Below are 55,476 nucleotides of genomic sequence, written 5' to 3' on the forward strand. Positions count from 1 at the left end.
TCCGCACCGCCACCGAGCTGGTTCGCGAGCGCCGTCCCGACCTCCAGGTGGAAGGGCCGATCCAGTACGACGCCGCGGTCGACCCCGCGGTGGCGCTGGCCAAGATGCCCGGTAGCCGGGTGGCCGGACGCGCCACGGTCTTCGTGGTACCCGACCTCAACACCGGCAACAACCTCTACAAGGCCGTCCAGCGCAGTGCCGGCGCCGTCGCGGTGGGACCGGTGCTGCAGGGGCTGGGCAAGCCGGTCAACGACCTGTCGCGTGGCGCCACCGTCGCCGACATCGTCACCACCGTCGCCGTCACGGCCGCGCAGGTGCGCGACGACCCGCGTCCGGCTTGACAGCCACCCCCTTGGTGTAGTGCTCTATTGGATAGAGTTTTGCTCTATCTAATAAGGGGTGGGTGCGATGCCGTACGGAGTGCTCCAGGAGATGCCCGATGTCAGCGAGGAGGAGTACCGGCAGGTGGAGAAGCACCTGGGCCCGGATCGTCCGCCCGGTCTGCTCGCCCACGTCGCCGGCCCGGTCGAGGGTGGCTGGCGGATCATCAACATCTGGGAGAGCGAGGAGGCCTTCCGCCGGTTCCAGTCGGAGCGGCTGATCCGCGCGGCCGGTCTGGCCGCCCAGGACGCGGCCTTCGATCCCGGCAAGGCCGCAGCGTTCAGTTCGGTGACCGTCGAGGGCACCGAGATGCCGTTCTGATGCCCGGCACCGACGCCCTGCGGGCCCGCAACCACGCCTTCTGGGCACAGGCCGCACCCGGGTGGATCCGTCATGCCGACCGGCAGGACGAGGCCGGCCGGCCCTTGGGCGCGGCGGCGATGGACTGGCTGCGGCCGGAGCCCGGCGAGCGGATCCTCGACGTGGGCTGCGGCTGTGGCGGCACCACGGCCGAGCTCGCGGCGGCGGCCGGGCCGGGCGGTGCGGCGGTCGGGGTGGATCTGGCCGAGTCGATGGTGGCCGCCGCCCGGCGGCGGTTCCCGCGCGATCGTCACCCCGGCCTGCGGTTCGTCACGGCGGACATCGAGACGGTCGAGGCCGTGCCGGGTGCGCCGTTCGACGCGGTGTTCTCCCGTATGGCGCTGATGCTGGCGGCCGATCCGGTGGCGGGGTGCGCGACGATCCGGCGTTCGCTACGCCCGGGAGGCCGCCTGGCCGCGACCGTGTTCCGTGCCGGGAGCGCCAACCCGTGGCTGTTCGCGGTCATGCTCGGCGTCGCGCCCCATGTCGGGCCGCTGCCGCCGCTGCCGATGGGCGACGAGCCGGGGCCGTTCGCCTTCGCCGACCCGGGCAGGGTGCGGCGCGTCCTGACCGCCGGCGGTTTCGCCGACGTGACGGTCCGGCCGTACGACGTCATTCTGGAGGCCCCGGACGAACGCGAGCCGGTGGCCGAGTGGCTCATCGAGATGGGCCCGGCCGGCGCGGCCTACCGCGCCGCCGCGACCTCAAGCCAGGAGGCGGCTCGCGCGGCGGCCGCCCGGCTGCTCGAACGGTTCCGCGAGCCCGGTGTCGGCTACCGGCTCCCCGCCGGGATCTGGCTGGTCACCGCGGTGACCGCACCATGATCGAGCAGGCGCCGGGCCACGGGCTCGGCGCACCCCGCGGACCCGTCAGGCCGGGCGCCAGCCGAGCTCCGGACCGAGTCCGGTGGCGATGTCGGTGAGGATCTGCACATAGTCCTCGTGCTCGAAACTGAACGGCAGCGCGAACGCGACCTCGGTGACCTCCCGGAAGGCGGCATGGGCGTGCAGCCGGGCGGCGATCTCGGCGGAGCCGCCGACGAGATCGGGCGCGAACATCAGCCGCATCGGCCCCTGCGGCGAAGAGGTCCTGGGCAGGCGCTTGGCCGCGTACTCCGCGTACTTGGCCCGCTGCTCGGGTGTGGCCGAGTCCGTGGGGATGACCACCAGGCCTTGCGAGACGCGGGCCCGGTCGCCGTCGGGGTGGTGCGCGCGGAACTCCCGGATGTGGGAGAGCTGGATGTCGGCGAAATCCTCGGACTCCTCCGCCTTCACGACGCTGCTGGTCAGGAAGTTCATGCCGTGTTCGCCCGCCCACCGGGCCGAGCTCAGGCTGCCGCCGCCGTACCACATGCGGCCGCCGAGGCCGGGGGAGTGGGGCTGGACCCGGTCGGAGAAGACCTCGAAACCCTCGACCCCGCTGAAGTCGGTGGCCGTCTCACCGCGGACGAAGTCCAGCAGCCGCCGCACGCGTTCGTAGCCGAAGTCCTCGACCTTGGCGGTGTCCGGGTAGAGCGCGTTCTTGACCTGGTCGTAGTGCATCGGGGGGCCGACGCTGACGCCCGGGTTGAGGCGGCCCCCGGACAGGATGTCCACCGTGGCCAGGTCTTCGGCCAGCCGCAGCGGATTCTCCCAGCCCAGGGGGATGACCGCGGTGCCCAGCTCGATGCGGCTGGTGCGCTGGGAGGCCGCCGCCAGCACGGCGACCGGGGAGGAGATGCCGTACTGCAGGTGCCGGTGCCGCACCCACGCGCTGTCGAAACCTAGTCGCTCGCCCAGCTCGATGATGTCGAGCGTCGTCTCATGACCCCGGCGCGGGTCGGCCTCGTCGAACAGCCCGATCGTCAAGAAGCCCAGCTTTCGCAGCGGCTGCGAGGGCACCGGCATATGCGTTCCTCCTTGGGTCATCACATCACTCATCGCGCAACAGCGCACAGCGGCCGCCCCCATTCCCGGCGGCCGTCGCTCATGCCGCCGCGTGCAGCCGGGATCCGGCGGCCTGGGCGAGCACTGTCCGCGCCAGGGCGTCGGCCTCCCGCAGCAGTGGCGCGGCGCCACCGGGACCGTCGAAGCCGGCGAGGCCGCCGACGGTCCAGGAGCCCAGGGCGAACCGGCGGTCGTGCACGGCGCCGGTCCGGGTGACCAGCCGGCGGTCCGGGAGACACACCTCCAGCAGGCCCGACACCTCCCGGCAGGCCCCCTGGGCGAACAACCCGGCGATCAGCGGATCGGTGCTCCGGCCCGCGCCCGGCGCGGGCCCGCGTGCCTCGATGAGCGTCCGCGCCGTCGTCGAGCCGGGGACGGTGGGGCTGGTCGCCCGCCACGCGCCGGCCGCCTCGTCCGGCACGACGCGCGGCTCGGCGCCGAGGAAGGTGACGACGCCCGCCTGGGCCAGGGCGCGCAGCTCGGCCTGGCGGGCGAGGGACGGACCGTCGGCGACCGGGCCGAGCAGCCCCTGGAACCAGGGGTCGGCCGCCACCTCCGTCGCCAGGACGGCCCGGGCGGCGAGCAGCCCGTGGATCATCATCAGGTCGGCGCTGAAGGCGGGATCGGCGCGCCGCGCAAGATCGGTCCCGAGACAGCCGTGCATCCACCGCTGCAGACCGGCGAGGTCGCCGAAGCGCATGCCGTGCAGCGGGCGCTCCAGCCGGTCGAGCCGCAGCCGGTCCGCGAAGCGCGGCACGGACTTGGTGATCAGGGCCCGGATCTCCTTGCCGCCCCACTCCGCCCGGGTCAAGGTGGCTTCGAACGCGTCCCAGGAGGTCCGGGTGCGCGCCGGGTGCCGGACGAACAGCTCGTGGTAGTAGGCGTACGCGAGCTCTTTGGCCACCGCCTGCCGCAGCTCTCCCGCCGAGGTCGCGGCGGTCAGGAACCGTGGCGGATCGGGCGGCGGGCCCGCCGCCCGGTAGCCGGGCCGGGCGTGGTGGGGCACCCCGCGCCGCGATCCGACGTACAGCAGGGGCTCGGCACCGCTCGGCAGATAGACCGGCTCGCCCTGACGCCCTTCGGCGAACCGCCCGCCGCGCCCGACGGTGAGCAGCGCGGCCAGGTCGCAGAGCGCCCGCCCGGTCCCGCGCACCAGCACCGGCTCGCCCGCGCGAACGCCTTCCAGATCCAGCTCTGCGGTACGGCCACCGGGCAGGTACACCAGACCGTGCCGGGCGGCGAAGACGACGTCGGCCGTCTCCGCCCCGGCGGGCGGCACGTCGGGACGCCCGTGTGCCAGCACCACAGCATGGGCTTCCAGGTGTTCTCCGGTGGACAGCGCCACCCGCTGCGTCCCCGCCGACTCGGTGAGGCCGACCGCGGTGGCCCGGTGCGCGTGGATCCGGACGCTCGCCGGCGCGCCGCGCACCACCCGCTCGAACGCGTCCCCCAGATACCGGCCCACCTCGATCCTCGATGCGGAGTATCCCGGCTCACGGCCGAGCCAGTCCGCCAGCGACGGTCCCGGTACGGCCCCCGCGACGTCCGTGAAGACCGTGAGGTCGCCCGCCGCGGAGTCGGCCCGGGGCGCCAGGGACCGGTCGATCCGCCATGAGCGCCCGGCGCCCGGCGGGTGGGGGTCCACCACGTGCACGTCCAGCACCCGGCCCTGGGGCGAGCGGGGAGCGTTGCCGCAGATCCGCTCCAGCAGGCACGTCCCGGTCGGGCCTGCGCCGATCACCACGACGGCGGTCATGGGCGACCTCCCTGCGGAACGGCCGCGCCGGGGACCGACCCGCTCATGGAGCATCGCCAACCGCCCGGCCGCCTGACATCCCGCGTTTAGGCGACATTACCTACAGGATATACATGAAATCTACGGCGAGGTAGGGAAATCGCTCGGACAGGGTGACTACTGGAGCCCGGCGCGGACCGACGTGATGCGGTGGGTGTTGAAGCCCAGCCAGTGCATCCGGCCCACGTAGCGCGCGTGCTCGACCTTGAGACAGCGGTCCATGATCACGGTCGCGCCGCCGTCCTCGGCGATGCGGGCGCCCTCCTCGTTGATCACGCCGAACTGGCACCAGAGGGCCCCGGCGTGGATCGCCACGGCCTCCCGCGCGATGGCCGGCAGCGCGTCCGGCGCGCGGAAGACGTTCACCAGATCCACCGGCACGGGCACGTCGAGCAGGCTCGGGTAGCTGGTCTCGCCCAGGATCTCCGGCTCGCGAGGGTTGACCGGGATCACCCGGTAGCCGTGCCGCTTGAGGTAGTAGCCGACGAAGTAGCTGGCCCGCAGCTCGTTGTTCGACAGGCCCACGATCGCGATCGTCTTGGTGGAGTGGAGCACGCGCTGGATCGTCAGCGGGTCCTGGTAGCGCCTGAGCTCGGTCATCCCGTCTCCTCCTTCTTGGCGATCGCCGCGGCGACGTGGGCGAACCCCTGCTCCAGGTCCCAGATCAGGTCCCCGACGGACTCGGTGCCGACCGACAGCCGCACCGTCCCCGGCCCGACGCCGGCCGCCCGCAGTTCGTCGTCGCTCAGCTGGCGGTGGGTCGTGCTGGCGGGGTGGATGACCAGGCTCTTGGCGTCGCCGACGTTCGCCAGGTGGGACCAGAGCGTCAGGCCGCCGATGAGGCTCTGCCCGCCGCGCCGGCCGCCGGCGCAGTCGAAGGAGAACACGGCGCCCGCGCCACGCGGCAGGTATTTCTCCACCAGCGGACGGTATCTGCTCCCCGGCAGGCCCGGATAGTTCACGTTGGCGGCCAGGTCGTGCGACTGGAGGAACGTCGCGACCGTCAGCGCCGTCTCGACGTGCCGCTCCATCCGCAGCGACAGCGTCTCGAGCCCCTGCAGGAACAGGAAGGCGTTGAACGGCGAGAGCGCCCCGCCCAGGTCGCGCAGGGTCTCGGCGCGCAGCTTCATGAGGTAGCCGTACTCGCCGAACGTCTCGTGGAAGCGCAGCCCGTGGTAGGCCGGCGACGGATCCGCGACCACCGGGAAGCGCCCGTTGGACCAGTCGAAGGTGCCGGCCTCGACGACGACGCCGCCGATGCTCGTCCCGTGGCCGCCGATGAACTTGGTCGCCGAGTGGGTCACGATGTCGGCGCCCCATTCGATCGGGCGGCACAGGTAAGGCGTCGCGAAGGTGTTGTCCACGATCAGCGGCAGCTCGTGCTCGTGCGCGACGGCCGCCACCGTCTCGATGTCCAGCACGTTCCCGGCGGGGTTGCCGATCGTCTCCGCGAAGAACGCTTTCGTGTTCGCCCGTACGGCCTGGCGCCACGCGTCCGGATCGTCGGGGTCGACCCAGGTGAGCTCGACGTTCATCTTGCGCAGCAGGTGCTTGAGCTGGTTAACCGTCCCGCCGTAGAGCGCCGAGGACGAGACCACGTGGTCGCCCGGCTGCAGCAGCGTGAACAGCGCGGCCGCCTGGGCGGCGATCCCGCTGGAGAACGCGACCGCGCCGCTGCCGCCTTCGAGGTTGGCCACCCGCTCCTCGAACACCGCGACGGTCGGGTTCATGATGCGCGAGTAGGTGTTGCCGTACTCCTGCAGGTTGAAGTAGGCCGACGCGGATTCCGGATCTTCGAAGACGTAGCTGGTGGTCTGGAAGATCGGCACGGCACGGGCGCCCGTGTTCGGGTCGGGCCGCTGCCCGGCGTGCAGTTGCCGGGTCTCGAAGCCGAACTCGTGGTCCTGCTCGGCACGGGGGAACTGGTCGGTCACGAAGGCCTCTTCCTCGGCGTCACCCGGCCCGGCCCTGGGCCAGGAACCGGCGGATGATGGGCGTCTGTCGCGCTTCCTCCAGCAGGAAGCAGTCGTGGCCGTACGGCGCCTCGATCACCTGGAAGTCGACCGGTTTGCCGAGCGCGCGCAGCGCCTGCTCGATCTCCTGCGACGCCGAGGGCGGATAGAGCCAGTCGGAGCTGAAGGCGATGAGCAGCGTCCGCGCGGCGACGCCGTCGAGCGCCCGCGCGAGCGATCCGCCGCCATGCCGGCGCGCGAGGTCGAAGTACGTCAGCGCGCGCGAGGTGTAGAGGTAGGTGTTGGCGTCGAAGCGCTTGACGAACGAGCCGGCCTGGTGGCGCAGGTAGCTCTCCACCTCGAACTCCGGCTCGGTGATCGTGTAGCGGAGGTCGTCGCCGGACTGCAGCCGCCGGCCGAACTTGTCGTCGAGCGCGGGCGCGGACAGATAGGTGATGTGGCCGACCATCCGCGCCACGCCCATGCCGCCGTCGGGCGCCCGGCCCGTGCCGTAGTAGTGGCCGCCCTGCCAGGCCGGGTCGCCCATGATCGAGTCCCGCGCGATCGCGTTCCAGGCCACGCCCTGCGGGTGGAGGGCGTGCGTGCTGGCGATCGCCACGACGGCGTCGACCTGGTCGGGGAACAGGACCGCCCATTCGAGCGCCTGCATCCCGCCGAGCGAACCCCCGGCGACCGCCGCGAGCCGTTCGATGCCGAGGACGTCCAGGAACGCGCGCTGGGTGCGGACCATGTCCGAAACCGTGATCACGGGGAAGTCCGAGCCGTACGGCCTGCCCGTCGCCGGGTCGATCGACGACGGCCCCGTCGTGCCACGGCAGCCGCCGAGCAGGTTCGTGCAGATGACGAAGAAGTGGTCGGTGTCGAACGCCTTGCCGGGGCCGATCATCCCGTCCCACCAGCCGAGGCCCTTGCCGCCCGCGCTGTCGCGATCCTCGGCGCCGAACCCGTCCCGCGTGCTCGCCGCGGGCGGCGCCTCGGCCAGGCCGGCGGCGTGGGCGTCGCCGCTGAGCGCGTGGCCCACCAGGATGACGTTGTCGCGAGCGGGGGAGAGGGTGCCGTAGGTCTCGTAGGCCACCCGGACGGGGTGCAGCTCCCGGCCGCAGTCGAGGTGGAGCGGCTCCGGCAGGTCGAGGTATCGGGTTTCCACCGTGCCGACCGTGCCGGCCGCGAGCGTCCTGGCTGGTTGCGACATGAGGGCTATGGTAGCCGCCACGCAGGGTGTATGGTCAAATACCTACCGGGATTGTGGGAAGAAAGGGTGGGACATGACGACGGTCGCCAACGGAGTGAACGTACAGGCGCTGCTGGACGCGCGTGAGGTGCTGAAGGGCGCGCCCGAGGCCGCGCAGTTCGTCTGGCGGGCATCCTCCAAATGGCAGAACGGCGTCCACAGCACCTCCACGGTCAAGGAGTTCTACGGTCTCGGGGCGGAGCAGACCCACCGGAACGAAGCGGTGTTCGACGCCGACCACCCCGAGGTCTTCGCGGCCGAGGACAACGGCATCACCCCGATCGAGTATCTCCTCGTCGGCCTGGCGAGCTGCCTGACGGCCGGCGTGGCCTCCGTCGCGCAGAACCGCGGCATCCAGCTGCGCTCGGTCGAGGCGACCCTCGAAGGCAAGCACGACATCCGCGGCATCCTCGGCGTCGACGCCGACGTCCGCAACGGCTTCACCGACATCAAGGTGACGTTCAACATCGACGCGGACGCCTCCAAGCAGGACATCGAGGCTCTGGTGGCTCAGTCCCAGAAGCGCTCGGCCGTGTTCGACGCCCTCACGAACCCGACGGACGTCACCGTCGAAGTCGCCTGAGAGGCCGAGTCATCATCGAGCGCGTCACCACGGTCGTCATCGGCGCGGGGCACGCCGGCCTCGCGGCGAGCCACTTCCTCAGCGAGCGGTCGCTCGATCACCTCGTGCTCGAGCGCGGCGAGGTGGCGAACTCCTGGCGCCGCGAACGCTGGGACTCCTTCCGCCTGCTCACCCCCAACTGGCAGAGCCGCCTGCCGGGACTTCACTACGAAGGCCCGGACCCCGACGGCTACATGACCATGGGGGAGGTGACCGAGTTCATCGAGCGCTTCGCCAAGCTCTCGCGGGCACCCGTCCGCACCGGCACGAACGTCACGTCGGTACGGCGCACCGACGACGGCTACCACGTGACGACCAGCCAGGGCGAGATCGGCTGCCGGGCGGTGGTCGTCGCGAGCGGCGCCTGCAACCGGCCGGCGGTGCCGCCGCTCAGCGAGGCGGTGCCGCCGGACGTCGAGCAGCTGACGCCGTTCGACTACCGCGAACCCGGGCAGCTCCCCGACGGCGGCGTGCTCGTCGTGGGAGCGTCGGCGACCGGCGTGCAACTGGCCGCCGAGCTGCGCAGATCGGGCCGGCCGGTGATCCTCTCGGTGGGGGAGCACGTGCGGCTGCCGCGCATCTACCGTGGGCGCGACGTGCTGTGGTGGATGGACGCCTCGGGGGTGTGGGACCAGAGGTACGACGAGGTCGACGACCTCACCCGGGCCCGGCGGCTGCCCTCGCCCCAGCTCGTGGGGACGCCCGAGCGCACGACCCTCGACCTCAACGCGCTCACCTCCCTGGGGGTCGAGCTGGTGGGCCGATGGGCGGCCGTGCGCGACGGGCGCGCGCTGTTCTCCGGCGGCCTGCGTAACGTGTTCGCGCTCGCGGACCTCAAGCTGGAGCGCCTGCTGGACGCGTTCGACGAGTGGGCCAGGACGCGCGGCGTCGACGCCGAGCTCGGCCCGCCGGAGCGCTTCGCGCCGACCCGGGTGCCCTCATCGGCGCGCCTGCAGCTCGACCTGCGGGGCGGCGAGATCCGCACGATCGTGTGGGCGACGGGCTTCCGGCCCGACTACACCTGGCTCGACGTGCCCGTCGTCGACGAGAAGGGCCGGCTGCGCCACGACGGCGGGGTCGTCGACAGCCCAGGACTGTACGCGCTGGGGCTGCCGGTGCTGCGGCGGCGCAGGTCCACGTTCATCAACGGTATCGAGGACGACGCGCGCGAGGTGATCGGCCACCTCGCGCGGCATGTGGCCGTACGACGCGGAAGTTGATTATTTTGTCCGACAATCGTATGGTCGGACAATATTTCTGCCGTCGTCGGTCGCGCCCTGAGGGTCCGCGCAGCGGCCCGGCGCCGCCGCGCGAGTTCAGGAAGCCACCACGATGATCGAAAACCCGCGCCCGTCCCTGACGGGGGTGCTGTGATGAGCGACGCCACGTACGAGGTGATCGCGCTCCGGTACGGAACCCGGCTCGGGGCGAAGGAGGAGATCTTCCTCAACTACGGCATCTACGGCGAGCCGGACGAGCCGCTCGGGATGGACTATTACTGCTGGGTGGCCCGCAACGCCGAGCGCACGATCATGATCGACACCGGTTTCGGCGTCGTGGGCGGCGCGCGCAGGCGGCGCACCACCCTCCTCTCGCCGGTCGACGCGCTGGCCCGGCTCGGGGTGGACGCCGCGACGGTGCCGCAGGTCGTCATCACACACGCGCACTACGACCACATCGGCAATCTCGCGGCCTTCCCCGCCGCCGAGGTCATCATGGCCCGCCGCGAGTACGAGTTCTGGACCGGTCCGTTCGGCCGGCGGGCGCAGTTCGCCTGGTCCACCGAGGAGTCCGAGACGGCCCACCTGGCGGAGGTGCACGCCCAGGGCCGGATGACGCTGATCGACAAGGCGTACAGTCCGGCGCCGGGGATCGAGGTGATCCCGGTCGGCGGCCACACGCCGGGGCAGGCCATCGTCCTGGTCGCCACCGCGGACGGCCAGGCCGTGCTCGCCTCGGACGCCGCGCACTACTACGAGGAGATCGAGCGGGACCGGCCGTTCGCGTTCGTCGCCGATCTGGAGGCGATGTACCGCGGCTTCGACCTGCTGAAGGAGATCGCCTCCGACCCGGGCCGGCTGATCGTGGCCGGGCATGACCCGGACGTGATGCGGCGCTTCCCCGCGGTGGCGGGCATCGATCCGGGGCTCGCCGTCCGCGTCGGCGCCAAGCCGTAGGCGGGCAGGATGGCGAGCACCGAGAAGGAGCCAGCCGGCGCGCTGAGCGGCATCCGGGTGGGGCGCGTGGCCGCCCCGCTGCGCGAGCAGGTGCTCGACGGGCTGCGGCGCGCCATCCTCGACTTCGACCTCAAGCCGGGAGCGCGGCTCGTCGAACGCGAGTTGATGGAGCAGATCGGCGTCTCCCGCACGACGATCCGTGAAGTGCTCCGCGAGCTCGCCGCCGAAGGTCTGGTGGTGGTGATACCGCAGAAGGGCGCGGTCGTCCACGCGCCGTCTCCGGTGGAGGCGCAGGACCTCTACGCGGTCCGCGCCGCCCTGGAGTCCCTGGCCGTGCGGCGCTTCATCGAGCGCGCCTCCGCGGCGGACGTCGACGCGCTGCGGGCCACGGTCGATGAGATGGAGGCGGTGGCCCTGGGCGAGGGGGACATCCCGGCCCTCCTGCGGGCTAAGGACCGCTTCTACGACGTGCTCCTCGAAGGCGCCGCGAGCCCCACCATCCAGGACATCCTCGGCGGGGTCCAGGCCCGCGTGCGCCTGCTGCGCGCCACCTCGCTGTCCCAGCCGGGACGGCCGGTACGGGTCATCTCGGAGATGCGGGCACTCGTCGCCGCGATCGCGGCCCGCGACGCCGGCGAGGCGACCCGCCTGTGCGTCGCGCACCTGGACAACGCCTCGTCGACCGGCCTCAAGGCCCTGGCGGCCGACAGCGCCGCAAGCTGAGGGCCCTGGCCGGCGCCCCGACACCGAGATCGACACCGAGATCGACACCGAGATCGACACCGAGATCGACACCGAGATCGACACGGAGGAGACGCTCCGCCGAATCTCCTACGCAGCGGCAAGGTCCCCGCACTGTCCGGGCAGAGCGAGCTCAGCCGGCAGCCGTGTCGAGACGGGCGAACTGCTCGTCGGTGAGCTTGGCGTCGAGTGCGGGCAGGGCCGCCTCGTACTGCTGAAGCGTGCGTGGCCCGATCAGCGGCACGATCGTCGGCGAGGTCTGGTGCAGCAGCCACGCGAGGACCAGCGCGTTCGGCGTCATGCCGACCTCGGCGGCCACTTCGGCGGCGGCGGCGAGCCGGGCGTCGGCGTCCGGACCCTGGTACGGTTCCATCGCCCCGTGGCCCCTGCGCTTGTCCGGGTCGTCGTAGATGCCCTTGAGGATCGGGGAGTACGCCACCAGGGTCAGGTCGTCATGGGTCTCCAGGTAGTCCAGCTGCTCGTCGTCCACGATGGAAGCATGCCGGAGGCCGGCACGGCGGCGCAGGTACGAGTGCTGCTGCTGGAGTGCGACCGGCGCCGGCCAGCCATGCTGGGCGCACAACCGGCGGATGCGCTCGAGCCGCCAGGTCCGCACGTTGGACCAGCCGATGTAGCGGGCCTTGCCGGCCTGGACGATGCCGGCGAGCGCCTCCAGTGTCTCCTCCAAAGGCGTGGCTCGGTCGTCGACGTGGACGTAGTACAGGTCGACATGGTCGGTGCCGAGCCGGCGCAGGCTGCCGTCGATCGCCTCCCGCAGGGTCTTCGCCCCGGCCCCGGCGAAGGTTTTGTAGGCGACATCCCAGTTCGGCCGGCCGTCGGCCCAGACCACGTCCAGGTCGCGTACGACGGCGCTGCCCTTGGTCGCCAGGAACACGTCCTCGCGCCGGCCGGTCCGGGTCAGCCAGCGGCCGACCAGTTCCTCGCTCTCGCCGCCGTAACTGCCCCGGCGTTCCCACCAGCAGTAGCAGTCGGCGGTGTCCAGGAAGTTGCCGCCGGCTTCGGCGTACCGGTCCAGGATCGCGAACGCTTCGTCCTCGGGAGTGACGGTACCCATGATCATGCAACCCAGGGCGAGCTGACTGATCTGTTCCCCGGTACGGCCAAGCTGCACGGTCTTCACGTGACTGCGTCCTTTCAGCGGGTGAGTGTTCGATGCGCGGGTTCCGCATCTCCCCGTGTTCGTCACGCTAGGAGCTCGTGTGCGCTCCAGGTCAAGGCCTGCCCACCGGCCTGTGGTCCGCGGAAGGCGCGAACGCCACCGTCAAGGTCAGGAAGCCGGACGGCACGAAGCTGGTCGCCGACACCAACTGCGGCACCGGCTGCCTGCTGGAGCCCGCCGTCCTTCCGGTGGCCGGCACGTACACCGTCGAGTTCAGGCCGCAGAACGCCAAGACAGGCGCGATCACCCTGCGACTGCACGAAGTCACCCACCTGACCGGGACCGTCACCCTCGGCGGAGTGGCCTCGACGCTGACCGCGACGGCTCCGGGGCAGAACGGGTCGTGGTCGTTCACCGGGACGGCGGGGCAGTTGGTGTCGTTCGATCTCACGGACGCGAATTTTCGCCAGTTCGGTGGACGCCCGGGTGTCGGTGAACAGGCCGGACGGGACGGTGCTGGTGGCCGCGACCTACTGCGGGAAGAGTTGTTTCCTGGAGTCGGTGGCGCTGTCGTGACGGTCTGACGTCGGGCGGGCACGGTCACGTGGCCGTGCCCGCCTGACGTCCCCCGGGCCGGCACGCGGTTCCGGCGCTCCGGCGAGCCGCCTGGTCGGACGGTGGTCTCGGTTCTGACTCCGGTTCACGCTCAAGCACTAAGATGACCACCGTGAGTTCCCCAGGGCGGCGCCGGATCGACGAGATCGGCGACGAGAGTCGTCGCCGTATCCTGGACGCGGCCGAAGAGCTGTTCGCCGAGCGCGGTTTCGATCGGACGTCCTTCGTCGACATCTCCGAGCGTTCGGGCATCAGCCGCGGCTCCATCCCGTGGCACTTCAAGAACAAGGACGGCCTCGTGATGGCCGTCGTCGAACGCGCGATCGAGCGCGCGATGCCCGCGGAGCGCTACCAGTACGTGCCGACGCTCGCCGAGGTGTTCGACGACTCCGCCACCTTGGTGCGCAGCGAGAATTCGGCGCTGCTGTTCATGATCCTGGCCGAAGCCATCAGCGGCACGAGTGCCGTCCACGGCCAGTACCAAGAGTTCCTCACCCGGCGGCGCGGCGGTCTTGAGCTCTGGCTGCGCGCGCAACGCCCCGAAGGCGCGGACCCCGAGACCGCGTCGAAGCAGGAGCGCGCCTTCGCGGTAGCACTCAACGGCGTGCTTCTCGGGATCCACCTCCAGGCGCTCGTCGATCCGGACGGCTTCGACCTCGACGAGGCCCTGCAGTCGGTCGCGGCGCTGTTCGACAAGAACCTCGCCGATGTCTGGTCCACCCCGCCGGCCTCCGCCCGCGCGCGCCGCGACGCCGCGAAGACCGGCAACGGCTGAGACGTGCGCGCGGGCCGCCCCGGCTCGCGGTCAGAGACCTTCGTCGGTGGCTGGAGCGGGGATGGAGGCGAGAAGGGCCGCCACCCGTTTCTCCATGTAGGGCCGGATCATGTCGCCGGTGTGGATCCACAGCGACCGGGCCTCCATCCCGGCGATGACCATCTCGCCGACGGAGTCGATGTCGGCGCCGCCCTTCAAGAACGCCTCGGCGTCCCTGAGGCCGTCCTCCACCCGCAGGGAAACGGCCTCATCGGCTGACCAGGTGTGGCGAATGATGTCGGTGTCGACAGGTCCGGGACACAGCACGCTGACGTCGATGCCGTAGTCGCTCACCGCCAGTCGCAGCGACTCCGAGAGCCCGACCACCGCGAACTTGGCGGTCACGTACAGCACGTTCCGGTCGGCCACCAGGCCGGCGCCCGACGCGGTGTTCACGACGTACCCGCCCTCGCCGCGCTCGATCATGCGCGGCAGGAAGGTCTGCAGCCCGTTGACCACCCCGGTGAGGTTGACGCCTAGAGCCAGATCCCACTTGTCGTACCGCAGCTCCGCCACCGGGGAGTACGGCACGATGCCGGCGTTGTTGAACAGCAGATCGACGCGGCCCACTTTCGCCTCCACCTGATCGGCGGCCGAGGCGAACGCCGCACGGTCCCGTACGTCCAGCCGTACGGTCTCGACGGTCGTCACGTGCGACAACTCGTCCTCGCTGCGGGCAAGCGCCGCCTCGTCGATGTCGGCCAAGGCGAGACGCACACCACGCCTGCCCAGCGCCCGTGCGATACCAAGACCGATTCCCTGGCCACCTCCGGTGATGAAGGCGACCGAACCTTGCCATTCCCTCACAGGACCACCGCTCCTCAACTCGTGTCGCGAGATCACGCACCTCTATGTTGCATAGCATAGAGAATGCTAAGCAACATTTTCTGTGCCAGAGTAGATTTACTGTGGTGGTCAACATAGTGAACTCAGGCGAGTGCAACCCTAGGAAAGGGCACCGATGACCGAAGAAGATCGCGTCGTGGCCGGCGATCCTCCATCCGTCGTAGCCGCCGTACCAGAGAGGGACACACCCGAGCCGACGATGACATTCCGCGAGGTCATGTCCGTCGGCGGGCGCATGACGCTGGGCGTGCTCGTCGGTCTGCAGTTGCTCGACAGCGTCGACGGCTCGATGTTCGCCGTCTTCGCACCCGAGATCCGGGAGTCGCTGGGCATCACGTCGGCGGCGATCGCCACCGTCGGAGCGCTCGCCGGTGTCATGGTCTCCCTCGCCGCGCTCCCGCTCGGCCTGCTCGGGGACCGCCGCCGTCGCACCACCATCGCCGGTCTCTGCACCCTTGCCTGGGCCGTCGCGGCCGGACTCCTCGGCCTGGTGCAGAATCTCTGGCAGGTGGCCATGACGCGCATCCTCGCGGGCATCGGTAAGGCCAACGAAGGGCCCATCCAGATGTCGATCCTGACCGACGCGTACCCACCCGCCGGCCGTGGCCGGGTGCTCGGCCTGCACCGCGGCGCCCAACCTCTGGGCATCGTCGCCGGTCCCCTCGTGGCCGCGCTCTTCGCGGCGGTCGTCCCCACCGGGTACGAGCCGTGGAGGTGGGCATTCGCCTTCGTCGCCGTGTCCGGCCTCGTTCTCGGCGTGGCCACCCTGCGTCTACGCGAACCGGTCCGGGGCCGGTTCGAGCAGGAGGCGCTGCCCGGGGGCGAGCCGCTGCCTGACCTGAGCGCCCGGCCCAAGCAGGGGCGAGGGCTGGACCCGGGCGCTCGGCCACTGCCCCTGTCAGCCGCGTTCGCGCGGCTCAGGAAGATCCGTACCTTCTCCTTCGTGATGATCGCGCTCGGCGCGTTCGGTCTGTGCCTGACCACGGTGCCGATCTACCTGAACCTCATCCTCGAAGACCATCTCGGGCAGGGCACCACGGCTCGCGGCATGATCGCTGCCGTCGGCGCCCTCGGCGGACTGGCCGGCGCGGTGCTCGGTGGCATCTACAGCGACCGGCTGTTCCGGCGCAGCCCCACGGCATCCCTGTATCTGGCCGGGGGAGCGCTTGCCGTGCTCGGCATCGGTTTCGCCGTCCAGGCGTACTCACCCAACGTCGCGACGTTCGTCGTCAGCGGCATGCTCACCCAGGCCATGACCTTCGCCGGTCTCGTCCCGTTGAGTCTCATCGTGGCCTCGGTGACTCCTCCCGAGTTGCGCGCCACGGCGTTCGCGCTGGTCGGTCTGTACCTGGCGGTCGTCGGCGGACTCGGGGGCGCGCTGCTCACCGGCCTGGCCGAGCGGCTGTGGGGTGCTCAGGCCGCCATCGCCGTCGTCGCGCCGGCCGCCTCCATCGTGGCGGGCCTCATGCTGGTCCGCGGCGCCGCCCACCTGCTCCACGACATCCGCGCGAACCACCGCTGACGGGCTCGGCCCGTCTCCGGCGGCTGCCGGCCATCTCGGCCGCCGATGAGCTGTTCCAGCGGGCTCTGGCGTTGTGGCGGGGCGACGCGCCGGCCGGCGAGCCGATCCACGGGGGTGGCCGGCGCTCAGCCCGCTCTGGCCGCGCGGGTGGCCGCGATGGTGTCGAAGTCCGGGATGCGCCCGGCGATGGGGCTGCCGGTGAAGTCGCCCACCCAGCCGTCGTCGTCGTGGAAGAAGCGGATGGCGGTGAAAGCCGGCCGGGTGCCCATGTCGAACCAGTGCGTGGTGTTCTTCGGCACGCTCAGCAGGTCGCCGGCCTCGCACAGCACCGCGTGCACCTTGCCGCCCACGTGCAGGTAGAAGATGCCCGAGCCGGAGACGAAGTAGCGGACCTCGTCATCGTCGTGGGTGTGCTCGGCCAGGAACTTCTGCCGGGCCGCCGCCGCGCGCTGCGGCCAGTCGTCGCCGTCGTCCGGGTGCAGCCGCGCGACGTCGACGAAGGTGTAGCCCTCCTCGGCGATGACGCGGTCCACCTCCGCCCGGTAGGCCGCCAGGACCTCCTCCTGGTCCGCGTCCGGCGCCAGGTCCTCGACGACCTGCCAGTGGCGCAGGACGACGTCGATCTCCTTGAGCGTCGCCGCGATCTCGGCCGGATCCTCGGTCTCCAGCAGGGTCTCGGGCTGTTCGTGGTCGTTGTACACGGTCAGGTACGTCATGACCGTAAATCCTACAATACAAGCATGAATTGTGGGATATAGTCCGCCATGTGAAACCCGCACGACTTCTGAGCGTTGTCGCCCTCCTTGTCCTGGCAGGCTGCTCGCAGGGCACGCCCGCCGCAGCGCCGTCCTCCTCGCCCGCCCCGTCCGCCCCGTCCTCCGCCGCCGTCGCGCCGGCCGTCGCGCCGCCCGCGACGTTCGCCGGCGGGAACGTCCGGATCTCCCTGGTACGGCAGCTCTCCTCCGGCGACTACTTCGAGCAGTGGCTGGCCGGCGCGCAGGCCGAGGCCAAGGCGCTCAACGTGCGGCTCGAGGTCTCCAGCGGCGACGGCAACAACGACAAGCAGGCGCTCAACCTGGAACAGGCCGTGACGGCGAAGTCCGACGCGATCATCGTGGACCACGGGTTCGCCCAGACCGTGCAGCCCGCCATCAAGAAGGCGGTGGCCGCCCGGATCCCGCTCGTCGCCTTCGACGTCGACCCCGGGACCCCGCAGGCCGTGGCCCTGACGCAGGACGACCACCAGATCGCCGAACAGGCGCTGGGCGCGCTGAAGGCGGACACCGGCGGCTCCGGCGAGGTCCTCTACGTCTACGTCGCCGGTTTCGCCCCGCTGGACCGGCGCGACGAGACTTGGGAGCAGTTCAAGAAGGACAACCCCGGCATCGAGCAGGTGGCGCGGATCGGCGTGGTCAACAGCTCGACCGCCTCGGCGGTGGCCGACCAGGCGAAGGCCGCGCTCCAGGCCAACCCGGGCGTCAAGGCGATCTTCGCGCCGTACGACGAGTTCGCCAAGGGCGCCGCGCTGGCCGTCAAGGAGCTCGGCCTGGCGGACAAGATCAAGATCTACGGCGCGGACGTGTCCACCGCCGACATCGGCGTGATGACCGAGGCCGGCAGCCCGTGGGTGGCCACCTCGGCCACCGACCCCGCCAACGTGGGCCGGGTCGCGGTACGCGCCGCCGCCCTGCTGGTGGCCGGGCAGGACGTCGATCGCGCGCTCACCGTACCGCCGGCGCTCATCACGCAGAAGGGGCTGCGGGACGCCGCCATCACGAGCGTCGAGCAGCTCACCCGCGCCTTCCCCAGCCTGACGACGCCCGACGTGGCGCGCGTGCCGTGGGTGGCGCCGTGACCTTCGCGGTCACGTCCGTCTCCAAGGTGTACGGGGCCACCCGGGCGCTGTCGTCGATCACGCTGGAGCTGCGGCCCGGGGAGATCGTGGGACTCATCGGGACGAACGGCGCGGGGAAGTCCACCCTCATCAAGATCCTCTCTGGGGCGACGGCGCCGACATCGGGGACCTTGTCGTACGAAGGGCGGCCCTTGGCCTTCGCCGGCCCGCTGGACGCGCAGGCGGCCGGGGTGCAGACCGTGCACCAGAACATCGACGACGGCGTGGTCCCCGGCGCCAGCGTGGCGGAGAACCTGACACTGGACTCGCCGGCGGGACGGGGCTGGTTCGTGACCCGCGCGCGGGTGCGCGCCGCCGCGTCCTCGGTGGCTCCCGGCCTGGCGCTGCCGCTGGACGCCCCGGTGGAGAGCCTGCCCGCCAGCGCCCGGCAGCAGATCGTCATCGCCCGCGCCCTGGCCCGCCGGGCGCGCCTGCTGATCCTGGACGAGCCGACGTCGACGCTGTCGGAGGTGGAGGCCACGGCCCTCGCCGCCCAGGTGAAGGAGGCGGCCTCCCAGGGGGTGGCGGTGCTGTACGTGTCGCACCGGCTGTCGGAGATCGAGACGCTGTGCGATCGGGTGGCGGTGCTGCGGGACGGCGAACTGGTCGCCACCTTCACGGCGCCACTGTCCCGCGAACCCATCGTGACCGCCATGCTCGGCCCCCTCACCGCCCCGCCCACCACCCCGCCCACCGCCCCGCCCACCGCCCCGCCCACCGCCCCGCCCACCGCCCCGCCCACCGCCACGCGTGGTGCTACGCCCACGGCTCCGCCCGGTGCCGTGGCCGGTGTCGCGTCTTTCAGGGACGCTCCGGCCGGCGAGGGCTTGGCGGGAGGCCGCGAGGTTCTGGTCGCGGAGGGGGTGCGGGCCGTCGCCCGGGGGCGGGCGTTCGGGCTGCGGGTGCGCGCCGGTGCGGTGCTGGGGGTGACCGGGCTGGTCGGCGCGGGGAAGAGCGAGCTGCTCGAACAGCTCGGCGGCGCCCGGCCGCTGCTGTCGGGGCGGTTGCTGCTCGACGGGGAGCCGTACCGGCCGAAGGATCCACGCGCGGCGATCGGCAGAGGCGTGGTGTTCGCGCCTGAGGAGCGGGCGGCGCAGGCCATCGTGCCGGGCTGGTCCGTGCGGGCGCACGTCACCCTGCCGTGGCTGCGCCGGCACAGCCGGTCGGGGCTGCTCACCCGGCGGTCCGAGACGGCCGCCGCCCGGCACGTCATCGACCTGTTCGGGGTGCGCGGCCCGGGGCATGACGCGCCCATCGAGGCCCTGTCGGGCGGCAACCAGCAGAAGGTCGTCCTCGGCCGCTGGCTGGCGGGGGATCCGCGCCTGCTGGTGCTCGACGAGCCCTTCCGCGGCGTGGACGTGGCCGCCCGCGCGGACATCGGCCGCGTCGTACGTGACCGCGCCCGCGAGTCGGCGGTCGTCGTGGCCACCTCCGACCCGCAGGAGCTGCGTGGCCTGGCCGATCGCGTGCTCGTCCTGTACGAGGGCTCGGCCGTCGGCGAACTGCCGATCGCCGAAGCGACCCCGGAACGCCTGGCCGCCCTCATGTCCGGCACACCCCCGCAACGCCCGGCCGCCCCCATGTCCGGTACACCCCCGCAACGTCCGGCCGCCCTCATGTCCGGCACGCCCCCGGACCACCTGGCCGCCCCTGCGTCTGAGCACCTCCCCGAACCTCCTCACGAAGGCAGCGCATGACCGTCACCGTCACCGACGCGGGCCCCGACGCGACGTCGTCCTCCCGGCGGGCCGCCTCCCGGGTCGCCGCCGTCGCCTATCGGTACGGCCTGCTGGGCGTGCTGGTCGTCATGCTCGTCGTGTTCTCCCTTCTGCGCCCCGCCTTCGCCACCTACCCCAACGCCTTGATCGTCCTGCAGTCCGTCGCCGTGGTCGGGATCGTCGCGCTCGGCGTCACCGTCTCCATGACGACCGGCGGCTTCGACCTGTCCGCGGGCGCCTGCGTCGGCGCCGTCGTCATGGTGACCGCCCTGACCATGGTCAGGTTCAACCTCACCGGCGCCACCGCCGTCGTCGCCGGCCTGCTCACCGGCCTGCTCGTGGCCGCCGTCAACGTGCTGCTCACCGTGGTCGCCAAGGTGCCCGACCTGGTCGCCACGCTCGGCACGCTCTTCCTCTTCCAGGGCCTGGCGCTGATCGTCACGGGCGGCCAGTCGGTCGCCCCGGGCATGACCGTGGACGGCGCGCCGGCCCCCGGGCGGTACACCGAGGGTTTCGCCTGGCTGGGCGGCGGCACGATCGCCTCGGTGCCGGTCCCGGTCGTGGTGTTCGCGCTGCTCGCCGCCCTCGTGTACGTGCTGCTCAACCACACCCGCTGGGGCCGCGCCCTGTACGCGATCGGCGGTAACCCGGAGGCCGCCCGCCTGGCCGGCATCCGCGTCGCCCGCTACCGCGCCCTGGCCTACGCCGTGTCGGGGGTGTGCGCGGCGGTGGCCGGGATCCTGCTGTCGGCCAGGCTCGGCCGCGGGGATGTGGGCGCCGGGGACCCGTACCTGCTGCAGTCCGTGGCCGCCGCGCTCATCGGCTTCGCGGTGCTCGGCGCCAACCGGCCCAACGCGCTCGGCACCGTGGTGGGCGCGCTGTTCATCGGCGTGATGATCAACGGGATGACCATGCTGAACGCCCCCTACTACGCCCAGACCTTCGTCCAGGGCGCGCTGCTGGTCGGCGCGCTGGTGACCAGTTACACGCTCAGGAGGATCAGTTGAGCTACGAGCTCCTCACGGTGGACACCCTGGCCGGTTATGTCGCCACGCGACCCGCGCTGGCCCGCTTCGGCGCGGTCTCGGACGTTCGTGAGGTGGGCGACGGCAACCTCAACCTGGTCTTCATCGCCGCCGCCGAGCATGGCGGGCTGGTGCTCAAGCAGGCGCTCCCGTACGTCCGCGTGGATCCCACCTGGCCCATCACCCCGGAACGCAACGGCATCGAGGGCCGGGCCCTGCGGGTGCACAACCAGGTCGCGCCCGGCCTGGTGCCCGAGATCTACGACGCCGACCCCGACCGGCACGTCATCGCCATCGAGGACCTGTCGGATCACCGGGTGTGGCGCGGAGCGCTCAACGAAGGGCTGCGCCACGAGGGCGTGGCCACCGAGCTCGGGCGCTATGTCGCGAAGGTGGCGTTCGGCACCTCGGTGTTCGGGCTCGGGGCGAAGGGGCACAAGGCCGCGCTGGCCACCGCCGCCAACCCCGAGCTGTGCGAGATCACCGAGGATCTCGTCTTCACCGAGCCGTACATCGCTCACGAGCACAACCGAATCCTGCCCGCCAACGAGGCGGACGTGGCGGCGTACGCGGGCGACCCGGAGGTGCGGGCCGCCATCGGCGCGGCCAAGTTCGCGTTCCTGACCCACGCCGAGGCGCTGATCCACGGCGACCTGCACACCGGCTCCGTGCTGGTGCGCGACGGTTCGGCACGGGCGTTCGACGTCGAGTTCGCCTTCTACGGCCCGGTCGGCTTCGACATCGGGGCGCTGTGGGGCAACTACGTGCTGGCCGCCGCCCGCGCCCTCGTCCTGGGCGACGACGCGCACGCCGGGTGGGCGCTGGCCCAGGCGGGCGAGACCTGGCAGGCGTTCGCCGACGAGTTCGCCGAGCTGTGGCCGCGGCGGGCCGACCCTCGGATCATCGACCTCGACCGCCACCTGGACCAGGTCTACGCCGACGCCGTCCCCTTCGCCGCGGCCAAGGCGGCGCGGCGGGTCATCGGCTTCTCCGCGGTCAGCGACATCCAGTCCCTGCCCGAGGAGTCGCGCGTGCGCGCCATCCGCGCGGTGCTGGCGGCGGCCAGGCTGCTGCTCACCGCACCGGGGCCGCGGGGCGAGCCGAAACCGCTGTTCGAACGCGTGGGGCAGGTGCTGGCCGAGGCCGGCGGATGAGCGGCGACCTGGGCGCGGGGGACTTCGACCGCCTCATCGAAGCCGCCAGGGCCGCCGTCGAGTCGGCCAGGAGCACGCCGCCCGCCCCCGCCGGAGCCGAGTACGAGGCCGAGGGGCGCGACGGCCTGGTCCGCGCGACCGCCGTCCTGTCGGCCGACGGCGTCCGGCTGCGCTCCCTCGACCTCAACCCCCGAGCCCGACGGCTGGAGTCGGCCGACCTGGCCGCGCTGATCCTGCGCACCGTGAACGAAGCGCTCGATGGCGTGGCCGGCGAAGCACGGAAGGGATCGGCCCCCGACCTGGCCACGCTCTCGGCGGAGCTGCGCGATCTGCAGGACTTCTCCGCCGACCGGTTCGGCGCCTTCGCCGGCACCATCACCGACCTGCTCCGGCAACTCGAAAGGCGGATCGACGGATGACCGGCCCGGACGTGCGTACGACCGTTCTGCACAACGCGGGAACGGATGCGGGCGGCGTCGCCGAGGAGGTGAGCGGCGCGTTCGGCGAACTGCTCGCCGCCGTCTCCGCCGACAGCGCGATCCCGCGGAACGACGACATCAGCGCCATGATCGCCGCCGCGTACGCGGCCATCCACGAGATGGCGGCCGGCTCCATCGCGTCGGTGGTCACCGCGCTGGGCGGGCACGGCGAAGGGCTCACCACGATGGCGGCCACCTACCGTGGCACCGAGGAGGACCTCGCCGCCGCGATCAGGAGGGGCGCGCCATGGGAGTGACCCTGCCCTCGCCGCTGTCCGCCCTGCTCAACGAGCTCGGCTACCTCTGGCCGGAGGTGGACGAGGAGTCGCTGCACCGGCTGGCCACCGCCTGGGCCGGGTTCGGCGTCCGGCTCGCCGGCATCACCGGCCAGGCCGACACCGTCGCCGAGGCCGTACGGCGCGGCAACGCGGGCGAGGCCGTGGCGGCGTTCCTGAAGGCATGGGAAGAGGACGACGGCTCGCGCACCGCCGCCGAGGGCGTGACCGGACCACGTACGGCGATCGCCGAAGGCGTGACCGGGGCGCAGGTCGTCGGCGTCTGCCTGGTGGTCTGCGCCGCGCTCGTGCTCGCCCTGAAGATCGCGTTATTCGTGCAGCTCGTCGCGCTGCTGGTCAGGATGCAGCTCGCGATCGCCGCGGCGCCGGCCACGTCGGGCGGCTCGCTGCTGGCGATCCCGGCGCTCAAGCAGCTCACCGGGGCGCTGGTGAACCTGTCGATGAACCAGGCGTCGCGAGTGCTGATTGCGTAGGGTGCCCGCGGGCGCGGCCGGGTTCATCGCCGGCCGGGCCGCCAGATTCTTTCGCGGGGCCAAGCCCGTGCCGCTCGCCGGCCTGGTCAGGGACTCCCGGCGCAGCGGCGGCTTCTCCTGGTCCCCGACCACCGGCCGGCCTCCGGCCAGGGGATACATGGTGGCCACGACCGGTCGTACCGCCCAGTTCCCCGAGAGCATCCTGGACGATCCAGACGTCGCGGCCCGCGCCATCGACCGCTACCTCCGCGACAACAGGGACGTCTTCGAGAACCGCAAGAACATCTACCTCGGTTGCTGGATCGAGGACGGGAAGATGTGGCTCGAACCGTCGATGAACCTTCCCCGCAGGAAGACGGCGATCAAACTGGCCAGGGAGACCGACCAGATCGCCATCTACGATGTGAAGAGCCGCGACTACATCGGGACAGGAGGCGCTGGTGGCTTTCTTGAGGAGGCGTAAGATCCAGGCCGCACTGCCGGAGGGCTATTTCGACCTGCCGGACGAGGAACGCCTCGCCTGGGCGAAAGGGCTGGCCGAAGAGCTGCGGAAGGAGCGCGACCGCCAGGAGGAGGACGGGGACGCGTGACCCCCCGCCCCCTGAGCGACCAGCGCACTCCTCCGTGCGCGTCAGGCGGTGGCCAGCGCGTACGCCAGGAGCCACTCCACGCACTCGGTGACGTGCCGGGCGTGCTTGAGGTCCGTGCCCCAGGCGTACAGCCCGTGATCGGCCACGATGACGGCGGGTGTGCGCGGGTCGTGGGCCTCCTCGAACCGGTCGCCCAGCTCGCGCATGTCCTGGCTGTTGCGGATCACCGGGATGGTGACCTCGTCGTCGTGGGCCAGGCGGCCGATGCCCTTGAGCGTCTCCACGTCCCGCAGCAGCACCCCGCCCGGCCAGCGGCGCCCGGCCACCACCGCGTTGAGCGCGTGCACGTGCACGACCGCGTCCGCGCCGGTCAGGTCCGCCACCCGGGCGTGCAGCCCGGCCTCGGCGGACGGCCTGAGCGGCTCCACCCCTTCGACGGCGACGGCCTCACCCCGCGGGCCGACCACGGCCACGTCGGTGGCCAGCAGCTCGCCCTTGTCCAGGCCGCTGGCGGTCACGGCCAGCCGGAGCGGCTCGCGGGAGACCACCTCCGAGAGGTTGCCCGAGGTGCCGCGCATCCAGCCGAACCCGGTGAAGCGGGCCGCCTCGACCGCCAGCCGGGCTCCGGACGCGTGCACCTGCTCGGCCGCGAGCGCGATCTCGACGCTGCTCATGGATTGACCTCCTCGAATGTCGTGACGACGGGATGGGTGCCGAAGGGCACGGCGGCGTTCGGCTCACCCGGCCGCCGCACGCCGGTGGTGCGCCAGCCGGCCGCCGCCGCGGCGTCCAGCTCGGCCGGGACATCGGACAGGAAGAGCGTCCCGGAGGGCTCGCCGAGCGTCCCGGAGATCCGCTCGTAGGAGTCCGGCTGCCGCTTCGGCCCCGCGTTGACGGTGTCGAACCAGTGCGTGACCAGCACGGACAGGTCTCCGTCCGCGGCATGGCGGAACCACGGCCGCTGGCTGGCGACCGCCCCGGAGGAGAAGACCGCGAGCCGGTGCCCGGCGGCGTGCCAGGCGCGCAGCGCGGGTGGCACGTCGGGGAAGAAGTGGGCGGTCAGCTCGCCGGCCGCGAAGCCCGCCGCCCAGATCCGGCCCTGCAGCGTCTTGAGCGGGGTGGCCTTGACATCGCCGTCCATCCACCCGTGCAACACCTCGACGGCCTCGGCGAGGGTGCCCGCGCCGATCTCGGCCAGCACCGCGCGCACCTCGGGGTCGTCGCGGTGGGCGTCGAGATGCGGGCCCAGCCGGGGCCGCGCGTAGGCGTACAGACCGACGTGTACGGACTCCGTCGAGCTGGTCGTCCCCTCGATGTCGAGCACGATCGTGGTCATCGGGTCAGCACCTCCACGAAGTCGGCCACGAACCCGGGCGCGTCCACGGCGGTGAGCACCCTCGTGGGAGGCGCGGGATCGTACGGGAAGGCGGGCGGCAGCCCGTCGTGCGTACGCATCAGCCTGGCCCGCCACAGGAAGCCGTCGCCGCGCACGTTGACCGGCCCGTCCGTCCAGGCGGTCGCGAACGTGCGGTCCAGCAGCACGCCCGCGGCCAGCGGGTCGTGCAGCGGGATGATCCGGCGGCCCCACTCGTTCTGGTAGAAGTCCAGGTACGCGTCCAAAATCTCGGTCGCGAACCTGGCCACCGGCGTTCCGGCGGCCCGCAGGGCGGCGATGGCGCGTTCGTCCAGGATGGTGCCCGCCGTCACGTTGACGCCCACCATGACCAGCTCACGGCGGGGCGCCGCGAACACCGCCCGGGCCGCCTCCGGGTCGTTGTTGATGTTGGCGTCGATCATCAGCAGGGTGCCCGGCGCGGCGTAGGGGCCCGAACCGCCCATCAGGACCACCGAGCGGTACTTGGTGAACAGCTCGGGGTCCAGGCGCAGGGCCAGCGCCAGGTTGGTGAGCGGGCCGAGGGCCAGCAGGTCGAGTTCGCCCGGTCGCTCGTTCGCCAGCCGTACCAGCAGCTCGGGGCCGGACTCGGCGGTCACCGCCGGCAGCGGGCGGTCGTGGCCGAGGTCTCCCAGGCCGTCCTTGCCGTGCACGTACCCGGCGATGTGGGCGGGGCCGCGCAGCGGCTCGGCGGCGCCCCTGGCCACCGGCACGTCCAGGCCGAGCAGGCCGCCCACGTAGCCGATGTTGCGGGTGGCGTCCTCCTCGGAGCAGTTGCCGTACACCGAGGTGATCGCGACGATCTCGGCGTCGGGCCGACCTGCCAGGTACAGCAGGGTATGGGCATCGTCGATGCCGGTGTCGGTGTCGACCACGACGCGTCTCACAGGCTCTCCTTCACTTGGTCCGGACGGTAGACGCCGCGCTCGGTCACGATGCGGGTCACCAGATGGGGTGGGGTCACGTCGAATGCCGGGTAGTAGCCGCGCACGCCGTCGGCCGCGGTGCGGTGGCCGAGCGCGTGCAGCACCTCGTCGCCGTCGCGCTGCTCGATCACCACGTCGCGGGCGGTCGGCGCCTGAGGATCGGGCGCGTCGACCAGCGCGTAGAACGGCACGTCGAACGCGCGGGCCGCCAGTGCGACGCCGAGCGTGCCGACCTTGTTGATCACATGGCCGTCCAGCGTCACGCGGTCGGCGGCGGTCAGCGCGACGTCGGCCAGGCCGTCCGACAGGGCGGCGGCGACCATGCCGTCCGTGATGAGCGTCGGCCGGTAGCCCATCTCGACCAGGGTGGCCGCGGTCAGCCGGGCGCCCTGAAGGTAGGGCCGGGTCTCGGTGCAGACGAACTCCAGCCGTTTCCCCGCCGCCTGCGCCGCGCGTACGGTGCCGATGAGGAAGGCGTCGGCCCAGCAGTGCGTGAGCACGCGGGCGCCGTCGGCGAGCAGTCCGGCGGCGTGCCCGCCGAGCGCCGCGCTGCGGGCACGATACCCGTCGTCATGCGCCCGTGCCGCGGCCTCGACCACCGCGACCAGCTCGTCCCCGGCCTGCGCGGTTCCGGCCTGGAGCGTGGTGCCGACGGTGGCCGACAGGACGGCGTGGACGGCGTCCCTGATGTGGTTGTTCGTCGGCCGGGTGGCGACCAGGCGCGCGCCCACGGCGCGCAGCCGCTCGGCCGCCCGCTCCGGCGGTTCGTGCCGGGCCTCGCGCGCCCCCAGGACCATCCCCGCCGTCGCCGCGAACAGCGGCCCGGAGCTCTGCGTCACCATCCGCTCGATGGCGACCGCCACGTCCTCGCTGGTCGCGCAGCGCACCCAGCGCACCTCCAACGGATAGACGCGGCGATCGAGGATCTCCACGGCGTCTCCCGCGAACCGCACCGAATCAGCCAGTACGGGACCGCTCATACCGGTGCCTCCTTCCGTCGTGCCGCCGCCACCACGACCAGGGCCAGCAGCGTGATCAGGTACGGGGCCGCGTCGGCGGCCTGCTGGGGGAGCCCCAGCCCCTGCAGCCGGAACCCCAGCGCCTCGGCGGCCCCGAACAGCAGGCAGGCCGCCAGACCCAGCCACGGCCTGGAGCCGGCGAGCATGACCGCGACCACGGCCACCCACCCGCGCCCCGCGCTCATCCCCTCGCTGAACAGCGTCACGTTGCCCAGCGCGAGCTGCGCCCCGCCGAGTCCGCACAGCGCGCCGGCGCCCAGCACCGCCGCGTGCCTGTAGAGCGGCACCCGCAGCCCGATCGACTCGGCCGCCTCCGCGTGCTGCCCGATGCCGCGCAGCCGCAGCCCGGAGCGGGCGTGTCCGAGCCACCAAGCCGCGGCGGCCACCAGCAGGAACGCGACCGGCACCAGCGGGGACTGCGATCCGGCCACGGGAGCGTCGAGCCCCAGCGCGGCCAGCGTCGGCAGTCCCGCCAGCTCGGGGGAGCTGAACGTGCCGCCGCTGCCGAAGATCTGCCGCATGAGGAACGCGGTCAGCCCGAGCGCCAGCAGGTTCGTGCCGACGGCCACCACGACCGGGTCGGCGCGGAACGTCACCGCGGGGACTGACAGCAGCAGGGCGTACAGGGTGGTGCACAGCACCGCGCCCGCCACACCCAGCCAGGCGCTGCCCGTCAGATGGCTGAACAGCACCGCCGTGAACGCGCCCCACAGGAGCTGGCCCTCCAGCGCCATGTTGAAGACGCCCGACACCGAGCAGAGCAGGCCGCCCAGGGCGGCCAGCACCACGGGCGCGGTGGCGGTCAGGACCGCCGCGAGGAACGTCGTCACGCCGGCCTCCTCGACGGCCGGGCCTTCGCGACCGCGGCCACCGCGACGATCACGATGATCAGGCCCTGCACGATCTGGGTGAGCTGGCTCGGCACACCCGCCTCCCGCTCCATCCCCTGGCCACCGGCTTGCAGGATGGTCAGCAACGCCACCGTCACGGGCACGGCCAGGGGGCGTCCCGCCGCCAGCAGCACCGCCGCGATCGCGGTGAACGTGTAGCCGGGCGCGGTCAGCGCGCCGTCCACGAACCGGTACGGGGCGCCCAGCACGATCAGGCCGCCCACCAGCCCGCCGAACGCGCCCCCCGCGGCCAGGGTCAGCGCGGTCAGCCGGCTCACCCGGACGCCGCCGTACCGGGCGAACTCGCGGTTGGCGCCGAGCGCGCGGATCTCGTACCCGGGGACCGTGCGGGCGTCGGCGAGAAGCCACAGCACCGTCAGGACGGCCACCAGGGGTAGGCCGATCGTCACGTACGTGCTCGCGCCGAGCGACGGCAGGTGGGCCGCGAGCGGCAGGAGCGGCGTCTGCGCCAGCCCCGTCCCCTGCTCGGCCAGGGGGAAGCGGGCCAGGTAGGAGGCGAGCGACACCGCGGGCACGCTCAGCAGCAGCGTGCTGACGATGGCCGGGATGCCGAGCCTGGTGTGCAGCGGCGCGGACAGGGCGGCGAGCAGCGCGCCCGCCAGCGCCGCGCCGATCAGCGGGAGGACGAACGAACCGGCGCCGCCGGTGGACAGGGCCAGTGCGGCGGCCGTGATGCCGCCCAGCGCGAGCTGGCCGTCGCCGCCCAGGTTGAACTCGCCCGCTCGGAAGGGGATCGCGAACGCCACGGCCATGCCGAGGGTGGGGACGTAGGCGGCCAGGGTGTATTCGAGGTTGCCGTCCATGAACGCGCCGCGCAGGAGGGCGGGGTAGGCGAGGCCCGGGTCGACGCCGACGGCGAGCATGACGAGCGTGGTCAGCAGGAGCGCGCCCACCAGCGAGACCACGGCGGGCGTCCCTGCGATCAGCCGTGCGACGGCACGCGCGCGCGGCTCGGGGGAGCTCATTCGGTGCTCTCTCCGGCCGGCCGCCGCACGCCTGTCGCGCCGGTCATCGCGGCGCCGAGCCGCTCGTCGGTGGCCTCCGCCACGGGGAGGTCGGCGGTCAGGCGGCCCTCGAACATGACCAGTACCCGGTCGGCGAGGGCCCGCAGCTCGGACAGCTCGCTGGACTGCAGCAGCACGGCCCGTCCCGCGTCGCGGGCGGCGGCGAGCAGGGCGTGGATCTGTTCCTGGGCGCCCACGTCCACGCCCTGGGTGGGTTCCTCCACCACGAGCACCGGCGTGTCCCTGGACAGCTCCCTGGCCAGCACCGCTTTCTGGGCGTTGCCGCCGGACAGCTGCGCGATCGGCGCCCGTACGGAGGCGGCCCTGATCGAGAACCGCTCCACCAGCGCGGCCGCCCGGCCGCGGACCCGGCCCGGGCCGAGGAGAAAGCCGCGCTGGTCGCCCATCAGCAGGTTGTCGGCCAGCGACATGTCAGGGGCGGTGGCGCGCCCCGCACGGTCGCCGGGGACGTAGGCCACGCGCCGATCCCTGGCACCGCCCACAGGCCGCCCGTCGAGGAGCACCGTGCCGGAGTGCGCGCGCCTGAGCCCGGTCATGACGTCCACGAGCTCGCGCTGCCCGCTGCCCGCGACGCCCGCGATGCCGACGATCTCACCGGGCCGCACGCTGAACGACACCCCGCCGACGGCGGCCACGCCGTCACGATCCCGGACGCGCAGGTCACGCACTTCCAGCCGGTACGGAGCGCCGCCGGCGATCGCGGGCGGCTTCTTGGCGGTGGGTGGGACGCCGGTGGTCGCGGGCGGCTTCTTGGCGGTGGGCAGGGCGCCGGTGGTCGCGGGCGGCTTCTTGGCGGTGGTCGGGGCGGTGGCGAGTGAGCGGCCGATCATCGCGCGGACCAGGTCGTCCGCCGACGTGCCCGCCGTCGGGAACCGTCCCGTCACCCGGCCGCCCCGCAGCACCGTGACCCGATCCCCGGCGGCCAGCACCTCGTCCAGCTTGTGTGTCACCAGCAGCACCGACACCCCCTCGGCGGCCAGCTCCCGCACCATGCGGAACAGCCCCGCGGCCTCACCGGGAGTGAGCACGGCGGTGGGCTCGTCGAGGATCAGCACCTCGGCCCGCCGGTACAGCGCCTTGAGGATCTCCACCCGCTGACGCGTTCCGACAGGCAGGTCGCCGATCCGGGCTCCGGGGTCCACGTCGAGCCCGTACCGCTCGGCCAGGTCCGCGACCGAGCGCCGGGCGGCGGCGCGGTCGAGCACGCCACGCCGCATCGGTTCGGCGCCGAGGACCACGTTCTCGGCCACGCTCAGGCCGGGGAACAGCCGGAAGCGCTGGTGGACCATGCCGAGTCCGTGCGCGATCGCGTCGGCGGGGGAGCGCAGCCGCAGCCGCGTCCCGGCGCGCAGCACGTGCCCGGCGTCGGGCGGGTGCAGGCCGTACAGGATCGACATGAGGGTGGACTTGCCGGCCCCGTTCTCGCCCACCACGGCGTGCACCTCGCCGCGCTCCACGGCCAGGTCGACGCCGTCGTTGGCGGTCACGTCGCCGAAGCGTTTGGTGATGCCGACCAGCTCGACGGCGGGAACGCTCATCCGGCCAGCGGGTCGGCGACCGTGACGCGACCGGCCACGATGTCGTCGCGGACCTGCTTGACCTTGGCGACCACGTCGGCGCTGGCGGCGACCGCGCAGCCGGACGAGGCGAGGTCGTCGCCGAGCGCGTTGACGCCGACGCCGCCCTCCTTCAGCCCGTACACCTTGACGCCGCCCGCCTTCCCGGCCGCGATGTCCTTGATGGCGGCGCTCTCGGCCACGTCGACGTGCTTGAGCACGTTGTCGATGACGTTGCCGGGGCTCTGGGCGCACTGGTTGACGTCCACGCCGAACGCCTTGGCCTTCGCGGCGGCCACGGCCTCGAAGACGCCCTGGTTGCCGGCCGACGCGGCGGCGGCCACGATGTCGACGCCCTGGCCGGTGAGCGTCTGGGCCTGCGACTTGGCCCGCGCCGGGTCGCTGAACGGGTTGTTGCCGCCGACGTAGAGCGGCGTGCCGGTGGCCTCGGGCTTGACGGACTTGGCTCCGTCGAGGAACGGGTCGATCCAGCGGTGCACGAACGGCGAGTCGATCGCCGCGACGACGCCGAGCTTGCCGCTCTCGGTCAGCAGCCCGGCCTCGACGCCCGCCAGGTAGGCGGCCTCATGCTCCTTGAAGGACACGCAGGTCAGGTTGGCCGCCTGCTCCTCGGCGCAGGAGTCGACCTGGAGGAACTGCTGGTCAGGATGCTGCTTCGGGACGGTGGTGAACAGGTCGTCGAAGGAGAAGCTGACCCCGACGATCACGGTGGGCTTCGCCCGGACGGCGGCGTCGAGGTTCTGGGCGATGCTGGTCGGGTCCTTGCTCTCGTACAGCTTGAACGAGGCGCCGATCTCCTTGGCCGCCGCTTCCGCGCCCTTGACGCTGAGCTGCAGGAAGCTGTTGGTCCCCACGGGGTTGGGCGTGATGAGGATGACGTTCTTGCCGGTGGGGGCGGTGGCGGCCGGCTGGCCGGTCCCGCCGCACGCGGTCAGCGTGAGGGCGGCGGTGGCCAGCACGACCGCGGGGGAGATGGTGCGCATGCGAGCGAGAATAACATGCATATTAGGTAGGAAATACCGCATTTCGGTCGTCCGCGATAGCGGCAGGGCACGGCTATTGAGCACCCACCCGGTGCGTGGAAGTGTGAGCACGACGAAGGGACTGATCAATGAGATCGTTCACCGGAAAGCTGGCCGTCGTCACCGGAGGCGGCACAGGGATGGGTCGCGAACTGGTCGCCCAGTTGGCGGCCGACGGCTGTTCGGTCGCGACCTGCGACGTCAATGACGCCAACCTGGCCGTCACCGCGGACAACGCCCGCAAGGTCGCGTCCGGCGACGTGCGGGTCACGACCCACCACTGCGATGTGTCGGACGCGGCCCAGGTGGCGAGGTTCCGCGACGAGGTCATGGCGCAGCACGAGACGAGCCATATCAACCTGCTGTTCAACAACGCGGGCATCCACGGCGGCGGCAGCTTCGTCGCCGGCCCTCAGGACGAATGGGAGCGCACGTTCGACGTGTGCTGGGGAGGGGTGTACAACTGCTCGCGGGCATTCGTGCCGCTGTTGATCGCGAGCGACGAGGGCTGCCTCGTCAACACCAGCAGCGTCAACGGGTTCTGGGCGTTCATCGGCCCCGGCATTCCGCACACCGCCTACAGCACCGCGAAGTTCGCGATCAAAGGTTTCACCGAGGCGATGCTGGTGGACTTCCGGGTCAACGCGCCGCACGTCCAGGTCGCGCTCGTGATGCCGGGCCACGTCGGCACCGACATGATGATCAACTCTCGGCGGGCGCACGGTCAGTCCGACCCGGAGGACATGACCCCCGAAGAGATCGACAAGGCCCGCGCGCTCATCGTCGCCAACGCCGGCATCCCGGCCGAGCACGTGAGCGACGACGTGGTCCGCTCGATGATCAAGGGCATGGCCGACGGCTTCCGGGACAGCGCCCCCCTCTCGGCCGCCGACGCCGCGACCGTCATCCTTGACGGCATCCGCGCCGGGACCTGGCGCATCCTGGTGGGTGAGGACGCCCACGCCCTCGACACCGCGTTCCGCGCCGACCCGCTCGCTCTGTACGCACCCGGCAGTCCCGCCCTCGCGTCGATCCTCGGCATCCCGCTCGACGCCGGCAACTGACCTGATCCACCGCCCGTTCGAACGGTCACCCGGACGCTCGGGGGAGCGGCGTGGCGGGGGCCCCGCCGCCGGCGTCCGGCATGACCGCGTCCGGCATGACCGTCGAACCGATGACGCCGACCCGTGCCGCCTCAGCGCAGGGTGCTGGCGTCCTCGCCGCCGTCGTAGTTCTGCGACGCCCGCTGAATACGGGTCTCCTGCTGCCGGAGCGCGGTCGCGAGCAGGTCGAGCCCGGTAGCGATGTCCGTCATCCGCCGGCCGTGGTCCCGCGCGTACGCGCGGCCGTATTCGTCGTCGCCGAGGGCGGTTTTCGCCACCCCCGACGACGCCTCGAATCGGGTGCTCGCGCCGGCCAGGTCACCGGCCATGCCGTCCGCCGCGCACGCCAACCGGTGCAGGTGTCTCTTGCTGTAGGTGACGCCGTCCAACTCCACGGGTGGGCAGCCTAGTACTCCTCGATCAAGGACCCCACAAAATAGGGAAACGATGGTAATTGTGGGATCTGCGATGCACAGGGGACATGAGGGACATAGATGGCGACAGATGAGCCGTGGCGGCTGCTGGAGCAACTCGTCCAGGAGGTCAACCAGCAAACCGAGCAGCTTGGGAAGATGCACCAGAAGGTACGGGAGCTGTCGGCCACCGCCCGGTCGAAGGACGGCATGGTGACCGTGACCGTCGGTCCCCGCGGTGAGGTGCGGACGATCGAGTTCGATCCCCGGGTCTACCGCAAGCTGTCGCCGTCGGAGCTGTCCACCCTGATCGTCGAGCAGATCGGGCGGGCGACCAGCCAGGTCTCCGGTGAGATGCGGGAGCTGATGGGCCCCTTCGTACCGGATCTTCCGTTCGGGGACCTGTTCGGCGAGGGAACGGGCTTCGAGTCCTTCCTCCCCGGAGCCGGCCCGCCGCAGCCGGGGGATCCACGGCCGCCCGGCGAAGGTGACGCCCGCTGATGGGGCTTGACCTCAGTTTGGTGCCCGACGTGGTGAAGCCGCTGGCGAGGCCGTTGACGGGCGGCGCGTTCCCGGAGGCCGACGTCGGTGGGATCATCGCCGAGGCGGGGACACTGGAGAACCTGGCGGATCTCCTGGCCGAGATCAAGGCGGGGGACGCCGGTGCGGTCGTCAGGATGCTGCGCGGCCAGGAATGGCAGGGCGCCGCCAAGGAGGCGTTCGAGCAGACGTTCGCGGCCCTCGGCGGGCAGGCGGGAGCCACCGGGGCCGATTCCGGGGAGGCGCTGCTCGATCTGCTGGAGCGGGCCCTCCGGGACGAGGCGGCGTCCCTGCGCGAGCACGGCGTGCGGATGCAGCACACCGAGTGGATGATCTACGCTTCGCTGGCGCTGCTCGGCGCGGTGATCGTCAAGCTGCTGGTGTGGATCTACGTCCACGGCCCGGCCGTTCTCGCGCTGATCCGGGAGCACACGCTGCTGACCCAGGTGAGCATCCAGACGATGAAGCGGCTCGTCCTCATGAGCACGCTGAAGTTCGCCGGGATCATGGGCGGGCTGGACCTCGGCGTGCAAGCGGCGCAGCAGGTCGTGGGGGACCGCGAGGCGGGGGACTTCGATCTCGCGTCGCTGGCGATGTCGGCCGGCAGCGGGGCCCTGACCGGCGCCCTGTTCGGCGGCGCGAACGCCGCGCTGTCGCGGCTGCTGAGCCGGCAGATGGTGTACGTCGCGTCCAGGGCCGAGCTGGCCGTGCGGGACAAGATCGTGGCGATCGGGCAGAGCATGTACGGCCAGGCGCTGCTGGGTGGGGCGGCGGGCACGGCCGGCGCCGTCCCCGCTCTGGCGCTCGGCGGGCAACTGGACGCCTCCCACCTCACGTACGCCTTCATTTCCGGCGTCGCGGGCGGCCTCGACGTCCCGGCCTCGGCCCGGACGAGCTACCTCCCGATGCGAGCGGTCGCCCAACTCGCCGACCCCGCGCACCCCGGCACCGCGCATCCCGCCTCGACGCACGCCGACACCGTGCACACCAGCACCGCGCACCCCGCCTCCACGCACGCCGACACCGTGCACACCAGCACCGCGCACCCCGCCTCCACGCACGCCGACACCGGTTCGCCGCACCCGGCCGGTGAGCGCGCTCCCACCCGGCCGGTCGCCGCTATCGGCGAGACGACGCTCGCGGGCGAGATGACGCTCGTCGGCGCGCCGCACGCCGACACCGGTCCACCGCCCGCGTCCCCGCCCCCTGTCAGAGCCCCGAGCGACGCCGCCGGGCCTCAGATGCTCTCGAACGGGGCGATCGCCGGTGAGGTCGTCCGACGCCAGGACACGCCACTGCCAAGCGGGGACAGAGCCGTACACATAGGCGGGGACAGAGCTGTACCTGTAGGCGGGGACAGGGCCGTACAAGACGGAACTCCCGCGCGGGCCCCGCAGAATCTTCCGGTCGAGCGACCCCAGCAGAACCTTCTCGCCGAGCGGACCCCCACCAACCAGAGCACGCCCGCCACCACCCGAGCCGAGGCCACGAGCCCGGGGCAGCTCCCACGGAGCTCTCTGCTTCCGGCCACCGTTCCGGCGATCACCACCGCGACCCCCGATGACGCCTTCGGCGGTGAGGGCGGGCGGGAACGACCACAGCAGCCCCACACGGACGCTCAACCACCGCGCGAGCAGAGCGCACTCCCGGCGAGGCCCGAACACCGGCCGGGACCGGTTGAACCCACGCTCAATGAGGGAAACCGGACGGGACCGCTCGTCTCCGCGGCCGGCCAGGGGGACCGGACGGTCGGGGCGATGCCGGCGGCCGACCCAGGCCCGTCCGGCCGCGCAGCCGACCCGGGCCCGCCTGGCAAGGTGGCCGAACCAGATTCGCCTGGCCGCGTGGTCGACCCAGGTCTGCCTGGCCGTGCGGCCGAACCAGGTTCACCCGGTATGGCACGGGAGGCCGCACTCCCCGCGGCGCGGGCTCCACAAGAGCTGGCGGGTATCGCCGTCCAGGAACGGGCACAGCCGGCAGGGGCGCATCAGGTGCCCGGCGGACCCTCGCCGATTGCGGATCCGCGGCCCCGCGGCTTCGCCGAGGCGGCGGCGATCGTGCACCGCTGGACGCCCGACAACGGGAGCGGCCCGGACGGCCGCCGGGCAGGTCCGGAGAACCGGATCGAGCGGCTGCTCAGCGGTCCGCCGGACGGCCCCGGCACCTCTCCGAGGGCGGTGCCGGACGAGGTTCTCCTGGCCGAAGGGCGGCGGCTGACGGAGCGGCTGCCCGTCAGCGGCCAAGACGACACGACCGCACGGGCCCTGGCCCTGATGGGCCGGAGCATCGGCGGACCCGACCAGGCAAGGGCCATCCATGCACTCGCGAACGACCTCGGCCTGAGGCTCGAGATCGACGCCCTGGTCGACGTCTTCAACGACGCCCAGCGGTACGGCCTGTCCCCGGCCGGCGCGACCGACCGTGCGGCGCTGGCCGGCATCCTGCACAGGATGATGGTGGCGGACTCCCACCGCTGGACGGGTATCCGGCACCAGCTCCGCTTCTCCTTACCGGACGCGAACGCCGTACAGGCACGCACGATCGGGCTCATGGTCACGATGATGGGGGACCCCGTCACCTCTACCAAAGTCCGGAACTTCACGAGACCCATGCTCGAGAGGTACGGCATTCGCGACATCAGGGAGTTGCTCCCGGTCGTCCGGGCGGCCCACCAGAGGGGCCACATCCCCCGCGGCACGACCGGAAGCGAGGCCCTGCTCGCGGCCATGGACGCGTTCCGGCGCGAGGACCCATCCTTGTGGAACGGCGTGCTGCTCGCCGAGAGGCACGCCCTGGCCGACACCGGCGAGTCGACGGCACGGGTGCTCGCGCTCCTGGACGAGATCGCCGCGCGTGCGGAGGGCACGGTGCTTCCGCTGGACCGCCTGGCCGGTGAGGCGGGGCAGGGACGCTCGGTCGAACAGCTCGTGCGCCTGGCCGAGGACGCGCGGGCACACGGCGCCGACCTCACACGGGTGGCCGGGCCCCGGGAGCTCGTCGACCTGCTCACCACGCACCGGACGCGAGACCCGTACCTCTGGGACGGGCTGCGGATCGCGGCCGAGAACGGCGTCACGCGGCCGAGCGACGACACGGCGCGCGTTCTCTCCCGGCTCGCCGAGATCACCGGCTCCGAGGCGCCGTCGCGGCTGCGCGTGTTCGAGCCGCTGCGCCGCCTGGCGGGAGACGCGGGCCTCGGCTATTCCGTCGAACGGCTGGTGGACAGCACGGCCGAGGCCCAGCGGAACGGCTTGGACCTCTTCGGGCCGGTCAGCCGGCGCCAGGTGCTCGATGCCCTGACCCGAGACGCCGGCCCGGCCGCGCCCCGGCCGCCGGACATCCCGTCGGGGCTGCACGATCTGTCTCCGTCGGCCGTCCGGGACGCCCTGCGGGCCGCGAGCCGCGAGCACGAGGCGGCCCGGCAGGCGCTTCCCGAGGGGAGCCCGGTCCTGCGCCGCGTCCGGTCACTGCTGACCGGCCCGGACCTGCCGGCCATGGCGGAGCGGGAGCGTGTCGCCTCGCTGGAGGCCCGGGTCCAGGCGTGGCAGCGCTGGCCGGATCGCCCCGAGGTGTCGTTCACGAGGGATTTCGGGGCGTTCAGGGGGGCCTACGACCAGGCCGTGGAACGCGCCGTCAGGGGGGAGGCGGTGATCCCCTACATGCTGGACGACGCCACCGCGTCTCTGGCCGCCCGTGACGGCGGGCGCGGGTTCGGGCTGGAGCTCGAGTTCGACCTGCCGGACAGCGTCGCGCGCCAAGGCCTGGAGGCCATCGCCCGTGCCCTGCACGAGGCCGGACTGACCGGCGACGCTCGGCAGCACGAGTACCACACCATGAAGGACCGGGGCTACAGCTCAGGAAAGAACGGCGGGCTCGGCCTGTGGAGGCTGGAGAAGGACGGCACGGTCGCGGGTGAACTGGTCTCGCCCATCCTGTACGACGAGCCCGCGACCTGGGAGAACCTCCGCGTCGCCGTCGATATCATCCGATCGCACGGCGGCACGGCCGGCCTGCGGACCGGTGGGCACGTCCATGTGGGCACCCACGACTTCGACCACATCGTGGAGAACTACACCAGCGTGCTGAACCACGTGGGCCATCACCTCGACACGTTGTTCAGACTCGCGCACAACCCGGAGGCGGAGAGCCACCGGGGCCTCAAGCACTGCCGCCCCAACCAGCTGCCCGCCGCCGGCTACGAGCCGATCGGCCCGGTGCGGCATCGCAACAGCGGCCACGACTCCGCGGTGAACATGAACGCCATGCAAGGGTCCTCTAAGGATCACCTCGAATTGCGGCTGTGGGACGGCTCGCTCGACCCCGCCGTGATCCAGTCGCAGGTGAAGGTGTCGCTGGCACTGGTCGAGGCGGCGTTCCGCAACGCGACGCTGGGCGATCTGCCCAACCGGGGCAGGCCCGACCCGCTGGGCACCCACGCCGAACTCTTCGAGGATCCGGCGCAGGACCGCACCGAGCGGGGGAGCCTGTCCTTCCGCAGCCTGATGGACGAGATCTTCTGGCGGGCCGCCGACAAGGAGCAGCTCACCGCCCTGTACGCCGCCACTCGCTGGATGCGCCCGCAGTGACCGCACCCCGGAGGACACCCATGGCCGTGCTCGTCCGTAACACCTCGTCGTCGGAGCCGCCTCCGGCCGCACCGGCCGGAGCCGACGGCCGGCCGTACCGCTTCGAGATGATCCACGCGGGCGGCACCCGCCGTGGCTACGCCGACGACCCCGCCGAACTGGTCGCGATGCTCATCCCCGAGTACGCCGACTACGGCGACTACACCGAGCATCCCGAGTACGCCGACTACACCGAGCACCCCGAGCACCCCGAGCACGTCGGCTACGCCGAGCTCGCCACCGACGCGGAGCGGGCGGCCGCTCGGGTCCGTCTCGTCCTGGACATGCAGGTCAGGCTGCAAGCTCAGCTCGCGGCCGGGTGGCCGCTCGACGCGTGCACCGAGGCGGAGCGCGCCGTGCTCCTCGGCCCACGACACGAACCCCCGGCCCCCTCCCGATGGGAGGCACCGGTCCCTCTGGTCCTGATCTCGACCTTCTACGAGCCCACCGGCCCCCTCCCTAAGCCCTCGGGCCCGGCGGATCTCCAGCTCTGGCTCGACCCCGCCGACGACTGGACCCTGCTGACCAGCCTGCACACAGCCGGCCTGATCACCGTGAACAGGTCGCGCTGACCTCGCGGCCGGCGGCCCGGCCGTCGTGAGCCGCGGCCCGCCTCGCCCTGGACAACCCTCGGCCCGGCATGATCACAATATGGCGCTGTTCGCCAACTTCGTCACCACGGAAGGACGTACGTGATCAAGCGAGGTATCACGGGGTTGTCGGTCCTGGTCGTCCTGATCCTCGGCACCAGCGTGTCGAGCGCGGCGGCGGACGACGCTCCCGCCGCCCCCACGCACCCCGGGCCCGTCTACGCGACGGTCACCGACCAGAGCGGGAAACTGTCCCTCCAGACGTTCGGGCGTCCGGACGGGAAGGACATGGTGTTCCGGATCTCCGGATCGGTGTACGCCAACATCGAGGGCAACAGTCTGGACCCGGCGCTGCGGCACGGCCAGAAACTGTTCAACATCGAGGGTTACAACATCCGGCGGCTGTACCGGGTGCCCGAGACGAACCAGCTCTACCAGCTCTCCAGGGAGATCGTCTTCTACACCGACCCGGCGGATCCGCAGCGCGTCGTCCGCGAATGGCGGAACCCGATCGACGGCAAGACGTACCCGGTCGTCCCCATCAACAACGACGCGGTCAACTTCGGCCCGTTCCCGATCACCCCCTCCTACGTGGGGCCGCCGCTGCGCCGCTCGCACGACGAGACCATCTGGACCAGCGACATCGGCGTCCGCGCGGACCTCGGCGGCACCCTGGGCGAGCGGTTCGGCCTGACCGGCGGCGTGTACGCGGCGCAGGAGATGTTCGACTTCTCCGTCGACGAGCGCGAGGTGGCGGCGCGCACCCGGTCCGGCGTCCCGTCCGGCGCGATGGAGACGAAGATCAGCTGGGCGCGGACCAGCCCGTGGGCGCCGTTCATGTGCCTGCCGGAGACCGAGGTGCGCGGCCAGCTCACCTACCATGCCCGCAGCTGGTCGCTGGACTCCTACCGCGACATCGAGCCGTGGCTGCGCGCTGAGGTCGAGCAGAACCATCCGCTGTTCAAGGCCGCTCCCGGCGCGCCGGGAGCGAGCGAGAACTCCTGGACGTCCTTCCACAACAAGCAGCTCGGCAAGGGCGCCACCACCTGGGCAGGCTGGTGCGCCGCCAACGGCCGTCCATGAACGTCCGCGACCGGCGGCACCGGGCCCACTCAGGTCACACCGGGCCCGGTCAGGTCGCGGAGTGCGGTGTGCCGCTGGTCCGTACGGCCATCAGGTGGTCGATGAGCGCCAGCAGCACATCGCGTCCGGCCGCCCGGTCGCGGGCGTCACAGAGCATCAGCGGCACCTGCGGATCGAGGTCGAGTGCCCGCCGGATCTCCTCCTGCGTCCGGTCCCGGACACCGTGGAAGCAGTTGACGCCGACGACGAAGGGGATGCCACGGCTCTCGAAGAAGTCGATCGAGGCGAAGCTCACGTCCAGCCGGCGGGTGTCGACCAGGACGACCGCGCCCATCGCCCCGTTGACCAGGTCGTTCCACATGAACCAGAAGCGCTCCTGCCCGGGTGTGCCGAAGAGGTAGAGCACGAGTTCGCGGCTGATGGTGATGCGGCCGAAGTCCAGCGCGACGGTGGTGGTGGACTTGCCGTCCACACCGTCCAGATCGTCCACGCCGACGCCGGCATGGGTCAGGTATTCCTCCGTACGCAGCGGGGCGACCTCGCTGACCGCGCCGACCAGGGTCGTCTTCCCGACGCCGAAACCACCGGCGATGAGGATCTTCACCGCCAGAGGAGCGGCGTCCCCGTGGTCAGAGTTTGCGTAACCCATCTCGCACCGCCCTAAGGATCGCCAGCTCGGGAGTGCCGCCCGCCTGCGCGAACGCCAGGGGTGGCCGGGCCCGTAGCTGACCCGACTCGATCAGATCGCCGATGAGGATCTTGGTCACCGACACCGGCAGATTCAGCGCGGCGGCGACCTCGGCCACCGCCAGCGGCCGCTCGCAAAGGGCGACGATGGCGCGGTGCTCAGGCTGCATCTTGCGCCGGTCGCGTCCGTTTCCCGGAAGGGCCGCGGAGGTCGTCGCCACCAGGGTGATCAGCGTCAGGTCGTCCCGCTCGGGAGCGGTCCGCCCGCCGGTGATCGTGTAGGGACGGACAAGGGACTCGCCGGCGTCATCGTCGTCGAAGCCTTCCGTCCAGTGCTTCATCCGTGTCTCTCCCGGTCATCGGCGTGCGGGCGGCGCACGTCGGTGCCGAGTTTCTGACCGACCCGCTGGATCAGGGTGTGCATCGCGACGCTCATCAGCTCGGCGTCGACCTCCTGGGAGGCGACCACCGCCAGATGGGTGCCCCGGCCCGCGGCGGTGACGAACAACCACAGCTCGGCCATCTCGATGATGACCTGGTGGACCGGCCCGCCGCTGAAGAGCTGCCCAACGCCGCGCGCCAGGCTCTGCTGTCCGGTGGCGATCGCGGCCAGGCGTTCGGCGTCCGCGCGTTCGATGGTCCTGGACCGGCTGACCACCAGGCCGTCGTCGGACAGCACGACGGCGTGCCGGGCGCCCGCGACCTGATCGACCAGGCCGTCCAGCAGCCAGTCCAAGTCCGTGTCGGTGGCGGTGGTGCGCTGCGTCATCATCGATCTTCCGTCGTAGGGGAACTGGGCTCGGGATATTCGCTCGCCTCGGGCTGCGAGCCGTCGTCACCGGTGCGGCGTTTGCGCGACTGTCTCTGGAAGGCGCCGATCGTGGCGCCGGACCGGCGGGGCTGGTCCCAGGTCTCCCGGTCGGCCTGGTCGGCCCGGACCGCCGGGACCTGGAGCTCCGCCGCCAGGCTGGCCTGGCGTACGCGCTGGGGCAGCGGCCGGCTGCCGGACTCCTGCTCCGGTGAGCCGGCCCGCGCCGTCACGGACGCCATCGCACGTCCTCGGGAGCGGGCCGGCAACTGACCGTCCTCGTGCGGCGGGGTTTCCTCCCGTGGGCGGGGCGGTGCGGCGTCGGCGGCCCGGGGGACCTCCATGGGGGCCGTGGCGGGCTCGGGTACCGTGCGCGGGCGGGCCACCACCAGCGATTCGGGAACCAGCACGATGACCCGGGTGCCGCCGAAGGCCGACGACCGCAGCTCGACCTGGAGGCCCAGGTTCGCGGAGAGCCGGGCGACCACGTCCAGGCCGAGCCGCACGTCGTCGGCGTGGGCCAGCACGTCGAGGCGCGGCGGTGACTGCAGCAGAGCGTTGGCGGCGGCGTACTGCTCGGGCTCCATGCCCAGGCCGCGGTCCTCGATCTCCACGGCGACGCCCCGGCCGACCCGCGCGGCCCGGACCTCGACGGGGGTCAGCGGCTTGGAGAAGGCGGTGGCGTTCTCCATGAGCTCCGCCAGGACGTGGACCAGCGGTTGCACCGCGCGCTCCGCGATCCAGGACTCGGTCTCGACGTCGATCGAGATCCGGCGGTAGTCCTGGACCTCGCCTTGCGCGGCGCGCAGCACATCGAGCAGCCGCACCGGCTTGCGCCAGCGGCGCTGCGGCTGCCCGCCGCCGAGGATCACCAGGTTCTCCTCGTAGCGGCGCAGCCGGGAGGCGAGGTGGTCCAGGTCGAACAGGCCCTCCAGCACCTCCGGGTCCTCGTGCTTGCGCTCCAGCTCGTCCAGTTTCTTCAGCTGCAGGCCGATGAGGATCTGGGTGCGCCGGGCGATGCGCTGCAGCATCCGCTGGAATCCCCGGTGCTGTTCGGCCTGCCGCACGGCGGTGTGGACGGCGCTGCGGCTGGCCAGGTTGAGCGCCTGCCCGAGCTCGCCGAGCTCGTCCGGGGTCGGTTCGAGTCTGCGCACTTCCGCGTCCACGTCGACGTCCTCGCCGCGCTCCAGCCGGGCGACCACATCGGGCAGCCGCTCCTGCAGCTCCTGGGCGTCCTGGCGCAGGGCCAGGATGCGCCGGCGGAGAACGGCGGTGAGCCGCCAGCTCGTGAAGAACACCAGGCCCAGGGCGAGCAGGCCCACCGTGGAGATGCTGACGAAGATCTTGAAGATCATGTCGGCGTGACCGTAGCCGGCCCTGCCGACATTCTCCGATCGCAGGCTCAGGAGCTGCCGCAGTTGCACGGTGACCGCGTCCACCGCTGAGCGCCACTGTGCGCTGTCGTCGCGCAGTGTCACCCGATCACCCTCGGCGCCGCTCCCGGCGGTGATCAGCCGCCCTTCCAGGGCGGCCATGGTCTCCCACGCCTTGCCGGTCGTCATCTTCGCGTACGGGAGCTCGTTGCCCGTGAGAGCGGGAAGCACCCGGGACCGCAGGAGGTGCTTCCTGGCGCCGATGGCGTCGGTGACGAGGCCGTACTCGCTCCTCGTCAGGGCGCCCCTCGCCCAGCCGCCGGACAGCAGGGCGTCCTCGCGGCCGAGTGCGTAGACGACCCAGAAGAGGTCGGTCAGCGTCTGCGCCTTACTGCTCACCTGGCCCTCGTCGGTGTTGCCGAGGGCGGTCAGCACGTTGAGGGCCGACTCCAGGACGCCGCTGTAGTAGTCGAACGCGCGCTGCGAGGTGGCCCGGCCGGCGTCCACCGCCCGGCGCTGCTGATCGAGGAGGCCGAGGCCGCGGTCGGTGCGGATGATGGCGTCGGTGAGGCCCTCCTGCGCGTCGGCGTCGTCCAGGGCCGCCAGCGGACGGAACGTCCGCACGGCCCGGTCGGTCACCGCACGCTGCTCGGCGAGCTGGTCGCGGGCGGGGCTCCCCGGGCCGGCCAGCACCTGGGCGGTGAGCCGTCGCTCCTGGTCGAGGCTGAGGAACAGGTCGGCCGCGGGCCTGCCGACGCCGGTGGTGGCCAGCTCCATCTGGGTCTTCTCGGCCTGCCACTGGGTGGCCAGCTGGTGCATGCCCGAGGCCAGGAGCGGGGCGAAGGTCAAGCTGGGGACGAAGACGACGATGAGCAGCACGGTGCGCAACGACAGGCGGCGGGCACCGGTCAGTCGCCGCGGCCCGTCACCGGCCGACCCGGTCCGGTCACCTATGGTGTCCGTCCGTGGTCGCCCGGCCCTGCCTGATTCAGCCACGTACGGGACACTCCCTCGCCGATCGGAAACTCCATGGACGAAAATCACCATGTAGGCGATCAGTGCCTGATGGTAGCGATACGGCAGGTTGAGCCGGAAGGCCCGGCTTACCGCTTCACGCATGATCGCGTTACTGGAGTGATCAGTCACCCTTCGGGAGCAATTGTCCGCTACGTCAAGCGGTGTCGGGGGCCTTCGCCCGCGCGATGCGCGCCTTGACGTCGCGGAAGTGCAGCCGCATCGCCTCCCGGGCGGCCTCGGCATCCCGGGCGCGAAGAGCCGCCACGATCCGGCGGTGGTTGACGACGATCTCCGCCGTCCGCTCCTCCGGTGGGCCGAGTGTCGGCTCGACCTCGTGGTAGATGTCCCAGAACAGGCCGATCAGCTGCAGCACCAGCTCGTTGCCGCACGACTCGTACAGCAGTGCGTGGAACGCCCGATCGGCGCCATGGTCCCGATCCATGCCATTGACCAGGGCTTCCAACGCGGCCAGCCGGGTGACGCTGGTGCTCTGGGCCACCTGGGCGATCAGCCCGGTCTCGAGCAGCTCGCGGACCTCGACCAGATCGCGCAGCGCGCGGATCCCGCCGCCCGGCCCCGAGCGCACCTGGAAGGCGAGCGACGGCGTCAGCACGTCGAGCGACGCGTGTCCGACGAACGTCCCATGACCGTGCCGGATCTCGACGATCCCTAACGCCCGCAGAGCACGTACGGCCTCACGGACGCTGTTGCGGCTCGCCCCGAGCAGCTCCATCAGCTGCACTTCGGTGGGTATCGGTGACCCGGGGGCCAGTCCGCGCTCGTGGATCAGAGCGACGATGCGCTCCTGAAGCGACGCGCCGTCACGCGTAGGCATACTGCCTCCAGGCTCGTCGAAGACCGTGTGTCGAACATCCCACCTCTCGGTCCCGGAAGGCCAGGCGGTGCCGGAGATTTTACGCCCATGACACGGACGGGCCACCGCGCGAACGCGGTGTGTTGGCCGCTCGTTCAGGACATGGGATGTCCGGGCGCGGCGATGGCGCCCGCGGGAGCCCCGCGAGCGCCATCGTCCAGCGGTCGGCCTCCTCTCAGCCGACGCGATCGAACGGCAGCCGCAGCCCGAGCCGCCCGCCGATCGGGAGGTTCCGCTGCCGGATCAGGTCCAGCTCGGTCGCGGTGAGGGCGCGCCCGTAGACGCGCACCTCGTCCAGCGTCCCCCGGAAGCGGTCCGCGCCGTCCAGCCGCTGCCCGACGTGGATTCCCTCGAGCCCGAACTCCTTGCCGAGGGTCAGCGAACCGGCCGGCACCGCCGCCGAGGAGACCTGGACGCCGTCCACCAGGAGCCGGAGCTCGCCGCGTACCCGCTGGAGCGCCACGAAGTGCCACTGCCCGTCGTTGTACGCGCTCGGCGACTGTACGGACACGTCGAACCGGTCGACGGCCAGGACCGCCCGGATGCGGTTGCTCGCCGGTTCGGCCCGCAGCCACAGCCCCGGCGGGTTGGTGCCCCGGTCCACCCGGTGGAACCAGAGGATCGAGTGCGCGCCGGTTTTGTCCGAGTAGCGGATCCAGGAGGTCAGCGTGAAGTCCCCCGCGCCGAGGTCGATGGAGTCGTCGAACGCCACCTCCGCCCGGTCGTCCACCCGGTCCAGCGCCAGCCCGTTGCCGAAGCGCCCGTCGGTGGTCTGCGCGCCGCCGCGGACATACGCCTTGTTACGGTACGGCGACGCGTCCGGCGTCGTCGGTCCGGGCACCGGAGGCCCGGGGATGTTCGGCGGGGCGCCGTTCGGCGTCTCCAGGTACGCCTCGTTGAACCGCGCGAACCGGATCTGCTCGTACGGCGAGACGGTGCCGGCCTCGTACATCAGGGCCGCCTCGTCGCCGTCCAGACGCACCATGTCCGAGTACGCCGACGGCCCCCAGAAGAAGACCTTGCCCTCGTCCCACGTCTCGAAGCGGCCGCCCTCGTCGTAGGACGACCGGATGCCCATCGCCTCCCGGGCGCCCGGGTGCACCGGCGCGGAGAACAGGATGCGCCCCTCGCCGAACCGCAGCAGCGACCCCTGGATGTCGGTCGTCGCCAGGGCGGGCATGGTGCGGAACGGCGCGTCCCACGTCTCGCCGCCGTCGCCGCTGGTCGCGTACGCCCGGTTGCCCTCATCGGTGCCGCGCTCGCGGGCCGAGGCGTAGATCCGCCCGTCGGTGAGCTCGACGACGGTGACCTCCTGGGCGATCACCGTGCCGTCGTCGCGGACCGTCTCGGCGCCGATGTGCCAGGTCGCCCCGCCGTCGTCGCTGTAGAGCAGGTGGGTGCCGTAGGCGTGCTTCCCGACCCGGTCCCAGCTCTCGAAACTCGCCCCGACGACCAGCCGGCCGGCGTGCGGGCCGCGCTTGAGCTGGATGCCGTGCATCGGGCCGGTGGCGTACCAGAAGTTCCACTCCGGGCGCTTGCCCTCGGTCATCTCTCTGGCGGCCGACCAGGTCGCCCCGTGGTCGTCGCTGACCTGCACCCACGGATCGCGGTCACAACCGTTCGGGCACGGCTCGGCGCCGTTGTGGGTGCTCACCAGCACGACCCGGCCGGTGCGCTCGTCGACGATCGGCACCGGGTTGCCGTGGGTCGTGCCGTTCCCCTCGGAGACCACCTGCAGCGGTCCCCAGGTCCGCCCGCCGTCGGCGGAGCGGCGCAGCACGAGGTCGATGTCCTCGTCGTCGCCGCAGTCCTTGACCCGCCCCTCGGCGAAGGCCAGGAGCATGCCGTTCGTGGCCCGCACCACGGCGGGGATCCGGAAGCAGCCGTATCCGGAGTCGCCCTGTTTGTAGAGCACCTGCTCGTCCACGAACGGCGCGCTCTCGCCGGTTTCAAGGGTTCGAGCCGGGTTCGTCGGTGCCGCGGCCGCCGGCGCGCTCAACGCGCTGACGAGTAAGGCCGCGAGCGCCAGGACGGTGCCCGCGCGGTGGCGGCGTGCGGAGCGTCCGGTACGGCGCTCCGGGGGGTGACCATCGTGCATGTCCTCGTCCTTCCTGACAGCAGAAAGTTACGAGAGGACATCCTACGTCCAACGTTGGACGTTACATAGAGATGAACGGAGAATGGTCGTTCGGGGGAGTGGGACGCGCACCCTTCGCTCACGGATGATGAGGGGCTATCGGCCTCGCGGCGGGGTAGCGCTCAGTTTCCTGGCGACCGGCGCGAGCCGGTTCACTGGTGCAGCGTTAAAGGAGTTCTCCCTGGTTGTTCGACATATGATCTTTTATCTGATATCTGCCTGATTGTCGGAAAGGCCGCAATGACCCATCCCCTCAGCCGGCGGTCCGCACTGCTGGGCGCCGCGGCCGTGACCGGCCTCGCCCTGCGGGGCAGCCCGGCCGAGGCGATCGGTGCCGAGGCGATCGGTGCCGAGGCGATCGGTGCCGCCGCGTTCGACGACGCGCGTGAGCGGTGGGTCAGCCTGCTGGTCGGCGGGTCGTACAACCCCGCCTACGCCGACAAGACGCGGGCGGTCGAGGGCTCGGCCAACGCGGTGCTGCGCAAGATGAAGCCCGTCCCCGGCCGCCCGAGCCTGTGGCCCGACCTGCCGCTGGGGGACCCCCGGACGGGCAACTTCAACCGTGCCTACAACCGCATGCGCACCCTGGCGCTGGGCTGGGCCACGCCGGGCACCGCCCTGCACCGGGACAGGCAGGTCGCCGAGAGCGCGGTCAGGGCGCTGGACTTCCTGCACGAGCACGCCTACCACGAAGGGCTCGATCGGCGGGGCAGCAACTGGTACTGGTGGGAGATCGGCGTCCCCCGCGCGCTGACCGACACCTGCGCCCTGCTGTACGACGGCCTGCCCAAGGACCGCCTCCACCGCTGGCTGCGGCCGTTACGCCGCTGGTGCCCCGACCCGGAGCGCCGCGTCAGCCACCCCGGCGTCGTCGAGACCGGCGCCAACCGCGCGGGCAAGGCCATGGCGGTGGCGATGCGCGGACTGCTCACCCACGACGCACGCCTGGTCAGGAGGGCCGGGGACGCGGTCTCCGACCTGCTGCGGACGACCCGGGGTCCAGGCGACGGCTTCTACCGTGACGGGTCGTTCATCCAGCACGACGTCTACCCCTACACCGGCAGCTACGGCGTGGACTACCTGGAGAGCGTGGCCAAGCTGATCGCCATGCTCACGCGGTCACCGTGGGAGATCACCCGGACGGGGAACGTCTACGACATCGTGGACCGCTCGTTCATGCCGTTCATCGTCGACGGGCTCATGATGGACTGCGTGCGCGGCCGGCAGATCTCGGTGCAGGGCCACCGTGACTACCACTCGGGGCAGAAGGCGGTCGAGGCCATCCTCACGCTGCTGGAGTCCGCGCCCGAGCGCTATGCCCGGCGCTGGCGACCGCAGGTGAAGGGCTGGCTCACCCGCAACCAGGCCGTCCCCTACGACACGCTCGCCCCGCTGGCGAGCATCGCCCGGGCCAAGGTCCTGCTGGAGGACCCGTCGGTGCCGGTCGGCCCGCCCACGACGGGCACGTACGTCTTCGCCGACATGGACCGGGTCGTGCACCGCCGTCCCACCTGGGCCTACGCGATCGCGATGAGCTCGGAGCGCATCGGCGCGGCCGAGGCCATGAACCGGGAGAACCTGCACGGCTGGTACACCGGCGACGGCATGACCTACCTCTACACCGGCGACCTCACCCACTGGAACGACGACCTGTGGCCCACGATCGACCCGTACCGGCTGCCGGGCACGACGGTCGACACCCGCCGACGCGCCGATCTTCGCCACGGCAAACGTCGCCTGCCGCCCACCCCGTGGGCGGGCGGCGTCGCACTGGACCGCGAGTACGGCGTGGCGGCCATGAAGCTGATCGCCGACGGCTCCTCGCTGCGGGCCAAGAAGGCGTGGTTCCTCCTCGACGACGCGGTGATCGCCCTCGGCACCGGCATCCGCGCCTCCGACGGCCGCCGCGTCGAGACCATCGTGGAGAACCGCAACACCCACGACAGCCATCCGCCGCTGGCCTGGGGCGACGGCTGGGTCCACCTGCCCGGCGTGGCCGGCTACGCGCTGCTCGACGGCGCCGCCGCGAAGGTGACCCGCAGGAAGCGCACCGGCCGCTGGCGGGACATCGACAAGGGCGCCACCACCGGAGGCGACGACACCCCCGTCACCAGGCTCTACACGACGATCCTCATCGACCACGGCGTCGATCCGCGTCAGGCGCGCTACGCCTACGCCGTGCTGCCCGGCGCCTCCATCGCGCAGACCGTGGCTTACCGGGGGAGGGTCGAGATCCTCGCCAACTCCGGAGCCGTGCAGGCCATCGCCCGCGACGACCTGCTCGCCGCCGTCTTCTGGCGCGCCGGAACCGTCGAGACCGCGCACGGGCCGCTCGCCGCCGACGGCCCGTGCACGCTCCTGCTCCGCCGCGACCACGAGCGGGTACGGCTCGCGGTCGCCGACCCGTCCAGGGCCGCCGACGAGGTGAAGATCACGCTGCCCTGGCGGGTGAGATCGGTCAAGGACAACGACCGCAGCGTGCGCAAGGCCAAGAGCGCGATCAAGGTGGAGGTCGGCGGCAGCCGCGGCCACGCCCACACCGCGATCGTGCACGTCTGACCACCGCCGGGCGGACGCCGGCGTCGCGGATGCGCTGATCCACCGCTCGGCGAGAACACTCAGCGTCGTACGTACGCCGTCCTCGTCCGGCCTGATCTACCTCTACGCTCAGCGTCGTACGTACGCCGTCCTCGTCCGGCCTGATCTACCTCTACGCTCAGCGTCGCTCGTACGTCGTCCTCGTTGGCGCTGGTCTACCTCTCGGCCAGAACGCGCAGCGTCGTACGTACGTCGTCCTCGTCGTTGAAGTAGTGGAAGCCGAAGCGCACGCGGTCGCCGAGCGCGGTGGCGCGGATGTCCCGCGCGCGCAGCCGCGCGGCGAGCCGGTCGGCGTTCTCGGTGCGCAGGACGACGATCTGGGAGGGCGGGCCGCTCACCACGCGCCGGAAGCCGATGCGCGCCGCCTGTTCGGTGAGCTCCCGGGCGAGGCCGAGGCAGTGCCGCTCGACGCGGCCCGCGTCGAGCGAACCGACCAGGCGCAAGGCCGCGCGGGCGCCGATCCAGGATAGCCAGGCGGGGGACGTGTCGCACCGGCCGGCGTCCTCGGCCGGCCGCATCGGGCCGCCGAAGTAGCCGTGCGGCGGGCTGGTGGACTTCCAGCTCGGCGCGAGCGCCGTCAGCTCGCCGAGCCGGTCCGGGCGGGTGACGAGCCAGGCCGCGCCACGCGGGCACAGCAACCACTTGTAGCCGTGCACGGCGAGGTAGTCGGGGCGTACGGCCGCCAGGTCGAAGCGCAACGCGCCCAGCGACTGCGTCAGGTTGACGAACAGCCGCGCGCCCACCCGGTCGGTCGCCTCCCGCAGCGCGGCCAGGTCGAGCCGCTGCCCTTCCCTGCTGGTCACCTCGCTGACGGCGAGCAGCACGGTGTCGCCGGTCAGCGCGGCGACCAGGTCCTCCACCCGGGTCGCGCCGTCGCGGGCCGGGACGGCGACCACGTCGTGCCGCGCCAGCCACGGGAACAGGTTGCTGCGGAACTCCTCCGCCGCCACCACGACCCGGCCACGCGGCAGGGACCCGGCCACGGTGGCGGCGGACTCGGCCAGCGAGCCGAGCGTCGACACCGTGGCCGGGTCGGCTCCGATCAGCCGGGCGAACAGCGGGCGGGCATCGGCCGCCGCCGCGTCCCACGCGAGCCAGTCGACCTCGCCGCTGGACCACGCGGACACGGCCTCGTGCAGCGCCTCGGTCACCGGCGCCGCGCCCGGGGGCAGGCCCGGCGTGTCCAGCCACACCGCCGAACGCAGCGCGGGGAAGAGCCCGCGGAACTCCTCCGGGCTCATCGGGGCGGCAGGGCGGCCATGCCCTCGATCTCGACGGTCAGCTCCGGGGCGGCCAGGGCGGTGACCACCGCGAGCGAATGGGCGGGCCAGTCGCCGCCGGGGTACCACCTCGCGAACGTCTCCGCCCGCGCCGTACGGCAGCCTTCGACGTGTTCGGCGCCCGCGACCAGGGTGAACAGCTTCACCAGGTGCTGCGGCCCCGCGCCGAGCGAGTCGAGCAGCAGCTCGATGTTGGCGAGGGCCTGCCGGGTCTGCGCCTGCGCGCCGGCGCCCGCGAGGGTGCCGTCCGGCAGCATGCCGACCTGGCCGGAGATCATCACCAGCTCATGGCCGGCCGGCACCGAGGCGAGGTGGCTGTACTGGCCGATCGGCGGTGCCAGCGTGCCGGGATTCCAGCGGCGGATCATGGGACGGCTCCTCCTTGGCGGCGGGTTCCGGGTCTCAGCACGCTAGGCGGGGCGACCTGCCGTTTCACGTATCGGCACACTGAATTTCAGATAGTCGAAAAATGGGTTCATTCTGCTGGGAAAGGCCGAGAGGACAGCGCACAGTGAGCGGCCATGAGGAAGGTGACCAGATGCCACAGCGACCGAGCGACGCCGGGGTGCCGGCTCACGTGGACGCGCCGGCGGTGAGGCGGGCATGAGGGACAAGACCGTGCTGCACACGCTGGAGCGCGGCCTGCGGGTGCTGGAGGCCGTGGCCGCCGCCGACGGCACCGCCACCGCGAAGGTGCTCAGCCGTCAGCTCGGCATCAAGCTCGGCACCTGCTACCACCTGCTGCGCACCCTGCTGACCGGCGGCCACGTGGTGCGCCTGCCCGGCGGCCGCTACGACGTCGGCCCCCGCGCGGCGTCGCTCAACAGGCACCTCCAGCGCCGCTCGGGGCCCTCGCCCGAGCTCTCGGTCATCCTGACCCGGCTGCACAACAGGACGCACGAGACGTCCTACATCTCCGGCTGGCACCACGGAACGCTGACCTTGCAGCACTACCTGTCCGGGCTGCACGCGGTCAGCGTCGGCAACCTCGACGTGGGCTACACCGGCCACATGCATGCCCGTGCCTCCTGCAAGGCGGTGCTCGCCTTCCTGCCCGAGGAGCAGGTGGCCGCGATGTTCGAGGGAGTGGAGCTCACGGCGGTCACCCCGGCCACGATCGTCGACTACGACCACCTCACCGTCGAACTGGCCCGGGTGCGCAGGCAGGGCTACGCGGTGGACCGGGAGGAGTTCAGCGAGGGCGTGTGCTGCGTGTCCGCGCCCTTCTTCGACGACACGGGCGCGCCGACGGGCGCGTTCACGGTGTCCGTCCCGACGACCCGGTTCCACGAGAGGCGGGCCACCCTGACCATGGCCGTCCGCGAGGCGGCCGCGATGGCGACCGGCTTCCTGCGCGCCGGGCACCTGACCGTGCTCCCCGCCGACTGGAGCAGATGACCTCGTCCAGCGGGTCGGCGTGGCCGGTGCCGCACGGGCGCCGCCGGCGCCGGAGGACCTGATCGCGGAGGCGAGGTCCGGACCCGTCGTCGTGTTCAGCATCAGCCGCTACCGCAGCGACACCCTCCTCCTCACCGGCAGCGGCATCACCTGTCTCCCGCTGCCGCTGCTGACCGCCAACGCGGTCATCCAGCGGTTCCACACCTTCACCGAAGCCCTGACGGAGTCCGCCGACCAGGACGCGGGCCGGCGGGACCGGGTGGCGGCACAGGACACCCTGCACGAGGTGCTGGAGTGGCTGTGGGACGCCGCCGCCGGGCCGGTGCTCGACGCGCTGGACCTTGACGGCGGGTCCGACGCCGACCTGCCGCGGGTGTGGTGGGTCACCGGCGGCATGCTCGGCATGCTTCCCCTGCACGCCGCGGGTCACCACCGCGACGGCGGGCCGTCGGTCATGGACCGGGTCGTCTCCTCCTGCACCCCGACCGTCAGAGCCCTGCGTCACGCCCGCCGCTCCATCGCACCGGGCGGCGGCCGGACGCTGATCGTGGCCATGCCGGAGACGCCGGACCAGGATCCGCTGCCCAACGCCGCCGCCGAGGCCGCGCTGCTGCACGAGCGGATGCCGGACGCGCTGACCCTGATCGGCAGCCTGCTGCTGGCCGACCACGACGGCGCGCCGTTCACCGTCGCCGGCCTGACCTCGGTCAACCTGGAACGGGCCGAGTTGGCGTACCTGTCGGCGTGCTCCACGGCACTCATGTCGGTGGTGACGCTCGGTTCGGTCGAGCTCGACCCGGCCTTGCGGGCCGAGCTGCCCGGCCTCGCCGCCGCCGTGCCCGCCGTCAACCAGAACGCCGATCTGGTCGATGAGGCCATCCACCTCTCCTCGGCGTTCCAGCTCGCCGGGTTCCGGCACGTCGTCAGCACCGTTCACTGAGTTTCAAGGATGGTCAGTGATTCGCCCGGTGTGGGCGAAGGTCCTCGTCTGATCCGGGCAGTGGGTGTCCGGTGCGGGGTTGACGTTTCATGGCCACCTGCCCCGCCGGGCGGGGTCTTATGGTCGGCTCCACGTCCGTTTCGGGTCTCCGGGCCACTCCCGGCGACCGTACGCTCCACCAAAGCGGCGAGGTTGAGCGCGGCGTTCTCGTCACGATCCATCGACAGGCCGCACCCCTCACAGACGTAGGTGCGCACCCGCAGCGGCAGTTTGGCTTTCACCGCACCGCAGGATGAGCAGGTCTTGGAGGAGGGGAACCAGCGGCTCGCCACCAGCAGCCGGCCGCCGTTCCAGGCGGTCTTGTAGGCGAGCTGGCGGCGGATCTCACCGAACCCGGCGTCGGAGAGGGCGCGGGCCAGCCGCCGGTTGCGGACCATCCCGGCCACGTTGAGGTCTTCGACCACGATGGTGCCGTACGTCCGGGCCAGGGCCGTGGTGAGCTGGTGGATGCCGTCGCGGCGCAACGCCGCCACCCGATACTCCGCTCGGTTGCGGGCGGCGTTGGCGCGCTGCCATCGCTGCGAGGGTTGTTGCCGGGTGCGGCGGTCCGGGCCGCGCTTGCGGGAGACCGCCCCCGCCTGCCGTCGCTCTGGGCGTCCTACCTGCATGCGGGAGCATGAGTGCGTCCTACCTGCATGCGGGAGCATGAGAGAACAGTCCGTTCCGTCCGCTGCCCGTACCGCGAGATCCACGCTCGAGCATTCCACCGCTGTCATAAGGAGAACCATGCCCCTGCTCGTCGACCTGGCCGGCCGCGACTTCGCGGTCGAACTCACCGGTTCCGAGCCCCCCGAGCCCGTCGCCGGCGGTCTGATCCTGCCGCCGGGCCGGGTCGCGATCCTGCACGGTCTCGGCGACGCCCTGTTCTACCGCCATGGTCAGAACTCCTGGAGCCCGTGCGGATGGCGCCGCCTCAGCGAGCCCCCGCTGCGGATCGCCCATGCCGAACGACGCCTGACCGCCGACGACACCGTCTGGGACGATCCGGCCCGTCACCACTCCTCGGCCGTGGCCGCGCTGGAGGGCGCCGACGGCCGGGTGCTGCTGCTGGGCTCGCTCGGGCTGGGCACCCCCCGCCTGGCCGCCGACCACGACACCCTCGCCGGCTGGTGCGAGGACGACGGAGCCGCCTGGTTCCTCGCCTACGGTCCTGAGCGGGAGGTCTTCGCACACTACGCGGAGCACCTGGCCGAGCGGCTGGGCAGCAGCGACCGCCGCGCCGGCAATGTGTGGTGCACCTGGTACGCCTACTACGAAGGCATCACCGAACAGGTGCTGAACAAGGACATCGCCGAGCTGGCCGGCCTGCCGTTCGACGTCGTCCAGATCGACGACGGCTGGCAGCGGGCCGTCGGGGACTGGGCGCCCAACGACAAGTTCCCCGCCGGCATGCGGGCCCTGACCGAGCGGATCGCCACCGCCGGGATGAGCGCCGGCCTGTGGCTCGCGCCGTTCATCGTGCTGCCCACCTCGGCGACGGCACGCGAACATCCCGAGTTCCTGTTGCGCGACGCCGACGGCGAGCCGGTCGTCGCCGGTCACAACTGGGGCGCCGGATACTGGGCGCTGGACCTCACCCACCCCGGCGTCCAGGAACATCTCACCCGGCTGATCCACCGCGTGGTCCACGAGTGGGGCTTCACCTATCTCAAGCTGGACTTCGTCAACGCCGGTGCCGTCCCCGGCGTCCGGCACTCCGGGGCGCCTCGCGAACAGGCATATCGGGACGCGCTCGCCCTGATCCGGCGCGTCGCGGGCCCGGAGGTCTACCTGCTCGGCAGCGGTGCGCTGCTACTGCCCTCGCTCGGCCTCGTCGACGGGCTGCGCAGCGGCCCCGACGTCGCCCCGCTGTGGACTAACTACGCCACCGACGACCCCTCGGACGCGATGGCCTACAACGCCGTGGTGAACACGCTGCACCGGCTCTGGCAGTCGCCGCTCGTCCAGGTGGACCCCGACGTCGTCTATTTCCGCAGCCGCCTCAACCTGCTCACCGAGACCCAGATGGGCGTGCTGCACGACGTGGCCGCGATCTGCGGATTCAAGGCCGTCTCCGACCCGCCGTCGTGGCTCGGCCCGGCCGAGCTCGACCGCATGGCCGCCTACCTCGCCGAACAGCCCGAGATCATCCAGAAGGGCAGATACCGCTTCGCCATCGATGGCCGCACCGTCGACTTCACCGCCGCGTTGAATCCGGGACAGCAGTATCCGATCTCATGAAGGAAGGTTCGCTTCAGCCCGGACCGGAGGGGACGAGGAGGGCAGCGGCCACGGTCTCGGCGTACCAGCGCTGGTAGCGCTCGGCGGACCAGGCGCGCTGCCGTAC

The 55,476-nt window shown here is 71.9% G+C and carries 55 protein-coding genes (2 of these 55 cut by a window edge); 28 read left to right on the plus strand and 27 right to left on the minus strand.

Features of this window, described 5'->3' with window-relative positions; translation table 11 throughout:
* The 3 genes from pta to IEY87_RS17540 all read left to right on the plus strand — a co-directional run.
* On the plus strand, positions 1-341 hold the final stretch of the coding sequence (pta, locus tag IEY87_RS17530) for a phosphate acetyltransferase (protein ID WP_189139728.1). 1,702 nt of this gene lie to the left of the window's left edge; only the last 341 of its 2,043 coding nucleotides appear in the window; its start codon lies beyond the left edge, outside the window; its stop codon occupies positions 339-341.
* A 67-nt stretch (positions 342-408) separates the two neighbouring features.
* Positions 409-702 (plus strand): hypothetical protein, encoded by a 294-nt coding sequence (locus IEY87_RS17535; protein WP_189139729.1) that lies wholly within the window; start codon positions 409-411, stop codon positions 700-702.
* Positions 702-1,565 carry a class I SAM-dependent methyltransferase gene (locus tag IEY87_RS17540; RefSeq protein WP_189139730.1) on the plus strand — a complete coding sequence of 288 codons (864 nt, stop codon included), beginning with the start codon at positions 702-704 and terminating at the stop codon, positions 1,563-1,565. Before IEY87_RS17535 ends, IEY87_RS17540 begins: the two co-directional genes overlap by 1 nt.
* Before the next feature lie 45 nt (positions 1,566-1,610).
* Here IEY87_RS17540 and IEY87_RS17545 read toward each other — a convergent pair whose 3' ends face one another.
* The 5 genes from IEY87_RS17545 to metX all read right to left on the minus strand — a co-directional run bounded on the left by IEY87_RS17545 (position 1,611) and on the right by metX (position 7,626).
* Positions 1,611-2,627: an LLM class flavin-dependent oxidoreductase gene (locus IEY87_RS17545; protein WP_189139731.1), complete on the minus strand. Its 1,017-nt coding sequence runs from the start codon at positions 2,625-2,627 to the stop codon at positions 1,611-1,613.
* 79 nt (positions 2,628-2,706) lie between these two features.
* Positions 2,707-4,422, minus strand: a complete 1,716-nt coding sequence (locus IEY87_RS17550) for an FAD/NAD(P)-binding protein (protein WP_189139732.1) — start codon at positions 4,420-4,422, stop codon at positions 2,707-2,709.
* A 156-nt stretch (positions 4,423-4,578) separates the two neighbouring features.
* Positions 4,579-5,061: a CoA-binding protein gene (locus IEY87_RS17555; RefSeq protein ID WP_189139733.1), complete on the minus strand. Its 483-nt coding sequence runs from the start codon at positions 5,059-5,061 to the stop codon at positions 4,579-4,581.
* Positions 5,058-6,395 carry an O-acetylhomoserine aminocarboxypropyltransferase/cysteine synthase family protein gene (locus IEY87_RS17560; protein ID WP_189139734.1) on the minus strand — a complete coding sequence of 446 codons (1,338 nt, stop codon included), beginning with the start codon at positions 6,393-6,395 and terminating at the stop codon, positions 5,058-5,060. The genes IEY87_RS17555 and IEY87_RS17560 overlap by 4 nt, the downstream gene beginning before the upstream one ends.
* A gap of 19 nt (positions 6,396-6,414) precedes the next feature.
* Complete coding sequence (gene metX / locus IEY87_RS17565; protein WP_189139735.1) at positions 6,415-7,626, minus strand: homoserine O-acetyltransferase MetX; 1,212 nt, start codon at positions 7,624-7,626, stop codon at positions 6,415-6,417.
* A 73-nt stretch (positions 7,627-7,699) separates the two neighbouring features.
* Here metX and IEY87_RS17570 point away from each other — a divergent pair, with 73 nt between their 5' ends.
* The 4 genes from IEY87_RS17570 to IEY87_RS17585 all read left to right on the plus strand — a co-directional run bounded on the left by IEY87_RS17570 (position 7,700) and on the right by IEY87_RS17585 (position 11,187).
* Complete coding sequence (locus IEY87_RS17570) at positions 7,700-8,248, plus strand: OsmC family protein (RefSeq protein ID WP_189139736.1); 549 nt, start codon at positions 7,700-7,702, stop codon at positions 8,246-8,248.
* 38 nt (positions 8,249-8,286) lie between these two features.
* Entirely contained in the window at positions 8,287-9,507 is a 1,221-nt protein-coding gene (locus IEY87_RS17575; protein ID WP_229699353.1) for an NAD(P)-binding domain-containing protein, read from the plus strand.
* A 153-nt stretch (positions 9,508-9,660) separates the two neighbouring features.
* Positions 9,661-10,464, plus strand: a complete 804-nt coding sequence (locus IEY87_RS17580; protein WP_189139737.1) for an N-acyl homoserine lactonase family protein — start codon at positions 9,661-9,663, stop codon at positions 10,462-10,464.
* 9 nt (positions 10,465-10,473) lie between these two features.
* Entirely contained in the window at positions 10,474-11,187 is a 714-nt protein-coding gene (locus IEY87_RS17585) for a GntR family transcriptional regulator (protein WP_189139738.1), read from the plus strand.
* A 151-nt stretch (positions 11,188-11,338) separates the two neighbouring features.
* Here the strand turns inward: IEY87_RS17585 and IEY87_RS17590 are convergent, their stop codons facing one another.
* Positions 11,339-12,346 (minus strand): aldo/keto reductase, encoded by a 1,008-nt coding sequence (locus tag IEY87_RS17590; RefSeq protein ID WP_189139739.1) that lies wholly within the window; start codon positions 12,344-12,346, stop codon positions 11,339-11,341.
* A gap of 77 nt (positions 12,347-12,423) precedes the next feature.
* On the opposite strand from IEY87_RS17590, the gene IEY87_RS17595 reads away from it, so the two are divergent.
* A complete protein-coding gene (locus IEY87_RS17595; protein ID WP_189139740.1) occupies positions 12,424-12,909 on the plus strand; it encodes a hypothetical protein in 486 nt (161 codons plus the stop codon).
* Between the two features lie 143 nt (positions 12,910-13,052).
* Positions 13,053-13,715, plus strand: coding sequence for a TetR/AcrR family transcriptional regulator (locus IEY87_RS17600; protein WP_225277037.1), 663 nt, complete (start codon positions 13,053-13,055; stop codon positions 13,713-13,715).
* 30 nt (positions 13,716-13,745) lie between these two features.
* Here the strand turns inward: IEY87_RS17600 and IEY87_RS17605 are convergent, their stop codons facing one another.
* Positions 13,746-14,597, minus strand: coding sequence for an SDR family oxidoreductase (locus tag IEY87_RS17605; RefSeq protein ID WP_308426447.1), 852 nt, complete (start codon positions 14,595-14,597; stop codon positions 13,746-13,748).
* 118 nt (positions 14,598-14,715) lie between these two features.
* Between IEY87_RS17605 and IEY87_RS17610 the strand changes: the two genes are divergently transcribed.
* Positions 14,716-16,122 (plus strand): MFS transporter, encoded by a 1,407-nt coding sequence (locus IEY87_RS17610; RefSeq protein ID WP_194511328.1) that lies wholly within the window; start codon positions 14,716-14,718, stop codon positions 16,120-16,122.
* Positions 16,123-16,247: 125 nt separating this feature from the next.
* Here the strand turns inward: IEY87_RS17610 and IEY87_RS17615 are convergent, their stop codons facing one another.
* On the minus strand, positions 16,248-16,838 hold the full coding sequence (locus IEY87_RS17615; protein WP_189139744.1) for a 1,2-dihydroxy-3-keto-5-methylthiopentene dioxygenase: 591 nt from the start codon (positions 16,836-16,838) through the stop codon (positions 16,248-16,250).
* Positions 16,839-16,888: 50 nt separating this feature from the next.
* Here IEY87_RS17615 and IEY87_RS17620 point away from each other — a divergent pair, with 50 nt between their 5' ends.
* The 9 genes from IEY87_RS17620 to IEY87_RS17660 are packed head-to-tail and all read left to right on the plus strand — an operon-like array spanning position 16,889 to position 23,751.
* Entirely contained in the window at positions 16,889-17,977 is a 1,089-nt protein-coding gene (locus IEY87_RS17620) for a substrate-binding domain-containing protein (protein ID WP_225277036.1), read from the plus strand.
* On the plus strand, positions 17,974-19,713 hold the full coding sequence (locus IEY87_RS17625; RefSeq protein WP_189139745.1) for a sugar ABC transporter ATP-binding protein: 1,740 nt from the start codon (positions 17,974-17,976) through the stop codon (positions 19,711-19,713). Before IEY87_RS17620 ends, IEY87_RS17625 begins: the two co-directional genes overlap by 4 nt.
* Complete coding sequence (locus IEY87_RS17630) at positions 19,710-20,741, plus strand: ABC transporter permease (protein WP_189139746.1); 1,032 nt, start codon at positions 19,710-19,712, stop codon at positions 20,739-20,741. The genes IEY87_RS17625 and IEY87_RS17630 overlap by 4 nt, the downstream gene beginning before the upstream one ends.
* Positions 20,738-21,913 carry an S-methyl-5-thioribose kinase gene (gene mtnK, locus IEY87_RS17635; RefSeq protein ID WP_189139747.1) on the plus strand — a complete coding sequence of 392 codons (1,176 nt, stop codon included), beginning with the start codon at positions 20,738-20,740 and terminating at the stop codon, positions 21,911-21,913. The genes IEY87_RS17630 and mtnK overlap by 4 nt, the downstream gene beginning before the upstream one ends.
* Positions 21,910-22,332: a YbaB/EbfC family nucleoid-associated protein gene (locus tag IEY87_RS17640; RefSeq protein WP_189139748.1), complete on the plus strand. Its 423-nt coding sequence runs from the start codon at positions 21,910-21,912 to the stop codon at positions 22,330-22,332. Before mtnK ends, IEY87_RS17640 begins: the two co-directional genes overlap by 4 nt.
* Positions 22,329-22,649: a hypothetical protein gene (locus IEY87_RS17645; protein WP_189139749.1), complete on the plus strand. Its 321-nt coding sequence runs from the start codon at positions 22,329-22,331 to the stop codon at positions 22,647-22,649. Before IEY87_RS17640 ends, IEY87_RS17645 begins: the two co-directional genes overlap by 4 nt.
* The gene (locus tag IEY87_RS17650) at positions 22,640-23,161 is read left to right on the plus strand and encodes a WXG100-like domain-containing protein (protein ID WP_189139750.1); all 522 of its coding nucleotides are present in this window, start codon (positions 22,640-22,642) and stop codon (positions 23,159-23,161) included. The genes IEY87_RS17645 and IEY87_RS17650 overlap by 10 nt, the downstream gene beginning before the upstream one ends.
* A complete protein-coding gene (locus IEY87_RS17655) occupies positions 23,154-23,624 on the plus strand; it encodes a hypothetical protein (protein WP_189139751.1) in 471 nt (156 codons plus the stop codon). The genes IEY87_RS17650 and IEY87_RS17655 overlap by 8 nt, the downstream gene beginning before the upstream one ends.
* Positions 23,611-23,751 (plus strand): hypothetical protein, encoded by a 141-nt coding sequence (locus IEY87_RS17660; protein ID WP_189139752.1) that lies wholly within the window; start codon positions 23,611-23,613, stop codon positions 23,749-23,751. The genes IEY87_RS17655 and IEY87_RS17660 overlap by 14 nt, the downstream gene beginning before the upstream one ends.
* Positions 23,752-23,792: 41 nt before the next feature.
* Here IEY87_RS17660 and mtnB read toward each other — a convergent pair whose 3' ends face one another.
* Genes mtnB through IEY87_RS17700 form a run of 8 tightly spaced genes read right to left on the minus strand, consistent with a single transcriptional unit; the run spans position 23,793 to position 31,585 of the window.
* A complete protein-coding gene (mtnB, locus tag IEY87_RS17665; protein WP_189139753.1) occupies positions 23,793-24,425 on the minus strand; it encodes a methylthioribulose 1-phosphate dehydratase in 633 nt (210 codons plus the stop codon).
* Positions 24,422-25,087: an acireductone synthase gene (mtnC, locus tag IEY87_RS17670; protein ID WP_189139754.1), complete on the minus strand. Its 666-nt coding sequence runs from the start codon at positions 25,085-25,087 to the stop codon at positions 24,422-24,424. Before mtnC ends, mtnB begins: the two co-directional genes overlap by 4 nt.
* Positions 25,084-26,031: a nucleoside hydrolase gene (locus IEY87_RS17675; protein WP_189139755.1), complete on the minus strand. Its 948-nt coding sequence runs from the start codon at positions 26,029-26,031 to the stop codon at positions 25,084-25,086. Before IEY87_RS17675 ends, mtnC begins: the two co-directional genes overlap by 4 nt.
* The gene (locus tag IEY87_RS17680; protein WP_189139756.1) at positions 26,028-27,050 is read right to left on the minus strand and encodes a s-methyl-5-thioribose-1-phosphate isomerase; all 1,023 of its coding nucleotides are present in this window, start codon (positions 27,048-27,050) and stop codon (positions 26,028-26,030) included. Before IEY87_RS17680 ends, IEY87_RS17675 begins: the two co-directional genes overlap by 4 nt.
* A complete protein-coding gene (locus tag IEY87_RS17685; protein WP_189139757.1) occupies positions 27,047-27,919 on the minus strand; it encodes an ABC transporter permease in 873 nt (290 codons plus the stop codon). Before IEY87_RS17685 ends, IEY87_RS17680 begins: the two co-directional genes overlap by 4 nt.
* Positions 27,916-28,965 (minus strand): ABC transporter permease, encoded by a 1,050-nt coding sequence (locus IEY87_RS17690; RefSeq protein WP_189139758.1) that lies wholly within the window; start codon positions 28,963-28,965, stop codon positions 27,916-27,918. The genes IEY87_RS17685 and IEY87_RS17690 overlap by 4 nt, the downstream gene beginning before the upstream one ends.
* A complete protein-coding gene (locus tag IEY87_RS17695; protein ID WP_189139759.1) occupies positions 28,962-30,563 on the minus strand; it encodes an ABC transporter ATP-binding protein in 1,602 nt (533 codons plus the stop codon). Before IEY87_RS17695 ends, IEY87_RS17690 begins: the two co-directional genes overlap by 4 nt.
* Entirely contained in the window at positions 30,560-31,585 is a 1,026-nt protein-coding gene (locus IEY87_RS17700; protein ID WP_225277035.1) for a BMP family ABC transporter substrate-binding protein, read from the minus strand. The genes IEY87_RS17695 and IEY87_RS17700 overlap by 4 nt, the downstream gene beginning before the upstream one ends.
* 128 nt (positions 31,586-31,713) lie before the next feature.
* Here IEY87_RS17700 and IEY87_RS17705 point away from each other — a divergent pair, with 128 nt between their 5' ends.
* Positions 31,714-32,688, plus strand: a complete 975-nt coding sequence (locus IEY87_RS17705) for an SDR family NAD(P)-dependent oxidoreductase (protein ID WP_189139761.1) — start codon at positions 31,714-31,716, stop codon at positions 32,686-32,688.
* Positions 32,689-32,819: 131 nt separating this feature from the next.
* Here the strand turns inward: IEY87_RS17705 and IEY87_RS17710 are convergent, their stop codons facing one another.
* Positions 32,820-33,122: a hypothetical protein gene (locus IEY87_RS17710; protein WP_189139762.1), complete on the minus strand. Its 303-nt coding sequence runs from the start codon at positions 33,120-33,122 to the stop codon at positions 32,820-32,822.
* Positions 33,123-33,221: 99 nt separating this feature from the next.
* On the opposite strand from IEY87_RS17710, the gene IEY87_RS17715 reads away from it, so the two are divergent.
* From IEY87_RS17715 to IEY87_RS17730, 4 genes are all read left to right on the plus strand, one after another.
* The gene (locus IEY87_RS17715; protein WP_189139763.1) at positions 33,222-33,641 is read left to right on the plus strand and encodes a YbaB/EbfC family nucleoid-associated protein; all 420 of its coding nucleotides are present in this window, start codon (positions 33,222-33,224) and stop codon (positions 33,639-33,641) included.
* On the plus strand, positions 33,641-38,266 hold the full coding sequence (locus IEY87_RS17720) for a hypothetical protein (protein WP_189139764.1): 4,626 nt from the start codon (positions 33,641-33,643) through the stop codon (positions 38,264-38,266). Before IEY87_RS17715 ends, IEY87_RS17720 begins: the two co-directional genes overlap by 1 nt.
* Before the next feature lie 20 nt (positions 38,267-38,286).
* Complete coding sequence (locus tag IEY87_RS17725; RefSeq protein WP_189139765.1) at positions 38,287-38,877, plus strand: hypothetical protein; 591 nt, start codon at positions 38,287-38,289, stop codon at positions 38,875-38,877.
* Positions 38,878-38,997: 120 nt separating this feature from the next.
* A complete protein-coding gene (locus IEY87_RS17730; RefSeq protein WP_189139766.1) occupies positions 38,998-39,978 on the plus strand; it encodes a DUF1838 family protein in 981 nt (326 codons plus the stop codon).
* Between the two features lie 49 nt (positions 39,979-40,027).
* Here the strand turns inward: IEY87_RS17730 and IEY87_RS17735 are convergent, their stop codons facing one another.
* From IEY87_RS17735 to IEY87_RS17760, 6 genes are all read right to left on the minus strand, one after another.
* Entirely contained in the window at positions 40,028-40,627 is a 600-nt protein-coding gene (locus IEY87_RS17735) for a GTP-binding protein (protein WP_189139767.1), read from the minus strand.
* Positions 40,608-41,006: a DUF742 domain-containing protein gene (locus IEY87_RS17740; protein ID WP_189139768.1), complete on the minus strand. Its 399-nt coding sequence runs from the start codon at positions 41,004-41,006 to the stop codon at positions 40,608-40,610. Before IEY87_RS17740 ends, IEY87_RS17735 begins: the two co-directional genes overlap by 20 nt.
* Positions 41,003-41,437 carry a roadblock/LC7 domain-containing protein gene (locus IEY87_RS17745; RefSeq protein ID WP_372462241.1) on the minus strand — a complete coding sequence of 145 codons (435 nt, stop codon included), beginning with the start codon at positions 41,435-41,437 and terminating at the stop codon, positions 41,003-41,005. Before IEY87_RS17745 ends, IEY87_RS17740 begins: the two co-directional genes overlap by 4 nt.
* Entirely contained in the window at positions 41,434-43,842 is a 2,409-nt protein-coding gene (locus IEY87_RS17750) for a sensor histidine kinase (RefSeq protein WP_225277034.1), read from the minus strand. The genes IEY87_RS17745 and IEY87_RS17750 overlap by 4 nt, the downstream gene beginning before the upstream one ends.
* Before the next feature lie 175 nt (positions 43,843-44,017).
* Complete coding sequence (locus IEY87_RS17755; protein ID WP_189139769.1) at positions 44,018-44,698, minus strand: FadR/GntR family transcriptional regulator; 681 nt, start codon at positions 44,696-44,698, stop codon at positions 44,018-44,020.
* Between the two features lie 214 nt (positions 44,699-44,912).
* A complete protein-coding gene (locus IEY87_RS17760; RefSeq protein ID WP_189139770.1) occupies positions 44,913-46,835 on the minus strand; it encodes a sialidase family protein in 1,923 nt (640 codons plus the stop codon).
* A gap of 279 nt (positions 46,836-47,114) precedes the next feature.
* On the opposite strand from IEY87_RS17760, the gene IEY87_RS17765 reads away from it, so the two are divergent.
* Positions 47,115-49,433, plus strand: coding sequence for a polysaccharide lyase 8 family protein (locus IEY87_RS17765; RefSeq protein WP_189139771.1), 2,319 nt, complete (start codon positions 47,115-47,117; stop codon positions 49,431-49,433).
* A gap of 194 nt (positions 49,434-49,627) precedes the next feature.
* Here IEY87_RS17765 and IEY87_RS17770 read toward each other — a convergent pair whose 3' ends face one another.
* Positions 49,628-50,713, minus strand: a complete 1,086-nt coding sequence (locus IEY87_RS17770; RefSeq protein WP_189139772.1) for an aminotransferase class V-fold PLP-dependent enzyme — start codon at positions 50,711-50,713, stop codon at positions 49,628-49,630.
* The gene (locus IEY87_RS17775) at positions 50,710-51,120 is read right to left on the minus strand and encodes a RidA family protein (RefSeq protein WP_189139773.1); all 411 of its coding nucleotides are present in this window, start codon (positions 51,118-51,120) and stop codon (positions 50,710-50,712) included. The genes IEY87_RS17770 and IEY87_RS17775 overlap by 4 nt, the downstream gene beginning before the upstream one ends.
* Positions 51,121-51,355: 235 nt before the next feature.
* Between IEY87_RS17775 and IEY87_RS17780 the strand changes: the two genes are divergently transcribed.
* Entirely contained in the window at positions 51,356-52,150 is a 795-nt protein-coding gene (locus IEY87_RS17780) for an IclR family transcriptional regulator (protein ID WP_189139774.1), read from the plus strand.
* A 19-nt stretch (positions 52,151-52,169) separates the two neighbouring features.
* Entirely contained in the window at positions 52,170-53,090 is a 921-nt protein-coding gene (locus tag IEY87_RS17785; RefSeq protein WP_189139775.1) for a CHAT domain-containing protein, read from the plus strand.
* Here IEY87_RS17785 and IEY87_RS45795 read toward each other — a convergent pair.
* Complete coding sequence (locus IEY87_RS45795; RefSeq protein ID WP_225277033.1) at positions 53,084-53,758, minus strand: RNA-guided endonuclease TnpB family protein; 675 nt, start codon at positions 53,756-53,758, stop codon at positions 53,084-53,086. The genes IEY87_RS17785 and IEY87_RS45795 overlap by 7 nt on opposite strands.
* Before the next feature lie 118 nt (positions 53,759-53,876).
* Between IEY87_RS45795 and IEY87_RS17795 the strand changes: the two genes are divergently transcribed.
* Positions 53,877-55,370, plus strand: coding sequence for a glycoside hydrolase family 36 protein (locus IEY87_RS17795; RefSeq protein WP_189139776.1), 1,494 nt, complete (start codon positions 53,877-53,879; stop codon positions 55,368-55,370).
* A gap of 13 nt (positions 55,371-55,383) precedes the next feature.
* Here IEY87_RS17795 and IEY87_RS17800 read toward each other — a convergent pair whose 3' ends face one another.
* Positions 55,384-55,476 carry the final stretch of a TetR/AcrR family transcriptional regulator gene (locus IEY87_RS17800; RefSeq protein WP_225277032.1) on the minus strand. 558 nt of this gene lie beyond the right edge of the window, so 93 of the gene's 651 nt are visible here — the last part of the coding sequence; its start codon lies beyond the right edge, outside the window — the gene reads right to left on this strand; it ends in the stop codon at positions 55,384-55,386.

Source organism: Nonomuraea glycinis, from assembly GCF_014646515.1.
GTDB classification, from domain to species: Bacteria; Actinomycetota; Actinomycetes; order Streptosporangiales; family Streptosporangiaceae; genus Nonomuraea; species Nonomuraea glycinis.

What these genes read in the sequence shown, in the direction of transcription:
- IEY87_RS17720 (WP_189139764.1), top strand. Translation starts at nt 33,641, where the DNA reads ATGGGGCTTGACCTCAGTTTGGTGCCCGACGTGGTGAAGCCGCTGGCG.
- IEY87_RS17555 (WP_189139733.1), bottom strand. Translation starts at nt 5,061, where the DNA reads ATGACCGAGCTCAGGCGCTACCAGGACCCGCTGACGATCCAGCGCGTG.
- IEY87_RS17770 (WP_189139772.1), bottom strand. Translation starts at nt 50,713, where the DNA reads ATGAGCCCGGAGGAGTTCCGCGGGCTCTTCCCCGCGCTGCGTTCGGCG.
- IEY87_RS17715 (WP_189139763.1), top strand. Translation starts at nt 33,222, where the DNA reads ATGGCGACAGATGAGCCGTGGCGGCTGCTGGAGCAACTCGTCCAGGAG.
- IEY87_RS17700 (WP_225277035.1), bottom strand. Translation starts at nt 31,585, where the DNA reads ATGCGCACCATCTCCCCCGCGGTCGTGCTGGCCACCGCCGCCCTCACG.
- IEY87_RS17610 (WP_194511328.1), top strand. Translation starts at nt 14,716, where the DNA reads ATGACCGAAGAAGATCGCGTCGTGGCCGGCGATCCTCCATCCGTCGTA.
- IEY87_RS17735 (WP_189139767.1), bottom strand. Translation starts at nt 40,627, where the DNA reads ATGGGTTACGCAAACTCTGACCACGGGGACGCCGCTCCTCTGGCGGTG.
- IEY87_RS17755 (WP_189139769.1), bottom strand. Translation starts at nt 44,698, where the DNA reads ATGCCTACGCGTGACGGCGCGTCGCTTCAGGAGCGCATCGTCGCTCTG.
- IEY87_RS45795 (WP_225277033.1), bottom strand. Translation starts at nt 53,758, where the DNA reads ATGCAGGTAGGACGCCCAGAGCGACGGCAGGCGGGGGCGGTCTCCCGC.
- mtnB (WP_189139753.1), bottom strand. Translation starts at nt 24,425, where the DNA reads ATGAGCAGCGTCGAGATCGCGCTCGCGGCCGAGCAGGTGCACGCGTCC.
- IEY87_RS17540 (WP_189139730.1), top strand. Translation starts at nt 702, where the DNA reads ATGCCCGGCACCGACGCCCTGCGGGCCCGCAACCACGCCTTCTGGGCA.
- IEY87_RS17740 (WP_189139768.1), bottom strand. Translation starts at nt 41,006, where the DNA reads ATGAAGCACTGGACGGAAGGCTTCGACGACGATGACGCCGGCGAGTCC.
- IEY87_RS17680 (WP_189139756.1), bottom strand. Translation starts at nt 27,050, where the DNA reads ATGAGCGGTCCCGTACTGGCTGATTCGGTGCGGTTCGCGGGAGACGCC.
- metX (WP_189139735.1), bottom strand. Translation starts at nt 7,626, where the DNA reads ATGTCGCAACCAGCCAGGACGCTCGCGGCCGGCACGGTCGGCACGGTG.
- IEY87_RS17645 (WP_189139749.1), top strand. Translation starts at nt 22,329, where the DNA reads ATGACCGGCCCGGACGTGCGTACGACCGTTCTGCACAACGCGGGAACG.
- IEY87_RS17745 (WP_372462241.1), bottom strand. Translation starts at nt 41,437, where the DNA reads ATGATGACGCAGCGCACCACCGCCACCGACACGGACTTGGACTGGCTG.
- IEY87_RS17725 (WP_189139765.1), top strand. Translation starts at nt 38,287, where the DNA reads ATGGCCGTGCTCGTCCGTAACACCTCGTCGTCGGAGCCGCCTCCGGCC.
- IEY87_RS17580 (WP_189139737.1), top strand. Translation starts at nt 9,661, where the DNA reads ATGAGCGACGCCACGTACGAGGTGATCGCGCTCCGGTACGGAACCCGG.
- IEY87_RS17705 (WP_189139761.1), top strand. Translation starts at nt 31,714, where the DNA reads ATGAGATCGTTCACCGGAAAGCTGGCCGTCGTCACCGGAGGCGGCACA.
- IEY87_RS17650 (WP_189139750.1), top strand. Translation starts at nt 22,640, where the DNA reads ATGGGAGTGACCCTGCCCTCGCCGCTGTCCGCCCTGCTCAACGAGCTC.
- mtnC (WP_189139754.1), bottom strand. Translation starts at nt 25,087, where the DNA reads ATGACCACGATCGTGCTCGACATCGAGGGGACGACCAGCTCGACGGAG.
- IEY87_RS17775 (WP_189139773.1), bottom strand. Translation starts at nt 51,120, where the DNA reads ATGATCCGCCGCTGGAATCCCGGCACGCTGGCACCGCCGATCGGCCAG.
- IEY87_RS17795 (WP_189139776.1), top strand. Translation starts at nt 53,877, where the DNA reads ATGCCCCTGCTCGTCGACCTGGCCGGCCGCGACTTCGCGGTCGAACTC.
- IEY87_RS17545 (WP_189139731.1), bottom strand. Translation starts at nt 2,627, where the DNA reads ATGCCGGTGCCCTCGCAGCCGCTGCGAAAGCTGGGCTTCTTGACGATC.
- IEY87_RS17640 (WP_189139748.1), top strand. Translation starts at nt 21,910, where the DNA reads ATGAGCGGCGACCTGGGCGCGGGGGACTTCGACCGCCTCATCGAAGCC.
- IEY87_RS17615 (WP_189139744.1), bottom strand. Translation starts at nt 16,838, where the DNA reads ATGACGTACCTGACCGTGTACAACGACCACGAACAGCCCGAGACCCTG.
- IEY87_RS17760 (WP_189139770.1), bottom strand. Translation starts at nt 46,835, where the DNA reads ATGCACGATGGTCACCCCCCGGAGCGCCGTACCGGACGCTCCGCACGC.
- IEY87_RS17765 (WP_189139771.1), top strand. Translation starts at nt 47,115, where the DNA reads ATGACCCATCCCCTCAGCCGGCGGTCCGCACTGCTGGGCGCCGCGGCC.
- IEY87_RS17535 (WP_189139729.1), top strand. Translation starts at nt 409, where the DNA reads ATGCCGTACGGAGTGCTCCAGGAGATGCCCGATGTCAGCGAGGAGGAG.
- IEY87_RS17585 (WP_189139738.1), top strand. Translation starts at nt 10,474, where the DNA reads ATGGCGAGCACCGAGAAGGAGCCAGCCGGCGCGCTGAGCGGCATCCGG.
- IEY87_RS17690 (WP_189139758.1), bottom strand. Translation starts at nt 28,965, where the DNA reads ATGAGCTCCCCCGAGCCGCGCGCGCGTGCCGTCGCACGGCTGATCGCA.
- IEY87_RS17695 (WP_189139759.1), bottom strand. Translation starts at nt 30,563, where the DNA reads ATGAGCGTTCCCGCCGTCGAGCTGGTCGGCATCACCAAACGCTTCGGC.
- IEY87_RS17570 (WP_189139736.1), top strand. Translation starts at nt 7,700, where the DNA reads ATGACGACGGTCGCCAACGGAGTGAACGTACAGGCGCTGCTGGACGCG.
- IEY87_RS17780 (WP_189139774.1), top strand. Translation starts at nt 51,356, where the DNA reads ATGAGGGACAAGACCGTGCTGCACACGCTGGAGCGCGGCCTGCGGGTG.
- IEY87_RS17550 (WP_189139732.1), bottom strand. Translation starts at nt 4,422, where the DNA reads ATGACCGCCGTCGTGGTGATCGGCGCAGGCCCGACCGGGACGTGCCTG.
- IEY87_RS17630 (WP_189139746.1), top strand. Translation starts at nt 19,710, where the DNA reads ATGACCGTCACCGTCACCGACGCGGGCCCCGACGCGACGTCGTCCTCC.